The organism is Paracraurococcus lichenis (assembly GCF_030657435.1).
GTDB classification, from domain to species: Bacteria; Pseudomonadota; Alphaproteobacteria; order Acetobacterales; family Acetobacteraceae; genus Paracraurococcus; species Paracraurococcus lichenis.
Genome location: NZ_JAUTWS010000006.1, coordinates 222,099 through 262,931, shown reverse-complemented (window position 1 = coordinate 262,931; position 40,833 = coordinate 222,099). Strand labels below are relative to the sequence as shown.

The window sequence follows — 40,833 nt, the reverse complement described above, 5'->3', positions numbered from 1 at the left end:
GTGCAGACCTCAGCAGACATACCCCATATCGGGGATGTCACTCAGTCCCTGACAGCCTTTAAGGGCCGGCTGAGCAAGGTATCCTCGAATGTGTGGAGGATTGTGCGGAGACCGCCGGCAACGAAACGGAGAACCCGTCAAAAACAGCGACATAACCGGCGCTGGTGGCGGAGGGGATGGGATTCGAACCCACGATAGAGGTTGACCCCCTATAACGGTTTAGCAAACCGTCGCCTTCAGCCACTCGGCCACCCCTCCGCAGGTGTGACAGGCTCACGACGTATGCAGGCGCGGTCTTACAGGCGGGCGGGCCGGGCGTCAAACGCTACGGCCCGCCTCCGTGCAGGTCGGGCGCGCCGGTCAGGACAGCGCCACCTCGAATCCCTTCGCCGTCGCCGGCCGCGCCATCATCCGGGCATACCAGGCGCCGACATGGGGCAGGTTGTCGAAAGGCACCTGGTGCCGCTCATGCCGCCAGGCCCAGCCGAGGATGGCGAAGTCGGCGATGCTCGGCTCGCCCTCGGTCGCCACGTAGTCGCGCCCGGCCAGCCGCCGGTCGAGCACGCCGTAGAGCCGCCTGGTCTCGGCGTGGTAGCGCTTCAGCCCATACTCCTTCGCCGGCCCGTCCGGCTGCATGAGGAAATGGTGCACCTGCCCCGGCATGGGGCCGAAGCCGCCCATCTGCCACATCAGCCATTCATAGACCGGTACCCGGGCCCTGAGATCCTTCGGCATGAACTTGCCGGTCTTCTCGGCGAGGTAGAGCAGGATCGCGCCGCTCTCGAACACCGTGATGGGCTGCCCGCTCGGGCCGTCCGGATCGACGATGGCGGGGATCCGGTTGTTGGGACTGAACTTGAGGAATTCCGGATTGAATTGCTCGTTTTTCGTAATGTCGACGGTCTTCACCCGGTAGGGCAGGCCCATTTCCTCGAGGGCCACGCTGATCTTGCGGCCGTTCGGGGTGTTCCAGGTCCAAAGCTCGATCATGCGTTGCTCCGTGCGGGACGTCTCTCCCGGTCAAGCCTACCGGAAGCCGTCCGACGCGGCGAGGCCAGCGGGCGTGGCGCCGTTGCCACGTGACACCACAGGTCGAAGGAGGTCACGCGAAACGCCTTCCCAAGCGCGTGGCCCTGCAGCATTTTTTCATCGGCGCCGTTTCGTGTGGGGACCGAACGGCCGCCAAGGGGGATTAGGGGTATGGATGCGGTGATGTTGCTTGGCTCGCGCCGGAAATCGGTGGGGCTTGCTTACCTTTTGCTGGCCTGCTTCGGCCTCTTCGGCCTGCACCGGCTCTATCTCGGCCGCAGCCTGTCCGGCGCCGGCATGGCGGCCATCACGGTGCTGTCCATTCCGCTGATCTGGAGCGGCCTCGGCCTGCTCGGCTTCGTCGCCACCGGCACCTGGGCCCTGGCCGATGCGGTGATCATCCCCTCGATGGCGCGCGAGACGAACGAGGCGCTGCCCGCCCTCGCCTGAGGGCACGACCACCGGGGCCGCCCCCCTGGCCCCGCGCTTGCTTGCTCTCCCAGTCCCCCGACGGGAGAGCACCTTGTACCGACGAACGCTCCTGGCCGCTGCCGGCCTGATCGCCACCCCGCGTCTCGCCCTGGCGGACGAGACGCGGATCCTGCGCTTCGTGCCCTATGCCGACGTGGCGATCATCGATCCGATCTGGAGCACGAATTACGCCACCCGCACCCATGCGCATCTGGTCTTCGAGACGCTCTACGGCGTGGACGAATCGCTCGCGCCGCAGCCGCAGATGGTCGCCGGCCATGCGGTGGAGGAAGACGGGAAGCGCTGGCGGCTGACGCTGCGCGACGGGCTCCGCTTCCACGACGGCACGCCGGTCCTGGCGCGAGACTGCGTCGCCAGCCTGAACCGCTGGGCGAAGCGGGACGGCTTCGGCCAGGCGCTGATGGCGGCAACCGACGAACTCGCGGCCACCGATGACCGGACGATCGAGTTCCGGCTGAAGCGGCCCTTCCCGCTCCTGCCCGCCGCCCTCGCGCGGCCGAGCGCGCTGGTGCCCGTCATCATGCCGGAGCGCCTGGCGAGCCTCGATGCCTTCACCCAGGTGCCGGAGGCGATCGGCAGCGGCCCCTGGCGCTTCCTGCCGCAGGAGCGCGTGCCCGGCGCGCGCCTCGCCTATGCCCGGCACGAGGCCTATGTCCCGCGCCCCGACGGCGTGCCCGGCATGACGGCGGGGCCCCGGATCGCGCACCTCGACCGCATCGAGTTCCAGGTCATCCCCGACCCTGCCACCGCCGCCGCCGCGCTGCAGGCGGGGTCGGTGGATTGGGTGGAGCAGCCGCTGATCGACCTGCTGCCGGTCCTGCGCCGCTCGCGCGACATCGCGGTGGAGGTGAAGGACCCCTGGGGCCTCGTCGGCCATCTCCGCTTCAACCACCTGCATCCGCCCTTCGACAACCCGGCGATCCGCCGCGTGCTGCTGCAGGCGATCAGCCAGCACGACTGCATGGAGGCGGTGGCGGGCCAGGAACCTTCCCTCTGGCGCGCCGATGTCGGCGTCTTCCCGCCCGGCACCGCGATGGCGAGCGAGGCCGGACTCGACCACCTCAAGCGCAAGCCCGACCTCCCTGCCCTGCGGCGCGCGCTGCAGCAGGCCGGCTACAAGGGGGAACGGGTGGTGATGCTGGCCGGCACGGACGTGCCGCGGATCAATGCCGTCTCCGAGGTGACGGCCGAGGTGATGCGCCAGCTCGGCATCAACCTCGACTACGTCGCCACGGACTGGGGCACCGCCAACCAGCGCTTCCCGGTGCGCCGCCCACCCGCGGAGGGCGGGTGGAACTGCTACTGCATCTACTCCTCGGGCTTCGACCTGATGAACCCGGCCGTCTTCACGGCGCTGCGCGCCAACGGGCTGCGCGCCGGCATTGGCTGGCCGGACATCCCGCGGATGGAGGAGTTGCGACAGGCCTGGCTGGATGCGCCGGACGAGTCGGCGCAGAAGGCCGTGGCGCGCGACATCCAGGTGCTGGCGATGGAGCAGGCGATGTTCGTGCCGCTCGGCCTCTTCGCCCAGCCGGTGGCCTACCGGAAGACGCTGGTCGGGATGCCGAAGGGGCCGCCGCTGTTCACAGGGATCCGGAAAACAGGCTGAAAAAAGAGTCCGGGGGAAGGTATTCCCCCGGGCCCCCATCTATTTTTCCGAGTCTGGCAGCCGCCAGGCGGCGTCAGCCGAGCAGCTTCTTCACCGCGTCGTTCACCAGGGCGGGGTTCCCCTTGCCCTGCATGGCCTTCATGGTCTGGCCGACGAAGAAGCCGAACAGCTTCTCCTTGCCCGACTTGTACTCGGCCACCTTGTCGGCATTCGATTCCAGCACGCCGGCGACGATGCGCTCGATAGCGCCGGCATCCGTCACCTGGCGCAGGCCACGCTCCTCGACGATCGCGCCGGGCGACTTGCCCGTCTCCACCATCGCCTCGAACACCGCCTTGGCCAGCGTGCCGGACAGCGTGCCGTCCTTCATCAGGTCGAGCAGGGTGCCGAGGTACTCCGCCTTTATCGGCGGCTCGGCGATGCTGGTCTTCGTGCGGTTGATGGCGGCGAAGAGGTCGCCCATCACCCAGTTCGCCGCGATCTTGGCGTCGCGGCCCTTGGCCACCGTCTCGAAATAGGCGGCCGTCTCCTTCTCGAGCGTCAGCACATGCGCGTCGTAGGGCGACAGGCCCATGGCGACGTAGCGGGCGCGGCGCTCGTCCGGCAGTTCCGGCAGGCTGGCCTTGAGCTGCTCCACCCAGGACTGCTCGATGACCAGCGGCGGCAGGTCCGGGTCGGGGAAGTAGCGGTAGTCATGCGCATCCTCCTTGGAGCGCATGGAGCGCGTGACGCCGCGGCCGGTATCGAAGAGCCGCGTCTCCTGCTCGACCGTGCCGCCCTCCTCCCAGACCTCGATCTGCCGGCGCGCCTCGGCCTCCACCGCCTGCATGACGAAGCGGATGGAGTTGACGTTCTTCACCTCGCAGCGTGTGCGGTAGCCCTCGCCCGACTTGCGGACGGAGACATTGACGTCCGCCCGCATCGAGCCCTCGTCCATGTTGCCGTCGCAGGTGCCGAGGTAGCGCAGGATCTGCCGCAGCTTCGTCAGGTAGGCGCCGGCCTCCTCGGGGCTGCGCATGTCGGGCTCGGAGACGATCTCCATCAGCGCGACGCCGGAGCGGTTCAGGTCGATATAGGACTTGGTCGGGTGCTGGTCGTGCAGCGACTTGCCCGCATCCTGCTCGAGATGCAGGCGGGTGATCCCGATGGTCTTGGTGCTGCCGTCCTGCAGCTCGATCTCGATCTTGCCCTCGCCCACGATGGGGTGTGCGTACTGGCTGATCTGGTAGCCCTGCGGCAGGTCGGCATAGAAGTAGTTCTTGCGGTCGAAGCGGGACCACAGGTTGATCTGCGCCTTCAGGCCGAGGCCCGTGCGCACCGCCTGCGCCACGCATTCGCGGTTGATCACCGGCAGCATGCCGGGGAAGCCGGCATCGACGAAGCTGACCTGCGTGTTCGGCTCCGCCCCGAAGGCGGTGGCCGCGCCGCTGAACAGCTTGGCGTTGCTCGTCACCTGGGCATGGACTTCCAGGCCGACGACGATCTCCCAGGGGCCGGTGCGGCCCTCAAGCGTGAAGGACATGGCCTTGTTCCTTGGCTGCCCAGGCGAAGACGTGCTGCTGCTCGTCCGCCAGGAAGGAGGCGGCATCGCCGCCGATGATGCGCCCGCAGCGCTCGGCGGCGCGGGCGAAGCCGACCAGCGGCCTGCCGCGCATGGCGCCATGCGCAACGCTGGGCTTGTCCACGACCAGGGCCGAGAGCAGCGGCCAGCCGCGCGCCGTCGCCCGCCGGCAGAGGTCGAAGAGGTGCGGGTCCATGCGCCGCCGCGCGGCGTTCCACGGCACGCCGCTGGCCGCGGCGACATCGCCGTAGCTTAGGAAGTGCCGCGCCTCCGCCACCGACCGGATCAGGTCGAAGGTCGCCGCCAGGCAAAGCTCCTCCCCTGTTCCTCCGTTCGGTCGAGGCAGCCGTTCCTCCGTCCCGGCCAGATCCCCCCATCGCGGGTCGGCGTCGCCGGAGTCAAGGATCGCCGAAGGCGACCGGCGAAGCCGGCGCGCAGCGTCCTTGACGCCGGTGGCGGCGACCCGCGACCCTTGCGTGACCGGGCGGGCCGCTGGCGTCACACCCCCGCCCTCAGCCGCGGCAGCGCCTTGAAATCGGCCGCCGTCTCGATCGCGGCGCCGACGGCGAAGACCGTCTCCTCGTCGAAGGCGCGGCCGATCACCTGCAACCCCAGCGGCAGGCCCTGCGCGTCCAGCCCCGCCGGCACGGCAAGGCCCGGCAAGCCCGCGAGGTTGGCCGTCACGGTGAAGACGTCGTTCAGGTACATCGTCACCGGGTCGTCCTGCTTCTCGTCCATCCCGAAGGCCGCGCTCGGCGTCGCCGGGGTGACGATGGCATCGACGCCCGCGAAGGCCTGGTCGAAGTCGCGCTTGATCAGCGCCCGGATCTTCTGCGCCTTGAGGTAATAGGCGTCGTAGTAGCCGTGGCTCAGCACATAGGTGCCGATCATGATGCGGCGCTTGACCTCCGGCCCGAAGCCGGCGGCGCGGCTGCGCTCGTAGAGGTCCTTGAGGTCGCTGTCCTTCGCCGTCTCGCGCAGGCCGAAGCGCACGCCGTCATAGCGGGCGAGGTTCGAGGAAGCCTCGGCCGGCGCGACGATGTAGTAGGTCGGCAGGGCATATTTGGTGTGCGGCAGGCTGATCTCGACCGTCTCGGCGCCCTGGTCGCGCAGCCATTGCAGGCCCTGCTCCCATAGCGCCTCGATCTCGGCCGGCATGCCCTCCAGCCGGTACTCCTTCGGCACGCCGATGCGCAGCCCCTTCACGCCGCGGGCGCAGGCGGCGGCGAAATCCGGCACCGGGACGTCGGCCGAGGTGCTGTCCTTCGGGTCGAAGCCCGCCATGGACTTCAGCAGGATAGCGCAGTCCTCGACCGTGCGCGCGACCGGCCCGGCCTGGTCGAGCGACGAGGCGAAGGCGACGATGCCCCAGCGGCTGCAGCGCCCATAGGTCGGCTTGATGCCGGCGATGCCGCAGAAGGCGGCGGGCTGGCGGATGGAGCCGCCGGTATCCGTCGCCGTGGCCCCCAGCGCCAGCCGCGCCGCGACGGCGGCCGCCGAGCCGCCGGAGGAGCCGCCCGGCACCAGGCGCGTGTCGGGGTCGTTGGCGCGGGACCAGGGGTTCTCCACCGGCCCGAAGGCGCTGGTGGTGTTCGACGAGCCCATGGCGAACTCGTCGAGGTTCACCTTGCCGAGGAAGACGGCGCCGTCGCGCAGCAGGTTGCCGCTGACCGTGCTCTCATAGGGCGGGACGAAATTGCCGAGGATCCGGCTGCCCGCGGTGGTCGGCGTGCCCGCCGTGCAGAAGAGGTCCTTGATCGCCAGCGGCACGCCCTCGAGCGGGCCGGAGATCCCTTCCTTCCGCCGGGCATCGCTCGCCCTGGCCTGGGCCAGCGCCTGCTCGGCCATGACGGTGATATAGGCGTTCAGCCGCGGGTTCAGCGCCTCGATCGCGTCGAGATGGGCGCGGGTCAGTTCCTCGCTGCTGACGAGGCCTTCGTTCAGCGCCTCGATCGCGCCGCGGAGGGTGAAATCGGTCGGGTGCATTATTCCACCACCTTCGGCACGGCGAAGTAGTTGCTGGCACGATCCGGCGCATTCGCCAGGACCTGCTCGGGGATGCCGCCATCGGTGACGACGTCGTCGCGCATGCGGAGCGCGACGGCGCCGCCGCCCGCCATGGGCTCGACCCCCTCGGTGTCCACCGCCTGCAATTGCTCGATCCAGCCGAGGATGCCGTTGAGCTCGGCCTGCATGCGGCCGACCTCCTCCTCCTCCAGCCGGATGCGGGCAAGGGAGGCGATGCGCCTCACCGTGGCGGTGTCGAGGGACATGCGGGAATTCCAGAAGCAGGCAGTCTCAGGGCTATAACGGCCGCCATGCCCGTCTTCAACCTGACCGAATTGCGCGCCGGCCTGCCCCGGGGACAGCGGCTGATCGGCCTCGATCCGGGATCGAAGCTGATCGGCGTGGCGCTGTCCGACGTCTTGCTGATGCTCGCCTCGCCCTATGGATCGATCAAACGCGGCAAGCTGCGCGCCAATGCCGCCGAGGTGGCGACGATCGCCCGGAAGGAGGGCGCCGGGGGCCTGGTGGTCGGCCTGCCGCTCGGGATGGACGGGTCCTTCGGCCCGGCGGCCCAGGCGGCAAAGGACTGGGCCATGGCGATGGGCGAGGCCACGGGCCTGCCCGTGGCGCTCTGGGACGAGCGGCTGTCGAGCTCCGCCGTCAACCGGGCGATGATCGAGGCGGACATGACGCGCGCGAAGCGGGCGGCCGCGGTGGATGCGGCGGCGGCGGCCTATACCCTGCAGGCGGCGCTGGACGCGACGGCGCCGCGCCGGGACGATTGACAGCCTTCCCGGCGCGGGCCGGACTCCCTCCCAGCAGGGAGGACATGCCATGCCGACGCTGACCCGCCCCGACGGCACCATCGCCTACGAGGTCCATGGGGAGGGCTTCCCGGTCCTCCTCTTCGCCCCGGGCGGGCTTCGCTCCCGCCGCGCCATGTGGCCCTCGCCGCCCGGCGGGCCGGCGCGGCCCTGGGTGGACTGGATCCGGGCCCTGCCCGCCGCCGGCTTCGCCGCCATCGCCATGGACCAGCGCAATGCCGGCGAGTCCCGCACGGCGATCGAGGCGGACCATGGCTGGCACAGCTATGCCGCCGACCACCTGGCACTGATGGACCATCTGGGCTTCCGGCGCTTCGCCGTGCTCGGCGGCTGCATCGGCGGGAGCTTCTGCCTGAAGGCGGTGGAGGTGGCGCCGGACCGCATCGCCTGCGCGGTGTTGCAGAACCCGATCGGCTTCAACCCGGAGCATCCCGCCTATTTCCCGGACAGCCATGCCGAGTGGAGCCGCGAGCAGCGCGCCGCCCGGCCGGACCTGTCCGAGGACGCCCTCGCGGCCTTCGGCCGGCGCATGTGGGCCGGCGACTTCGTCTTCAGCGTGGACCGCGCTTTCTGCCGCGCCTGCCCGGTGCCGAGCTTCCTGCTGCCGGGGACCGACATCCCGCATCCGGCGGTGACCAGCACGGAGCTGGCGCGGCTGTTGCCGGGCGTGGAGGTGCTGGCCGACTGGCGCGGGCCGGACCACCTGGCGCAGCAGGAGGCAAGGGTGGTCGCATTCCTGCGGCGGCACGCGCACTGACGGGCCCGGCGGGCGGTTCAGCGGCTCAGGCTGATCCCGGCCTCCTTCGCCACCTCCCGCCACAGCCGGTTGTCCGCCTCGATCATCGCACGGAAGCCGGCGCGGCCGGTCCCGTCCGGCTCCATCCCCATCGGCCGCAGCCGCTCCGCGACGTCCGGCGCCCTCGCCGCCTCAGCCACCGCCGCCTCCAGCCGCGCCAGGATCGGCTCCGGCGTCCCGGCCGGCGCCAGCAGCCCGATCCAGTTGGCCTGCCCGAGGCCGGGGAAGCCCTGCTCGGCGACCGTCGGCACCTCCGGCAGCCGCGGCCAGCGCTGCGCGGTGGAGACCGCCAGCGCCCGCACCCGTTTCCCATCGAGCGCCGCCAAGGCCGGCCCCGGATCGGTCAGCGCCATCGTCAGGTCGCCCGCGGACACCGCGTTGATCGCGTCCTGGCTCCCCCGGTAGAGCACCGCCTGCATCTTCGCCCCCGCCCGATGGGCGATCTGCTCGGCCAGGAACTGGAAGGACAGGCCGCCGAAGCCGTAGGTGGCGCGACCGGGCTCCTCCTTCGCCCAGGCCAGCAGGTCCTGCAGACTCCGGTGCGGGCTGCCCGGCGCCACCAGCACGAAGGTCGGGAAGGTCGCCAGGACGGCGATGGGCGCGAGGTCGCGGGTCTGGTCATAGGCCGGCTCGGTGCTGCCGGGATTGGCGAGCACCGGGCTCGAGGGGTTCACCACCAGCGTATAGCCATCCGGGCGGGAGCGAATGGCCTGCTCCGTCCCCACCTGGCCGCCGGCACCGGGGCGGTTCTCCGCGACGAAGGGCTGGCCGAGCCTTTCCGAGAGCTTCTGGCCGTAGAGCCGCACCAGCACGTCGTTGCCGCCGCCGCCGGCGAAGGGGACGATGATCCGCACCGGCCGGTCCGGATAGCCGCCCTGCGCCACCGCGCCGCGCGCCAGGCCGAGCCCCCCGAGTCCCGCCAGCAGGACGCGCCGCGTCCGGCCCCGATCCGCCATGGTCCGTTCCTCCCCCGTTAGCCGGGCGGCTTTCCGCTGCCCGTGCCGCAGCGGGAAACCTCCCCGTTGCGCAGGCGCGGCGTCAAGGCACGGGATTTCCCCCGGCGCGCGCGGGGCGCTACACCAAGTCCCGGCCGGAGCGGAGTCGCTGTCCCTTCATGTCCTTCTCCTACCGCATCCTCCCCGGCGGGCACCTGCTCGCCATCGAGGGGCTGGAGCCGCCGCATATCGGCGCCCTGCTCGACCTCGCCGAGAGCTATGCGCTGCTCAACAGGTCCGGGAAGACGCAGCGCGACCTGCTGAAGGGCCGCACGCTGATCAACCTCTTCTTCGAGGACAGCACCCGCACCCGCACCAGCTTCGAGCTGGCGGGCAAGCGGCTGGGCGCGGACGTGATCAACATGTCCGTCTCGACCAGCAGCGTGAACAAGGGGGAGACGCTGATCGACACGGCGACCACCCTGAACGCCATGCATTGCGACCTGCTGGTGGTCCGCCACGCCCAGTCCGGCGCGCCGGCCCTGCTCTCCCAGAAGGTGTCGGCGAGCGTCATCAATGCCGGCGACGGCACGCATGAGCACCCGACCCAGGCGCTGTTGGACGCGCTGACCATCCGCCGCCGCAAGGGAAGGCTGGAGGGGCTGGTCGTCGCCATCTGCGGCGACGTGCTGCACAGCCGCGTCGCGCGGAGCAACATCCATCTGCTGACGGCGATGAATGCCCGCGTGCGCGTGGTCGGCCCGCCGACGCTGATCCCGGCCGAGGCCACGCGCCTCGGCGTCGAGGTCTTCCACGACATGCGGGCCGGCCTCGCCGGCGCCGACGTGGTGATGATGCTCCGCCTGCAGAAGGAGCGGATGACGGGCGGCCTCGTCCCCTCCTCGCGCGAGTTCTTCCGCTTCTTCGGCCTGGACCGGGAGAAGCTGGCCGTGGCGAAGCCCGACGCCATCGTCATGCACCCGGGGCCAATGAACCGCGGCATCGAGATCGACAGCGCCATCGCCGACGACGCGGAGCGCAGCGTGATCGGCGAGCAGGTGGAGATGGGCGTCGCCTGCCGGATGGCGGTGCTGGACGTGCTGGCGCGGGACCTGCGGCGGAATGTCTGACCTGATCTTCGCCGGCGCGCGGCTGCTCGACCCCGCGACCGGCCTCGATGCCGTCGGCGACCTGCTGGTCCGCGACGGCCTGATCCTCGACCACGGCCAGGGCCTCGGCCGGCCGGAGGGCGCTGAGGTGGTGGCCTGCGACGGCCTCTGCCTCGCCCCGGGCCTGGTGGACCTGCGCGCCGCCATCGGCGAGCCGGGGCACGAGCACCGCGAGACCATCGCCTCCGCCGCCCAGGCCGCCGCCGCCGGCGGCATCACCACGCTCTGCGCCCTGCCGGACACCGACCCGGCGCTGGACGACCCCGCGCTGGTGCAGTTCGCGCTCCGCCGCGGCGAGGCGACGGGCTCCATCACCCTCCTCCCCTATGGCGCCGCGACCAAGCACTGCGAGGGCAAGGAGCTCGCCGAATTCGGCCTGCTGAAGGAGGCCGGGGCCATCGCCTTCACCGATGGCCGCCGCGCCATCGGCAATGCGCGGACCATGCGCCTCGCCCTCTCCTATGCCCGGGCCTTCGGCAGCTTCATCGTCCAGCATCCGGAGGAACCGAGCCTCGCCGCCGGTGGCGCCGCGACCGAGGGCGAGCTGGCGACGCGGCTCGGCCTGCCCGGCATCCCGCCGGCGGCCGAGGCGATCATGGTGGCGCGCGACATCGCCCTCGCCCGCATCACCCAAGGCCATGTGCATTTCGCCCATGTCAGCACCGCCGCGGCGCTCGACCTGATCCGGGCGGCGAAGGCTGAGGGGCTCGCCGTCACCTGCGACACCGCCCCGCCCTATTTCGACCTGAACGAGACGGCGATCGGCGACTGGCGGACCTATGCCAAACTCTCCCCGCCGCTGCGGCCGGAGGCCGATCGGCTGGCCGTGGTCGCGGCGCTCAAGGACGGCACGATCGACGCCATCGCCTCCGACCACCAGCCGCGCGACGCCGACGACAAGCGCCTGCCCTTCGCCCAGGCCGAGGCCGGGGGCGCCGGCCTTGCCACGCTGCTCGGCGTGACGCTCGCGCGCGTCCATGGCGGCGATATGCCGCTGCTGCAGGCGCTGGACCTGCTGACGGCGAAGCCTGCCGCGCTGCTCGGCCTGCCGGCCGGTCGCTTGGCCAAGGGGGCGCCGGCCGACCTGGTGCTGATCGACCTCGAGCGCGGCTGGCAGGTGAAGGCCGGGCTGCTGCCGGGCAAGGCGCAGAACTCGCCCTTCGACGGCCGCGCCCTGGAGGGAAGGGTGGTCGGCACCTGGAAGGCCGGGCGGAGGGTCTTCGGATGACCGGGGTGCTGGCGCTTGCCTTCGGCTACCTGCTCGGCTCCATCCCCTGGGGCCTGGTGCTGACCAGGGCCGCGGGACTCGGCGACATCAGGCAGATCGGCTCGGGCAATATCGGGGCGACCAATGTGCTGCGTACCGGCAACAAGCCGCTCGCCGCGGCGACGCTCCTGCTCGACCTGCTGAAGGGGGTCGCCGCGCTGCTCCTCGCCGCGGCGCTCTGGGGCGAGACGGCGGGGCTGCTGGCCGGCTTCGGCGCCATGCTGGGGCATGCCTTCCCGGTCTGGCTGGGCTTCAAGGGCGGCAAGGGGGTGGCGACCGGCGGCGGCGTGCTGCTGGCGGCGGCGTGGTGGCTCGGCCTCGGCGCCGCGCTGGTCTGGCTGGCGACCGCCTTCGCCACCCGGATCTCCTCGGCCGGCGCCATCGCCGCCTGCGCCGCCGCGCCGGTCATCGCGGCGGTCGCCGGGCGGTGGGACCTGGCGCTCTTCGCCGCAGGCATCGCCGCCCTGGTGATCTGGCGGCACCGGCCGAACATTGAGCGGCTGCTGGCCGGGACGGAGCCGCGGATCGGCCGGAGGGCCTGACGCTTCGCGACCCCGAGTCGTTGCGCGTCCGTCACACGGTTGTGGATTTCGTAACCACCTCTTCGTATATTGTGGCCCGCGAGGAGCACGACGGGCCATGCCGCAGACCCTGACGATCGACGAAGCGGAGTTCCAGGCGAGCGTTCCGGCGCTGGTCGAAGGGCTTGGCGCGCGCGGGCTCGACCGGGTCGAGGTGACGCGGGGCGGGCAGGTCGTGGCCATCCTGACCCCGCCGGAGGCCGCACCGACAGCCGGCGCCGACATCTATGGCTTCATGCGGGGCTCGGTCGTGATCCCGCCGGGTTACGACCTGACCGCCCCGGTCCTCGAACGCTTCCTCGCCGAGGAGCAGGACCGCTTCGAGGACTGAGGCCCCGCGGACGATGGCGGCCAGGGGCGTGCTCCTCGACACCTGCGCGCTGATCTGGGTCGCCACCGCCAGCCCCATGCTCTCCCCGGCTCTCGGGGCGATCCGCGCCGCTGCGGAGGCAGGTGAAGTCCACATCTCGCTGATCTCCGCCTGGGAGATCGCCTGCCTGGCGCGGCGCCGCGCGGCCCGATCACCGCTGTTCCTGCCGGACCCGAAATCCTGGTTCGCCGCCGCCCTGCGCGGCCCCGGCATCCGCCTGGCGCCCTTCACGCCGGAGATCGCGGTCGATACCGAATTCCTCCCGAGCGACCCGCACCGCGATCCCGCCGACCGCGCCCTGATCGCCACCGCCCGCCACCTCGGCCTGCCGCTCGTCACCCGTGACGCCCGCATCCTCGCCTGTGCCGAGGCCGGCCATGTCGGGGCGGTCGCGTGCTGACCGCCGACATCCTCTCCCCGGCCGAGGCCCTGGCCCGCCTCCGCCTCGCCCGCACCGACGGCATCGGCCCGCTGACCTTCCGCCGGCTGCTCGAGCGCCATGGCAGCGCCCAGGCCGCCCTCGCCGCGCTGCCGCGCCTCGCCGCCCGCCGCGGCACGCCCCTCGCCCTCTGCCCGGAGGCCGAGGCGCGGCGCGAGATGGGCGCGCTGCACCGCATGGGCGCCCGCCTCCTCTTCGCCGGGGAGCCGCCCTACCCGCCGCTGCTGGCCATGCAGGAGGATGCGCCGCCCGTCCTAGCGCTCCTCGGCGACCCGGCGGCACTGGCCCCGCGCGCCGTCGCCCTGGTCGGCGCCCGCAACGCCTCCGCCGCCGGCCGCCGCATCGCCGAGGACCTGGCGGAGGCCCTCGCCGCCGCCGGCCTCGCCGTTGTCTCCGGCCTCGCCCGCGGCATCGATGCCGCGGCGCATCTCGGCGCGCTCCGCCGCGGCCGCACCATCGCCTGCGTCGCCGGCGGCCTCGACCAGCCCTACCCGCCGGAACATGCCGGGTTGCAGGAACGGATCGCCGCCGGAGGCGGCGCCGTCCTCGCCGAGGCCCCGCTCGGCACCGCCCCGCTCGCCCGCCACTTCCCCCGCCGCAACCGCATCGTCGCCGCCCTCTCCCTCGGCGTCGTGGTGATCGAGGCGGCGCCGCGCTCCGGCAGCCTGATCACCGCCCGCCTGGCGCTGGAGGCGGGGCGGGAACTCTTCGCCGTCCCCGGCAGCCCGCTCGACCCGCGCTGCCGCGGCTCCAACGACCTGATCCGCCAGGGCGCCCACCTCGCCGAGTCGGCGGAGGACGTGCTCGCCCACCTGCCCGAGGCGCCGCGCGACGCCCCGCTCTTCGCCGCCTCGCCGGCCTGGACGGCGGCCGAACCGGCGGAGGACTCCATGGCCGCGGCACCCGAGCCGCCCGGCGATGCGGCGCAAGTGCTTGATCTTCTTGGAACCAGTCCGATAGCGGTTGACGAGGTGGTGCGGCGCTGCCACCTGTCGCCCTCCGCGATCCAGGCGATCCTGCTTGATCTCGAACTGGCCGGACGGGTGGAGTTGCTGCCGGGCAACCGGGTGGCGCTCACCGGACAGGGCTAGGACGGGACCCCCGGGCCCGCCCGCTCGTCGCCCGCCGCCAATCTCCGTCCCATGGGGGCGGCCACAGGATGTGTTGGAGTCCATGCCGGACGTCGTCGTCGTCGAGAGCCCCGCCAAGGCCAAGACCATCAACAAGTATCTCGGCCGGGACTTCACGGTGCTGGCGAGCTTCGGCCATGTCCGCGACCTCCCCCCGAAGGACGGCTCCGTCCGTCCGGAGGAGGACTTCGCCATGGACTGGGAGTCCGAGGACCGCGGCGAGCGGCAGGTCAACGAGATCGCCCGCGCGCTCCGCGGCGCCCGCCGCCTCTTCCTCGCCACCGACCCGGACCGGGAGGGTGAGGCGATCTCCTGGCATGTCCAGGACATGCTGGCCCGCAAGGGCGCGCTGAAGGGCGTCGAGGTCCGGCGCATCACCTTCAACGAGATCACCAAGCGCGCCGTCCAGTACGCCATCGACCATCCGCGCGACCTCGACGCGCCGCTGATCGACGCCTACCTCGCGCGCCGCGCGCTCGACTACCTCGTCGGCTTCACCCTCTCGCCGGTGCTCTGGCGCAAGCTCCCGGGCAGCCGCTCGGCCGGGCGCGTGCAGTCGGTCGCGCTGCGGCTGATCTGCGAGCGCGAGGCCGAAATCGAGGCCTTCAAGGCCCGCGAGTACTGGACCGTCGAGGGCAAGTTCGCGACCCCGATCGGCGCCTGGTTCACCGCCCGGCTGACGCATCTGGACGGCCGGAAGCTCGAGCAGTTCGACCTGCCGGACGAGGCCAGCGCGCTCCGCGCCAAGGCCGCCGTCGAAGCCGGCACCTTCTCCGTACTCTCGGTCGAGAAGCGCCGCGTCCGGCGCAACCCGCCGCCGCCCTTCACCACCTCCACCCTGCAGCAGGAAGCCTCCCGCAAGCTCGGCATGGGCGCGCAGCAGACCATGCGGACGGCGCAGCAGCTCTACGAGGGCGTGGACATCGCCGGCGAGACCGTCGGCCTGATCACCTATATGCGGACGGATGGCGTGCAGATGGCCCGCGAGGCCATCGCCGCCATCCGCGACCATGTGAAGGGCGCCTTCGGCGCCGACTACCTGCCCGGTGCGCCGCGCGAATACACCTCCAAGGCCAAGAACGCGCAGGAGGCGCATGAGGCGATCCGCCCGACCGATGTCCGCAACACGCCGGAGAAGGTCGCCCGCTTCCTCGACGAGCGGCAGCGCCGGCTCTACGAGCTGGTCTGGAAGCGCGCGGTCGCGTCGCAGATGCAATCCGCCGAGCTCGACCAGACCACGGTCGAGATCGCCGATGCCGCGAAGAAGACCATCCTGCGCGCGACCGGCTCCGTCATCGCCTTCGACGGCTTCCTCAAGCTCTACCGGGAGGACGAGGACGACCGCGCCGCCGATGCCCGCGCCGGCATCACCGGCGCCGCCGCGGGCGAAGACGAGGACAGCCGCACCCTGCCCCCGATGCGGGAGAAGGACCCGCTCAAGCGCGGCGAGGTCGCGGCCAACCAGCACTTCACCCAGCCGCCGCCGCGCTATTCCGAGGCCTCGCTGGTCAAGAAGATGGAGGAGCTCGGCATCGGCCGCCCCTCCACCTATGCCTCCATCCTGCAGACCCTGCAGGACCGGGACTACGTGAAGCTGGACAAGCGCCGCTTCATCCCGGAGGACCGCGGCCGGCTGGTGACGACCTTCCTAGTCCATTTCTTCGAGCGCTACGTCGATACCGGCTTCACCGCCGGCCTCGAGGAGCAGCTCGACGACATCTCCGCCGGCAGGATCGACTGGCGCGCGGTCATGCGGGCCTTCTGGGAGGAGTTCAAGCGCGCGGTCGATGCCACCAAGGACCTCAAGATCAGCGACGTCATCGACGCGCTGGACGAGGAGCTCGGGCCGCATTTCTTCCCCGACCGCGGCGACGGCACCGACCCGCGTGTCTGCCCGGCCTGCTCGAGCGGGCGGCTCGGCCTGCGGCTCGGCCGGACGGGCGCCTTCATCGGCTGCTCCAACTACCCGGAATGCCGCTATACCCGCCCGCTCATCGCGCCCGGCGCGGATGGCGAGGGCACGACCGGCCTCTCCGACGGCCCGCGCGAGCTGGGCCGCGATCCCGCCACCGGCGAGCAGGTCACGGTCCGCCGCGGCCCCTATGGCGTCTATGTCCAGCTCGGCGAGGGCGGCACGGATGACAAGGGCAAGCCCACCAAGCCGCGCCGCGCCAGCCTGACCAAGGACATGGACCCGGACACGCTCGACCTCGACCGGGCGCTGCGGCTGCTCTCGCTGCCGCGGGTGATCGGCCGCGACCCGGAGAGCGGCGAGGAGATCCAGGCCGGCCTCGGCCGCTTCGGCCCCTACATCAAGGTCGGCAGCATCTTCCAGTCGCTCGAGCCTGGGGATGACGTCCTCTCGCTCGGCATGAACCGGGCGATGGAGCTGCTGGCCAAGGCGCGGGCGAAGGTGCGCGTCCTCGGCCCGCATCCGAAGGACGGCGCGCCGGTGGAAATACGCAAGGGCCGCTTCGGCCCCTATGCCCAGCACGGCAAGACGGTGGCCAACCTGCCGCGCAACCTCGCCATGGAGGATGCGACCCTCGAGGAGGTCGTCACCCTGCTGGCCGAGAAGGGCAAGGCGCTGGCGCCGAAGGGCAAGGCCGGGGCCAAGGGCAAGGCCAAGGCGGCACCGAAGCGCGCCGCGCCGAATGGCGAGGCGACCGAGGAGGCGCCGGCCAAGCCCGCCGCGCGCAAGGCCCCGGCCCGCAAGGCTGCGGCCTCCGCCCGCAAGCCCGCAGCCGCGGCCAAGCCCGCGGCGAAGAAGCCCGCCGCCAAGGCGACGGCTGCGAAGAAGTCCGCGCCGAAGAAGAAGGCCTGAGATGGCGCGCCGCCCCCCAGGCGGCGCCTCCCTCCCCCCGCCCCGGCCCCGGCCGGCGGAGGGCGAGGCGCCCCTGCCCTCGAAGGAGGAGCTGCGGCGCTTCCTCCGCGCCAGCCCCGGCAAGACCGGCAAGACCGAGATCGCCCGCCATTTCGGCCTCTCATCCGACCAGCGCCCGGCGCTGCGGGAGCTGTTGCGCGCGCTGAAGGAGGACGGCTCCGCCCAGCCCGCGGGCCGGCGCGGCGTCTCGGCCCCCGGCCGCCTGCCGGAGATGGCAGTGATCGAGGTGACCGGCACCGACCCGGACGGCGACCCGATCGCCCGCCCGCTCGGCTGGAAGCCGGAGGTGCAGGGCCGCATGCCGGTCATCTTCATGCGGCCGGAGCGCGCCGGGCAGGCCGCCCTCGCCCCCGGCGAGCGGGTCCTGGCGAAACTGAAGCCGATCGGCGCCGGGAAGTACGAGGGCACCACGGTCAAGCGCGTCGGCAGCGGCACGCCGGCCCGCGTGCTCGGCATCTACGAGGAAGGCCGGATCATCCCGACGGACCGCCGGCACCGCGCCGAATGGGCCGTCCCGCCGGGCGAGAACGGCGGCGCCGAGCCGGGCGAGATCGTCCTCGCCGAGCCGCTGCCCGGACGTCCCCTCGGTCTCCGTCCGGCACGGATCGTCGAGCGCCTGGGCCGCATGGGCGAGGCGAAGTCCATCTCCCTCATCTGCATCCACGCCCATGGCATCCCGGAAGTCTTCCCGGCCGAGGCGGTGCGGGAGGCGGAGCGCGCGACCGGCGTCGCCGCCCGCGGGCGGGAGGACCTGCGCGACATCCCGCTGGTGACGATCGACGGCGAGGATGCGCGCGACTTCGACGACGCCGTCTGGGCGGAGCCGGACGGGAGCGGCTGGCGCGTGATCGTCGCCATCGCCGATGTCGCGCATTACGTGACGCCGGGCAGCGCGCTCGACCGCGAGGCCTGGGCGCGCGGCAACAGCGTCTACTTCCCCGACCGCGTCGTGCCCATCCTGCCCGAGGCGCTGTCCAATGGCTGGTGCAGCCTGCGCCCGGGCGAGCCGCGCGGCTGCCTTTTCGTCGAGATGCGCTTCGATGCCGGCGGCACGAAAGCCTCGCACCGCTTCGGACGCGCCATCATGCAGAGCGCCGCGCGCCTGACCTACGAGCAGGTGCAGGCCGCCCATGACGCCGGCGAGGACCCGACCGGGACGCTCCGCGCGCTCCATGGCGCCTATGCCGCCTTGCAGGCGGCGCGCGACCGCCGCGGCACGCTCGACCTCGACCTGCCGGAGCGGCGCGTGCGGCTCGACGACCGGGGCCGGGTGCTCGGGGTCGAGCCGCGCGCCCGGCTCGACAGCCACCGCCTCATCGAGGAGTTCATGGTCGCCGCCAATGTCTGCGCGGCGGAGGAACTGGAACGGCTCGGCCAGCCCTGCATGTACCGGGTCCACGACCGCCCCTCCGACCAGAAGCTGGAAGGGCTCCGGCAATTCCTCGAGGCCTTCGACATCGCGCTGCCGCCGGGCGACCAGTTGCACCCGCGCAACTTCGCGCATGTGCTGGACCTTGTGCGCGGCCGGCCGGAGGAGCGGCTGGTGCACGAGACGGTGCTGCGCGCCCAGTCCCAGGCCGCCTATGGCCCCGACAATATCGGCCATTTCGGCCTGGCGCTGGCGCGCTATGCGCATTTCACCAGCCCGATCCGGCGCTATGCCGACCTGCTGGTGCATCGCGCGCTCATCCGCGGCCTGAAGCTCGGCACCGACGGGCTGGAGGAGACGGAAGCGGCGCGCTTCCCCGATACCGGCGAGCACATCACCCAGACCGAGCGCCGCGCCGCCGCGGCCGAACGCGACGCGGTGGAGCGCTACCTTGCGGCATTCATGTCGCAGCGGATCGGAGAGGTGTTCGAGGCGCGCATTAGTGGCGTGACACGCTTCGGCCTGTTCGTCACCCTGGAGTCGAATGGCGCGAGCGGAATCGTTCCCCTCGCGTCGCTGCCGGACGACCGATGGACCGAGGACCAGGCACGGCATGGCCAGCGCGGGCATATGCTGTCGGGCCAGCGGACCGGACTCACCTTCACCCTGGGCCAGGCGGTGGAGGCGAGGCTGGTCGAGGCGACGCCCCGCACCGGCGGCATGGTCTTCCACCTGATGCAGGGCGTGCCGCCGCGCCGCGCGAAGCCCGCAGGCGCGCGCCGCCGCTCCTGATCCTGTTGCTGGTCCTGCTCGCCCCGGCGCTCGCCCGGGCGCAGGAGGGGCTCTTCCCGCGCGAGCAGGTGCAGGCGGTGCTCGCCACCGCCATGGGCGCGGTGCTGGAACGCCACCTCGAGGCCGCGACGCCGGCCGAGCTCGGCCTCTGGAGCATGCGGGGCCTCGAGGTGCTGGAGCCGGCCTTCCGCACCGAATTGCAGAGCGGCACGCTGCTGCTCTCGGCGCCCGACCGCCTGCTCTCGGCCCGGCCGATGCCCGCCCTGCCCGCGACCGGCCCGCCGCACCTCGCGGCGCTGCCGCTCTCGGTCGCGCTTTCCGGCATGTTCGACGCCGCCTGGCGCGCCTCCCCCGCCATCCGGCGCGCGGGGCCGGAGCGGATGCTGCGCAGCGCCTTCGAGGAGCTGTTCAACCACCTCGACCCCTATAGCCGCTACATGACTCCGGAGGAGGCGCAGGCAGCGCGCGCGCGGCGGATCGGGCAGAGCGGCCTCGGGCTGCGCCTCGCCGCCGGGCGGCGGGAAGAAGTGCGGATCGCCGCCGTCACGCCCGGCTCGCCCGCCGCCGAGGCCGGGCTGCGCCTCGGCGACCGGGTGCTGGAGGTGGATGGCGAGCCACTCTCGGCCCGTGACCTCGCCGCCGCCGCCGCGCTGCTGGAAGGACCGGCGGGCACCGAGGTGGCGCTCCGGGTGGAGCGCGGCCGGCGCCGCTTCAACGTGCTGCTCCTGCGCAGCACGGTGGCGCCTGAGACGGTGCATGTGCAGCGGCAGGACGAGATCCTCTGGCTGCGGCTCGACGGCTTCTCCAGCGCCACCGACCTGCGGCTGGCGGAGGCGCTGACCGAGGCCTTCCGCCCCGCCGGGCCGCGCGGCGTGGTGCTGGACCTGCGCGGCAACCGCGGCGGCCTGCTGGGCCAGGCGGTGGCGGTGGCCAGCGCCTTCCTCCCCGACGGGGTGGTGGCGATGACCAGCGGCCGGCACCCGGATGCGGCGCGGACCTATGTCGCGGGCGGGCCGGACCTGGCGCGCGGCCTGCCGCTGGTGGTGCTGGTCGATGGCCGCACCGCCTCGGCCGCCGAGATCGTGGCGGCAGCGCTCTCGGACCGCGGCCGGGGCGTGGTGGTGGGCAGCGCGACCACCGGCAAGGGGCTGATCCAGGCGGTGGTGCCGCTGCCGAACGGGGGGGAGTTGCTGGTCACCTGGTCCCGCGTGCTGGCGCCGCGCGGCTGGCCGATCCAGGGACTCGGCGTGCTCCCGGCGGTCTGCACCGCCCTCGGCGCGGATGCGGCGACGGCTGCGCTCGGGCGGCTGCGGCTGGGCGAGGCGCCAATGGGGCGGGCCCTGGCGCGGCTGCGCGCCGCCCGCGCGCCCGTCCCGGGCAGCGAGGTGACGGCGCTGCGCAATACCTGCCCACCGGCCGAGGGCCGCGAGGCCGACCGCGGCGTGGCACGCGCCCTGATCGAGCAGCCCGAGGCCTATCTCGCTGCCCTGGCCCGCTGAGCCGGGTCCCGGTACGCCACCGGGCGCGGTTTCGCTTGACGCGGCGCCCCCGGCCGCTAGTGTCCGCGGTCTTCCGCCAGTCCGGCAGACCGTTCACGCGAAGGCTTCGCCATGGCCAAGGCCAATACCATCCAGATCAAGCTCGTCAGCAGCGCCGATACCGGCTTCTTCTACGTCACGAAGAAGAACGTCCGTAACATGACCGGCAAGCTCGAGAAGAAGAAGTACGACCCCGTCGCCCGCAAGCACGTCGTCTTCCGCGAAGCGAAGATCAAGTAGTCGCCGCGGCGCGGCCGGGCGACCGGCGGCGCCGCGCCCGCATGGCGGAGCGCCGCAGGATGGCGGCAGGGCGGCCGGGGCGACCCGGCCGCTTTTCGCATGCGCGGCCGGTCAGTTCTCCGCCTGCGACTCCGGCGGCGCGTTGAAATCGTCCGGCGCCGCCTGTTCCACCCGGTCCCGCCCGCCCGCCTTGGCGCGGTAGAGCGCGGCATCCGCCGCGGCGATCACGCTGGCGACCGGACAGCCCGCCGGCGCGATGGCAAGGCCGATGCTGACGGTGACCGGCAGGTCCTTGGCGCCGGTCGGGACCGGCGTGCCGCCGATCGCCAGGCGCAGCCGTTCGGCGACCGCCGCGGCGTAGTCCTTCGGCGCACTCGCCAGCACGACCATGAACTCCTCGCCGCCATAGCGCGCGAGCACGTCGGCCGCGCGCAGATGCGACCGCAGCCGGTCCGCCACATGCTTCAGCGCCAGGTCGCCCGCGGCATGGCCATGGGTGTCGTTGATCGCCTTGAAGCGGTCCACGTCCAGCAGCATCACTGCCGCAGCGGTGTCGCGCAGCACGCCTTCGAGGTGCCGGCGGACGAAGCGGCGATTGCGCAGGCCGGTCAGCGGATCGGTGACGGCGAGCTCGAGCGAGCGGTCGAGGTCGTGCCGCAGCTTCTCCTGGTACCACTTCCGGCGGATCTGGTTGCGGGCGCGGGCGCGGAGCTCGTTCGGGTCGATGGGCCGCAGCACATGGTCGCTGGCGCCGAGGTCGAAGCCGCGCAGCACCAGGCCGCGCTGCCCGGGATCGGCCGCGAGCAGGACCGGCAGGTCGCGCGTCGCCGTCTCGGCCCGCAGGCGGGAGGCGAGGCGGAGCACCTCGCCGCCCTCCGGCGGCAGGCAGAGCACGGCCAGGTCGAAGCCGCCCTCGACCAGGATCCCGCGCGCCGCCTCGAGGTCAGTCTCGGTCCGGACGGTGACGCCGTCGGCGGCGAGCGCCTCGGCGATCCGCCCCGCCTCGTCGGCCGCCTGGGACAGGACCAGGGCCCGCGCGCCCTCGATGCCGGCATGCGGCTCCGGCGGCGGCTCGATGCCCAACTGGCGCGCGGTCTCGCTGCGCTGCCGCCAGGCATCGAGCACCTGCTTCACCCGCAGCAGGGCCCGCAGCCGGGCGAACATGGTCGCGTCGTCCACCGGCTTGGAGAGGAAGTCGTCCGCGCCCGCCTCGAGGCCACGCACGCGCTCCGCCTGGTCGATGAGCGCGGTGACCATGACCACCGGCAGGTGGGCGGTCGAGTCCTGCGCCTTCAGTCGGCGGCAGACCTCGAACCCGTCCATGCCGGGCATCATGACGTCGAGCAGGATGACGTCGGGCGACCAGCGCGCCGCGACGGCGAGCGCCTCCGGACCGCTGGATGCCAGGGCGACCTCGTAATATTCGGCGAGGAGCTTGGCCTCCAGGAGCCGGAGGTTGGCCGGGATGTCGTCGACGACCAGGATTCGCGCCGTCATATGACACCACCGTGAAATCCCGCCGCCGGGATTGCCACGGAACCGCCCAGGGCCTTCGCCGCCTTTCGCGCAGACCCTAGAGAGACTGACCGCCGGCAGGGCCCGGCAGTGTTCGGATCAAGGTGGAGAACGGCATGTCGGGATTGACGGCGAGCGGCCAGGCGGACAGGCGCACGGCAACGAATGCCGCGCTGTTTTTCAGGCGCTGGCTCGCCAATCCGCTGCAGATGGGGTCGGTCATCCCCTCCTCGCCCAGCCTCTGCAACCGGATCGCCGGCCTCGTCACCCGCGCGCCCGATGAGGTGGTGCTGGAGCTCGGCGCCGGCACCGGCGTCATCTCGCGCGCCCTGCTCGCCGCCGGCGTGCCGCCGGAGAAGCTCGTGGTGGTGGAGATCGTGCCGGAGATGGCCGAGCACCTGCGCGAGATCCTGCCCGGCGTGAACGTCATCTGCGGCGACGCCTTCGAACTGGCGCGCGACCTGCCGCAGCGCCTGCACGGCCGCGTCGGCACGGCGATCTGCGGCATCCCGCTGGTCCTGCTGCCGATCGAGCAGCAGCGCCGGTTCGTCCAGGCCGTCGAGGCGGTGGCCCCTGGGAAGGGCTTCCTGCTCTACACCTATTGCATCACCTCGCCGCTGCCCTATGGCAAGCTCGGGTTGAGCGCCCGGCGCGAAGCCTGGACGCCACTCAACTTTCCCCCCGCCAGCGTCTGGCAGTATCAGCCCGCGCGGTAGAACCGGCATACGTCTCGCCCAAGGAGTGAGCCGGCGGGCGGACTGCCACTGGCCGGTGCAGAATGCGTGTAGCACACACGTGGGCCGGGGATGAAGGTGGGCTGGACAAGACGGCCGGCGCGCCCGACCGGGACGCCGGGGCCGCGCCGGAGGCCACCCCGTCCGGCAGGCCACGATCCCTGCAGCCCGCCCCCTGGAGGCGTCGCCAGGCCGGCATGCGACCCGCAGGCGAGGCGGGCCGCAGCACTCGCGGCCCTGCCCGCCCGGACCGCTGCGCGGGCGACACCCCCGGCATGCCGGTCAGCCACTGCTGAGCGTGACCTCCTGCCCGTCGGCCCGCTTCAGCCGGGCGATCAGCCTGGCATGCGGGCTGCGGCGCACCCGCATCGCCTCCTCCAGCCCCCGTTCGGCGAGCGCCGTCCTGACGGCCTCCGCCTCCGGATGCTCGGCCTCGAGCTGCAGCAGGCGGACATGGCTGTCCGGGATGCGGGAGGAGGCACCCTCCCCCTTCCACTCGATCAGCGCCGGAATCAGGTTGTCCATGTCCTGGCGCTGCGGCGGGAAGGCCATGCGCCAATGCAGGTCGGCGCGCGACATCTCCTTCACCTCCCCGGCGCGGTGGCCGAGGCGGGCGACCACGGCATCCAGCAGCGGCGTGCGCGCCACCCAGGCGATGAGCCGCGGCTCGGCCTCCAGCGCTACCTTCAACGACGGGTCGTCGAGATCGAAGGGCCGGCCATGCGGCGGATCCGGCTGGGCCGGGTCGGGCGCGATGATCTCGAGGTAGGTCCCGCGCCCGAGGCCGAGCAGCATGTTGTGCGTGCCGAAACCCTCATGCGTTCCGCCCTTGCGCGGCCGGACGCCGAGATGCTGCTCGATGAAGGCGGCGCCTTCCTCCAGCGTGCGGGCCCCGAGCACGATGTGGTCGATCTCGGCCATTCTCCACTCCCTCTCGCCGCCTGCGCGGCCCTGCCGCGGCCCCGCCCTGTCGGGCAGGCCCTGCGGGTTTCCTCAACACATCGCACGCCATTCCCCGCGCCGCCTCGGCTTCCGGCGCCGGAGAGCGGGGCGGGGCGGGGCGCCAAGGCATCATGGCAGCGCCCGGGATCCGGGTAATGCGCCAGATCAATCCCCCCGCGCGCCCTACACCGGATCGCGGGGAGAGCCAGGCGCGAATGCCGGCGACTCGCGTCCGCTTGCCTGCGCGGGACGGGGCTGGCCATGCGGCGCTCGCCGGGCCGGCGGTGCGGCCGCGCCGGTCGAGGAGCGCCGGGCCCAAAGGCATGCGGGATGCGCCCGGGCGCGCGGTGCGCGACATGGCCGGGCCGACCGGAGATCGGCCCGGCGCCGCCGCTTCCAGCGGTAATCCCGGCGAGCGCGCAACGGCGCGCCGCGCCGTACAGCGCGGACCCGATCCGCGGCGCATGCCACAGAGCTTGCGGCCGGGCGGCGGGCACGCCTGCGGCATGGCACCGGGCGCGGGCATCGGGCGTCTCCTCTCCTGCCCGGCAGCATGGGCCCGCCTCCGGTCCCTGCACAACCCGGGCGGCCATCGGCTGGCCGGGCGCCTCCGCGAATATTGCAAGGCGCCGAAACTTGGTCGCCAACCGGAACAGGCTTGGCCCTTGTGCGCCGCAGCACAGTCATGCGACCGCGGATCCGGCACCCTGCCGGCCGATGCCTCGGAGAGGTCTCATGTCGCCGTCGTTGTCTCCCAACCTTCCCGCCCTGCCAACGGGCAGCGTCGTCTCCGCCCTGATGCAGATCCAGATGAAGAATCTGGATGCCATGGCCACCGCCCAGAAGGCTGTCCTAGAGGGCATGGGCACGCTGGCCAGGCAGCAGCAGGACATGCTGGCGGCGAGCCTGAAGGAGTTCACGGCCAGCCCGCCCTCCCTGCTCGGGTCCGACCCGCGCGCCGCGGTCGCCAAGCCCTTCGATGCCATGCGGTCGGCCCTGCTCGACGGCACCGCCAGGGGCAACCTGATCACCCAGATCGCCGCGCAGTCCAATGCGACCGTCGCGGGCATCCTCCAGGACCGCATGCTCGCCGCGCTCGAGGAGACGAAGGCGGCGCTGCTCGCGGCGTTGCCGGCGGCCGCGAAGGCCTGAGTCCCGGGTGGCGGGTCGGTGCCCGCCGCCCCACCCCTTCCCTCATCCCCCGGTACCGGAACGACGGAGGCATCGCATGCTGCTCCGAACCCTGTCGCTTGCCCTCGGCCTGGGCCTGGCCCTCGGCGGGACCGCCTCCGCCGCCGACCGTCTCGGCAGCTACCGGATCGACCCGGCGCAGATCTCGGTCTCCGGCATCTCCTCGGGCGCCTTCATGGCGAACCAGCTCCACATCGCCCATTCCGCCACCTTCATGGGCGCCGGGCTGGTGGCGGGCGGCCTCTATGGCTGCGCGGTGATGACGGCGGACGAGAAGGGCGTGAGGCCGCTGGCCAGCATCGCCACCGGCGCCTGCATGTCCGCCCCTGCCCTGCTGCAGCCGGCCACGACCTATGCCGAGCGCATCCGGCGCTTCGCCGCCCAGGGCTGGATCGACCCGGTCGAGGGTCTTGGCCGCAGCCGCCTCTATGCCTTCACCGGCAAGGCGGACCGGGTCGTGAATCCGGAGACGGTCCGCCGCGGCGTCGAGGTCTATGGCCTGCTCGGCCTGCCGACGGCGGCGCTGAGCTTCAGCGACGAAGCGATCGATGCCGGGCATGCCTGGGTGACCCAGGCCTATGGCGTCCCCTGCCCCGACAACCGCGCGCCCTACATCAATGCCTGCGAGTACGACCAGGCGAGGATGGTGCTGCAGACCCTCTATGGCCCGCTGCAGGACCGCGCGACGCGGCTCTCCGGCCGCTTCGTCGCCTTCGACCAGACCGAGTTCGCGCCCGGCGGCCAGGCCGCGCCGAGTGGCCTCTGGGACACCGGGCATCTCTACGTGCCGGCGGCCTGCGAGACGGAGGGCGCCACCTGCCGCCTGCACGTGGTGCTGCATGGCTGCAAGCAGTCGGCACAGGAGCTGGGCGACACCTTCTACCGGCATGTCGGCGTGAACGAATGGGCCGACAGCAACCGCATCCTCGTGCTCTACCCGCAGGCGCGGACCGTGAACGTGAACGATTTCCCGACGCCGCGCCTGACCGACATCTTCAACATCAACCCCGAGGGCTGCTGGAACTGGTGGGGCTATGCCTATGACACGCGCTACCTGTTCAAGGACGGCGTGCAGGTGAAGGCGATCTGGCAGATGGTGCAGCGCCTGGCCGGCCGGTCGGACTGAGGGCGGCGGCCCGGCCACGGACCGCCTCGCCTGCGGGCCGGGCCGCGCATCAGGCGCGGCCGTGATCGGACCGCGTCAGCCCGGCGCCGAGGCGGGCCGGCGCGCCCGCGCGGCGGCGGGCTCCGACGGACGCTCGGTCTTCGGGGTCCGGCGCCATTCCCAGGGCGGCATCCGCTCGGCCTCCGGCAGGCCCCAGAGGCCGCGCCGGGCCGCCCGGGCCTCCGCCTCCACCGCCGGCAGGGCGGGATCGCGGCTATAGGCCCGGTAGACCCAGGCGGCGCCGAGCCGGACCATCTCCCGGTTCACGTCCTTGCCGGCGACGACGACGCGCCCGACGGTGCGGCCATAGCGGTCGGTGTCCGCCACCGTGACCCGTGCCGGCCTGCCGAAGGCGAGGCCGCTCAGCGCCTCGCGGGCGCGGCTGCCATAGGGCTGGCCGCGCTCGGGCGTGTCGATCTCGGCGAGGCGGATGCGGGTCTGCCGGCGGTCGGGGGTCAGCAGGGTGAGGGTGTCGCCGTCGGTAATGCCGACGACGCGGCCGGTGAGGTCCGCCGCCAGCGCGGGCGGGGCGACCAGGGCGGCAAGCAGTGCAAGGGTCGGAAGGACTCGCAAGCTTCGATCTCCAAAGTCGCAATCCTAACACACGACTTCGGAGATCGAAGACTGACCTTTCGCCACGGCAGGTCGCCGCGGGGTGGGCACGCCCGGAGGCGTGGCGATGGTCCGCAATCGGACGGCTGGACCAGTCTCGCGCCGTCCGGGCGGCGCGAGACTGGTCCAGGTGGCGGCTCAGGCGTTGCCGTTGAGGTAGCTCATCGCCGCCTGCACGCCGCCCGGCCTGTGCGGCACGCCCGCCGCGGCCAGGCCCATCTCCACGCCGCCGAGCGTCCCAACCAGGGAGAGCGGGCCGAAATCGCCGAGATGGCCGATGCGGAAGACCCGGTCGTTCAGCCGGCCGAGGCCGTTGCCGAGGCTCATGTTGAACTTCTCGAGGATCGTCGCCCGCAGCGCATTGGCGCTGTGCCCTTCCGGCAGCCGCACCGCGGTCAGGGCGGAGGAATAGTGCCGCGGCTCCTCGCACTGGATCTCGAGGCCCCAGGCGCGCACGGCGCGGCGCGTCGCCTCGGCGAAGCGGTCGTGGCGGGCGAAGACCTCGTCCAGCCCTTCCTCCACCAACATGTCGCAGGCGGCGTCCAGGCCGTAGAGCAGGTTGGTCGCCGGGGTATAGGGGAAGTAGCCGGTGGCGTTCGCCGCCAGCATCGGCCGCCAGTCCCAGAAGCTGCGCGGCAGCCTCGCCGTCTCGGCCGCCTTCAGCGCCTTCTGGCTGACGGCATTGAAGGAGAGGCCGGGCGGCAGCATCAGCCCCTTCTGGCTGCCGGCGACGGTGACATCGACGCCCCAGGCATCGTGCTTGTAGTCGATGGAGCCGAGCGAGGAGATGGTGTCCACCAGCAGCAGCGCCGGATGGCCGGCGGCGTCGATCGCGCGGCGGACCTCGTCGATGCGGGAGGTGCAGCCGGTGCTCGTCTCGTTGTGGACGACGGCGACGGCCTTGATGCCGTGCTCCTTGTCCTCGCGCAGCCGGGCCTCGATGGCGGCGACGTCGGCGCCGCGGCGCCAGTCGGTCTCGATGAACTCGGCGCGCAGGCCTAGGCGGTCGGCCATCTCCTGCCAGAGATGCGCGAACCAGCCGGTCTCGCACATCAGGACGCGGTCGCCGGGGGAGAGGGTGTTGGTGAGCGCGGCCTCCCAGGCGCCGGTGCCGGAGGCGGGATAGATCACCACGGGCTGGGCGGTCTGGAAGACGGCCCGGAGCTTCTCCAGCAATTGCTTGCCGAACCTGCCGAAATCCGGGCCGCGATGGTCCATGGTCGGATTGTCCATGGCCCGCAGCACGCGGTCCGGGACATTGGTCGGGCCCGGGATCTGCAGGAAATGCCGGCCGGCGACGGGCTTCGACTGATAATAGGCCATGCTGCGGTTCCTCCTCTCGGACCGGCCGGCGCGGTGGCGCCCCGGGGAGGCCGGCCGGGCGTCTCGTCGCGGCCCTTATGGCGCCGATCCATCCCTCTGCGCCAATGAGAACCCCTTCTTGGATTGATGAGCATTATAGATCGGACAGGCCCGCCGATCGGCCCTACATCGGGGACGAGAGACAGCTCCGCCCGGCCGGGACGCCGGCGCCCTCCCCTCGCTCCGCGGCGGAGGACCCGGGTGGAGGTGCAGTTGGGACCGACGCCACGATGAATGCCATCAATCCCTCCGCCGCCCGCATCGGCGACAGCCGCCTGGGCGAGCGCCTGCGCCGGGAGACGGCAGGCGAGGTGCTGTGGACCGCCGGCGACCGCGGCCGCTACGCAACCGATGCCAGCATCTACCAGGTGGAACCGGTCGGCGTGCTGATCCCCCGTACCATCGCCGATGTCGAGGCGGCGATGGCGATCTGCCGGGAGGAGGGCGTGCCCGTCCTGCCCCGTGGCGGCGGCACCTCGCAATGCGGCCAGACGGTGAACCGGGCGCTGGTCATCGACTGCACGAAATACCTGCGGGACGTCGTTGTGGTCGATCCTGATGCCCGCACCGCGAGGGTGCAGCCCGGCATCGCCCTCGGCGCCCTGAACGATGCGTTGAAGAAGCACGGCCTGTTCTTCCCGGTCGATCCCTCCACCTGGGCGCGCTGCACCATCGGCGGCATGGCCGGGAACAATTCCTGCGGCTCGAAATCCATCCGCTACGGGCTGATGGCGGACAACGTGCTGGGCATCGACGCGCTGCTCGCCGATGGCAGCCGCTTCCGCTTCGGCGAGCTTCCCGACAACCTCGGCGGCGACGTCCCCGCCGGCATCGCCGACCTGATCCAGCGCCTGCGCGCGCTCGGCGCGCGGGAGGCGGAGGAGATCGCCGCCCGCTTCCCCGAGCAGCTTCGCCGCGTCGGCGGCTACAACCTCGATGCCCTGACCCCCGCGGCGCGCGCCGCCGGCCGCGGCAACCTGGCGCGGCTGCTGGTGGGCTCGGAGGGAACGCTCGCCTTCTCCGCCGCCATCGACCTCAAGCTCTGGCCGGTCAAGCCGCGCAAGGCGCTCGGCATCTGCCAGTTCCCGACCTTCCGCGCCGCCATGGCGGCCTCCCAGCACCTGGTGACGCTGGACCCGGAGGCGGTGGAGCTGGTGGACCGGACGATGATCGACCTCGGCCGGAGCATCCCGATCTTCCGCGCCACCATCGACGCGATCGTCCGCGGCGAGCCCGACTCGCTGCTGATCGTCGAGTTCCACGGGCAGGAGGACGCGCCGCTCGCCCGCCGTCTCGATGCGCTCGAGGAGATGATGGGCGATCTCGGCTACCCCGGCGCCGTCGTCCGCTGCATCGACCCGGGCTTCCAGGCCGCGGTCGCCGAGGTGCGCGAGGCAGGCCTCAACATCATGATGAGCATGAAGGGCGACGGGAAGCCGGTCTCCTTCATCGAGGATTGCGCCGTCGCCCTCCCCGACCTCGCCGACTACACGGAGCGTCTGAACCAGGTCTTCGAGCGGCACGGCACCAAGGGGACCTGGTACGCCCATGCCTCGGTCGGCTGCCTGCATGTCCGCCCCGTGCTGAACATGAAGGACCCGGGCGACGTCCGCCGCATGCGCGAAATCGCCGAGGAGTGCTTCGCGCTCGTCCGCGAGTACAAGGGCAGCCACAGCGGCGAGCATGGCGACGGCATCGTCCGCTCCGAGTTCAACGAGCCGATGTTCGGCCCGCGCATTGCCCGCGCCTTCGAGGCGGTGAAGGACGCCTTCGATCCCGCCGGCCTGCTGAATCCCGGCCGCGTCGTGCGCCCGCCGCGCATGGATGACCGCGCGCTCTTCCGCTACCACCCGGACTACCATGCCGATGCGACGGTGACGCCCGCGCTCGACTGGTCCGCCTGGCCCGGCCCCCAGGGTGGCCTGCTCGGCGCGGTCGAGATGTGCAACAACAACGGCACTTGCCGGAAATTCGATGCCGGCGTGATGTGCCCGAGCTTCCGCGCCACGCGCGACGAGCAGCACCTCACGCGCGGCCGCGCCAATACCCTGCGGCTCGCGCTGACCGGCCAGCTCGGCCCGGATGCGCTGGCCTCCGAGGAGGTGCATGCCGCGCTCAGCCTCTGCGTCTCCTGCAAGGGCTGCCGGCGCGAATGCCCGACCGGCGTCGACATGGCGAAGATGAAGATCGAGGCCATGGCGGCGCGGGCGAGGACGCGCGGCGTCACCGCGAAGGACCGGCTGATCGCCACCCTGCCGCGCTGGGCGCCCTTCGCCGGCATGGCGCCCTTTCTGGCCAATGCGCGCGACCGTGTCCCCGGGCTTGCAGCGCTGTCGGAGCGGCTGCTCGGCCTCGCCGCCGGCCGCAGCCTGCCCCGCTTCCGGCACGACGCCTTCCACGACGCCGAATTGCCGGCGCCGGACGGGCGGGAGGGCGAGGTCATCCTCTTCCCCGACGTCTTCAACCGCCATTTCGAGCCGGAGAACCTCCGCGCCGCCGCCCGGGTGCTGACCGCCGCCGGCTACCGCGTCGCGGTCGCCCGCCCGCCGAAGGGGGCCCGGCCGCTCGATGATGGCCGCACCCTCCTCGCGGCCGGCCTGGTCGAGGAGGCGCGCGCCGAGGCGAAGCGCACGCTCGACGCGCTGTCGGCCTTCGCCTCGCCGGTGATCGGCATCGAACCCTCCTCCCTGCTGACGCTGCGCGACGAATTCCCCGCGCTGCTGCCCGGCGAGGCCGCGCGCGCGCTGGTCGACCGCGCCCTGCTGCTGTCGGAATTCCTGGCGCGGGAGAAGCCGAGGCTGGCGCTGAAGCCCATCGCCGCGCCGGCCGCGCATATCCACGGCCATTGCCACCAGAAGAGCTTCGGCGCCTTCCCGGCTGCGGTCGCCATGCTCTCCCTCGTGCCCGACCTCAAGGTGACGCCGATCACCTCCTCCTGCTGCGGCATGGCGGGGTCCTTCGGCTACGAGGCCGAGCACCTCGAGGTCTCCAAGGCCATGGCCGAGCTTTCCCTGCTGCCCGCGGTGCGCGCCGCGCCGGCGGAGCACCTGATCGTCGCCGACGGCACCTCCTGCCGGCACCAGATCGCCGACCTCTCCGGCCGCACCGCGCTGCACAGCGTGCGGGTCCTGGAGATGGCGCTGGCATGACCGAACCGGCCGGGATCCTCGGCTTCTGGTTCGGTGGCGACCTCGCGGCCTGGCAGGAGGAGCGGTGGTTTCGGCCGGACCCCGCCTTCGACGCCGCCTGCCGCGAGCGCTTCGGCCATTGCCTGGACGATGCAAGGGGCGGCGCCTTCGATGCCTGGGCCGCGACGCCGGAAGGCGCGCTCGCCCTGCTCCTCCTGCTGGACCAGCTCCCGCGCAACCTGCACCGCGGCACGCCTGCGGCCTTCGCCGCCGACGCCCAGGCCCGCGCCCTCGCCCGCCGGGCGGTGCTGCGGGACCGCCACGACCTCGCCCTGCCCTGCACGGCGCGCTGCTTCCTCTATTTGCCCTTCGAGCATTCGGAGGACATGGCCGACCAGGACCTCTCGGTCGCGCTCTTCGAGGGGCTGCGGGACGACCCCGTGCATGCCGCGCCCGGCGGCAGCATCGCCCATGCCTGGGCGCATCGCGCCGTGATCCGCCGCTTCGGCCGCTTCCCGCACCGCAATGCCATCCTCGGCCGTGCCAGCACGCCGGCGGAACGCGCCTGCCTGGCCGAGCCAGGCGCCGGCTTCTGAGGTCGCGGCGGCGCTCAACTTCGGTTGAAAGCTCCGGCCGGACGGTGGCCAAGCCGATCTCGAGGCTGCATGCCATGGCACCTTGTTCAGGGTGATCGCGGGCGTCCGGACGTGGGAACATCGACGGCTGCGATCCTGCGATCGACCCCCACCCTGCGTGGCCGACTGTTGCTGCTGGTGGCGGCCGTCGCCCTGCCGCTGCTCACCCTCGCCGCGCTGGCCGTCTGGCGCGCCTATGACGGGGAGCGCAGCCGGATCGGCGAGCGCATGACGGCCCAGGCCCGCTCCATGGCCTTCTCCATCGACCGGGAGTTCGAGCGGGCCGAGGCGCTGCTGGCCATGCTGGCCCGGGCGCCGGTGCTGGCCACCGGCGACCTCGCGGCGGTCGAGGCGCAGATGCGGAGCCTCTCAGCCACGCTATTCGATGGCGAGCACCTCGCCCTGACCCGCCCGGACGGGACGCAGGTGCTGAACACGACCTGGCCGCCGGGCAGTCGCCGCCAGGGTGCGCCCACCTCCGCCGCAGCGCGGGAGACGCTGGCGACCAGCCGCACGGTCATCTCGGATCTTTATACCGGCATGGCGACCGGCCGGCCCACCGTCGCGGTGGTGGTGCCGGTGCAGGGTCCGGACGGCGGGCCGCCAGCCGCCTATGCCCTGAACGCCACCATCCCGCTGCCCCGCCTCGCCCGGGTGCTGACCGAGCAGGGGGTGCCGCAGGGCTGGGTGGCCGCCGTGCTCGACCGCACCGGAAGGATCGTCGCCCGTACCGCGCGGCAGGACGAGATGGTCGGCAGGCCCGCCATGCCGGCGGTGATCCAGGCGATCACTGGCCCCGGCGCGGAGCCCGCCCTGCTGATGCAGTCGCCCACGCTGGACGGCGTGCTCTCGGTCGTCGCCCTCGGCCGCGCGCCACGCTCGGGCTACTGGGTGGCGCTGGCGGCGCCGGACCGGGCCTTCAGCGGGCCGCTGCGCACCGCGCTCGCACAGCTCCTGGCGATCGGGGCGGCGCTGCTGGGCACCGGCCTCGCCCTCGCCTTCGCGCTGGCCCGCCGCGTCCGCGACAGCCTGCGCGTCCTGGCGGAGCTTGGCGCCACCGGCATGCCGACGCTCCAGCCGGCCGGGCTGCGGGAGGTGGACGACGTCGCCCAGGCCCTTGCCGCGGCGGAGCGGCAGCGACGGGTGCTGGTCGCGGAGTTGAACCACCGTGTGAAGAACGTGCTGGCGACCGTTCAGTCCGTCGCGCTGCAGACGCTGAAGGGGCGGGCCGGCGACGCGGCCGGCTTCGCCACGGCACTGAGCAGCCGGCTGCGGGCGCTCGCCGCGGCGCATGACCTCATCACGGCCGGGTCCTGGGAGGCGGCGCCGCTCGGCGCGGTGGTGCGCGGCGCGCTCGCCCCCTGGCTGGCGCGGGAGGCGCCGGGCCGCATCCGGATCGAGCTGCCGGAGGAGGCCGCCCGGGTCGGGCCGCTGCAGGCCCAGGCGCTGGTCCTTGCACTCAACGAACTGGCAACCAATGCGGTGAAGTATGGGGCACTCTCGGTACCGGAGGGGCGCATCATCCTGCGCTGCGCCACCACCGAGGGCGGGGTGCTCCGCCTCGCCTGGACCGAGACGGGCGGCCCGCCGCCTGCGACGGATGCGGGGGAGCCCCCCAGGCAGGGCTTCGGCACCCGGCTGCTGCGCCGGGCGCTGGCGCAGGATCTGGGGCCGGGTGCGCGGGTGGACCTGCGCTTCGCCCCGACCGGGTTGCTGGCCAGGATCGAATTCCTCACCGCTGCCTGACCAAGGCAGGAATTGTGCACTGCAATATTTCTGTTGCAATGCAGCAAAAATCCCGGCATATTGCCGGCAAGTTTCGGGAGCAGCCCAGCAGACGGCCCGCCTGACGGTTCATGCCGGACCGCACCCTGCCGCACCTCCGTGGCCGGGGCACCGGCGCAAGGGGGTCCTATGCTCCGTCGTACCCTGCTGGGCGCTGCCCTGGCGACGCCCGCCCTGCTCCGCACCACCAAGGCAAGCGCGGACACCCCGGTGGATGTCGAGCTGATCCTGGCGGTCGATGTCAGCCGCTCGGTGGATCCGGAGGAGCAGGAGCTCCAGTTCACGGGCTACGAGAACGCCTTCCGCGACCCCCGCCTGATCGAGGGCATCGTCGGCGGCCCGGTGGGCGCCATCGCCTGCATGATGTTCACCTGGTCGGACTGGCACATCCAGAACGTGGTCGTCCCCTGGACCAAGCTGGACGGGGCGAAGACCGCGCATGGCTTCGCCGATGCCATCGCCGCCGCGCCGCGCCGGACCTGGCTCTACACCTCCATCTCCGGCGCCATGGACTTCGCGGCGAAGCAATTCGGTCAGGGCTTCGAGGGCAGCCGCAAGGTCGTCGACATCTCGGGCGACGGCGTGAGCAATTCCGGCCGCCCGGTCGCCGAGGCGCGGGAGGATGCGCTGGCCCAGGGCATCGTGCTGAACGGCCTTGCCGTGCTGGACCGCCAGCCCAGCCCCTTCGCGCAGAACAACGGCCTGCCGCCGCTCGACGAATACTACCGCGACGAGGTGATCGGCGGCCCCGGCGCCTTCCTGGTGGTGGCCGAGGGATTCGATGCCTTCGAGGCGGCGGTCCGGCGCAAGATCATCCGCGAGATCGCCGCCCGCCCCGCCCCGGGCGACCGGGTGGAACGCTTCGCCTGATTGCCGGGGGCGTCGACGCCGACGCGCCGATGCCCCCTCGCCTGCCGGCAACCCCGGCAAAGGCACGGGCATGCCCTGCGGCAGCGCCGGAGGACGGCGCGCCCGCGGATGCCGGCATTGGACAGGCCGGCCGCGCATCGACCCTGCCGCCCGGAGGCCATGCCTGCAGCGTCACCGACGGCAGGCTCATGCCGAACGGTTGATTTGCATCAAATGTATTTTACGCAAGACGATGCAGGGCCGGCGGCCTCGTGCGGATTCCGTCACGCCGGCCGTTAGGGGTCGCTTCACGCAAAGCGTGGCTACTGCCCCTGTAAAGAGGACAGGCAGGATGCCTCCGAACTCCATGCAGCGCCTGCTGGCCACCGCGGCCGGCCAGTTCGACCGCGGGCTTCGTCGCCGGCTGGCCACCGATCTGCGCGGCGCCATCGGCCGCAGCGAGCTCACGCTGCACTACCAGCCGCGGGTCCGCCTGCGGGACGGGGCGCGCCTGGGTGCCGAGGCGCTGCTGCGCTGGCACCATGCGCGGCGCGGTGAGGTGCCGCCGGCCGACTTCATCCCGATCGCCGAGGATTCCGACCTGATCGTCGCCCTCGGCGGCTGGGTGCTGCGGCGCGCCGCGGCCGATGCCATGGCGCATCCGGAGCTCGGCCGGGTCGCCGTCAACGTCTCCGCCCGGCAGGTCGCCAGCGGCGCGCTGCCGCGGCAGGTGGAGGAAGCGCTGGCCGTGACCGGCCTGCCGCCCGCGCGGCTCGAACTCGAGCTGACCGAATCCCTGCCGCTGGAGGACGCACCGGAAGTCGTGGCCATGCTGCAGGGGCTGCGCGACCGCGGCATCTCCCTCGCGCTCGACGATTTCGGCACCGGCTATGCCTCCTTCGCGCGGCTTCGCCGGCTGCCCTTCACCACGCTGAAGCTCGACCACAGCCTGATCGACGGCGTCCCGGGCGCCGAGCGCGACCTGGCCATCCTGCGCGCCCTGCGCGACCTGGCCCAGGCGCTCCGCCTGCGGCTGGTGGCGGAGGGGGTCGAGCGGGTGGAGCAGGCCGCGATCCTCGCCGATCTCGGCTTCGAGGAGGCGCAGGGCTACCTCTTCGGCGGCGCGGCGCCGCTGCCCCTGCCCGGCCGCCTCGCCCCCGGTGCCCTTGCGCCGGCGCCGGGAAGGACCACCGTCTCGGGACGATGCCCGCCCTCCGAATCGCCGTCATCGGCGCCGGCCTCGCCGGCCTGAGCTGCGCCCGCGCCCTGGCCGCGCGGGGCGCCTCCGTCCGCCTGCTCGACAAGGGCCGCGCCGCCGGCGGCCGTCTCGCCACGCGACGGGCCGAGGCGGCGGGCCGGGTGCTGCAATTCGACCATGGCGCACAGTACCTGACCGCCCGCACGGAGGGTTTCGCGGCCCTGCTGCGGGACTGCGGCGCCGCGCCCTGGGGCGGGCCCGGCCGCTGGGTGGGGATGCCCGGCATGTCCGCCCTGCCGCGCGCGCTGGCGGCGGGGCTCGACCTCGCCCTGGAGCGGCAGGTGACGGCGATCGAGGGCCGGCCGGGCGCCTGGATCCTGCGGCACCTCGGCGCCGCGGGGCTGCGGCCGGGAGGACCACGGCCCGCGGAGGCACCGGCCGCCGAGGGTCCCTTCGACGCGGTCGCCGTCACCCTGCCCGCCGTCCAGGCCGCGCCGCTGGTCACGCCGCACGCCCCTGCCTGGCCGGCGCGGCTGGCAGCGGTCGGGATGGCGCCCTGCTGGACCGTGATGGCGGCCTTCGCCGAGCGGCTGCCCCTGCCGGATGCGCTGCGGCCGGAGGATGGCGGCCCGGTCGGCTGGGCGGCGCGCGACAGTTCCAAGCCCGGCAGGCCAGCCGGGGCGGAGTGCTGGGTGATCCAGGGCTCGCCCGCCTGGTCGCGGACCCATCTGGAGGAGACGCCGGAGGCCGTGCCGGCTGCCCTGCTCGCGGCGCTCGGCACCCTCGCCGGGACCGGCCTGCCCCCACCCCTGCATGCCGCGGCGCATCGCTGGCGCCATTCGCTGGTGGAGGCGCCGCTCGGCGAGGCCTGCCTCTTCGATCCCGAGCTCCGCCTCGGCCTCGCCGGCGACTGGTGCCTCGGCGGGCGGGCGGAGGCGGCCTTCGAGAGCGGCACGGCGCTCGCCGCCGCGCTGCTCGGATGACCCTCGCCTCCGCCTGCGGCATGCCCGCCAAGGTCGGTCGCCGCGACCGGCGCGCCGGGAGGACGGGCTGGCCGAAACATGGCTGGTGCCATGGCGGGCGCGGCCTATTGTCCCGGGCGCCATGACGATTCCTGAGGAGGATGCCATCGCATCCGAAATCCTGCGACAGACCGCCGCGCGCGGGCCCGACAAGTCGATCTGCCCGAGCGAGGTCGCCCGCGCCCTCGCCGGCGGCGATGACGGGCCCTGGCGGCCGCTGATGGGCCGGGTGCGGCAGGCCGCGATCGCCCTGGCCCGGGAGGGTCGGGTGGAGATCCTGCGCAAGGGCAAGCCGGTGCCCGCCGAGGAGGTCCGCGGCGTCATCCGCCTGCGGGCGGGACGGAACGCATGAGCGCGCCCATCGCCTCGCTCTTCTCCAGCGGCACCGGCGGGCTGCCGGCGGCGACGCCGCTCGACTTCCGCGCGCTGCGGCTGCCTTCCTCACCCAATACCTGCCTCGCCGCGACCGCCGGGGCGCATCCGGAGGCCCAGATCACCATCCCGCCCCTGCCGGTCGATGCCGATGCGGCCTGGCCGGTGCTGCTGCGGGTGGGCGATGCGCAGCCGCGGCATTTCCGCTACGGCCAGTGGCCGGAGCGGCGGCAGGCGCAATGGGTGGCGCGCACGCCGCTGATGAACTGGCCGGACATCGTCACCGCGGAACTCATCCCCGGGGGACCCCATTCCGGGCTGCTGCTCTATTCCCGCAGCCTCTTCGGGCATTCCGACCTCGGCACCAACCGCCGGCGGGTCGAGGCCTGGCTCGCCGCCCTCGACGCCGCGCTTCGGCGCCGCTGATCCTTCCCATTTCCGCACCGGAGACGGCCCATGCGCCGCATCGGCTCCTTCCTGCACGACACCTGGCGCATCGCCGGCCCCTATTGGCGGAGCGAGGAGCGCTGGCGCGCCCGCCTGCTGCTCGGCGTCGTCATCGCGCTGAACCTCTCGCTGGTCGGGATGAACGTCCTGCTCTCCTACTGGAACAGGGAGTTCTTCAATGCCCTGCAGGCGAAGGACGCCGAGGCCTTCTGGGCGCTGCTGTTCTGGTGGCGGCAGACCGAGAGCGGGCCGATGCCCGGCTTCGTCTTCGTCGCCGCGCTCTACATCCTGATCGCGGTCTACCAGCTCTATCTCCGGCAGGCGCTGCAGATTCGCTGGCGAAGCTGGCTGACGCGCCGCGTGCTGGATGGCTGGCTGGCCGAGCGGGCCTATTACCGCATCGCCCTGACCGATCCCGGCACCGACAACCCGGACCAGCGCATCGCCGAGGACCTGCGCTTCTTCGTCGACAATACCCTGGCACTCGGCCTCGGCCTGATGCGCTCGGTCGTGACGCTGTTCAGTTTCGTCCTCGTGCTCTGGGGCCTGTCCGGGCCGGCCACGCTGCTCGGCATCGAGATCCCGGGCTACATGGTCTGGGTCGCGCTGGCCTATGCGGTGCTGGGCACGGCGCTGGCGCATCTCGTCGGACGGGCGCTGATCCCGCTGAACTTCAACCAGCAGCGGGTGGAGGCCGATTTCCGCTACGCGCTGGTGCGCCTGCGCGACAATGCCGAGGGCATCGCCCTCTATGGCGGCGAGGCGGATGAGCGGCGCGGCCTGCTGCAGCGCTTCCATGCGCTGATCGAGAACTGGTGGCAGATCATGGTCGCCACCAAGCGGCTGACCTTCTTCACCGCCGGCTATTCCCAGGTGGCGATCGTCTTTCCCTTCGTGGTCGGAGCCCCGGCCTATTTCGCCGGACGGATCCCGCTCGGCGGGCTGACCCAGACGGCGGATGCCTTCGGCCAGGTGCAGGGCTCGCTCTCCTGGATCGTGGACAACTACCGCGACCTGACGGAGTGGCGCGCGACGGTGCGGCGCATCACCGGCTTCCTCGACGCCATCGAGGCGGCGCGCGGCGCGGCCGCCGCCGGAGCCGGCGTGCAGGCCCTGGCCGAGGCACGGCCGGACATGGCGATGGATGGCGTGACGCTCGCCCTGCCCGACGGCCGGGTGCTGCTGGAGGGCGCGGCGGCGCGGATCGGCCAGGGCGAGGCGGTCCTCGTCGCCGGGCCGTCGGGCGCCGGCAAGTCCACGCTGTTCCGCGCCATCGCCGGAATCTGGCCCTTCGGCAGCGGGCGGGTGCATGTGCCCAAGGACGCGACGGTGCTCTTCCTGCCGCAGCGGCCCTACCTGCCGCTCGGCAGCCTGCGCCGCGCCGTCTGCTATCCGCGCGCGGCGACGGATTTCGCCGATGCCGAGGTGCGGGAGGCGCTGGACCTGGCCGGGCTCGGCCACCTCGCCCCGCGGCTCGACGAGGAGGATGCCTGGGACCACCGCCTCTCCGGCGGCGAGCAGCAGCGGGTGGCGTTGGCCCGCGCGCTGCTGCTGAAGCCGCAATGGCTCTTCCTGGACGAGGCGACGGCGAGCCTCGATCCGGAGGCGGAGGCGCGCTTCTACGCCCTGCTGCAGGAGCGCCTGCCGGGCACGACGCTGGTCTCCATCGCCCACCGGCCGGCGGTGGCGCAGTATCACCGGCGGGCGCTGCGGGTGCGGGAGGGACGGCTGGTCGAGGCGGCGAGCTGAGACGGTCCGCCCGACCAGGCAACCGGGAGCGCGGGCCGCCCGTTCTGCGGCGGCCCCGGCCAGGCGGCCAGGACGAGGAGGGAGGCATGCTGCGAAGGTTCTGGGGCCTGGTCCGCGCCAGCGTCGAGGGCTACGTCGCCGACGACGCGATGAGCCGCGGCGCGGCCATCGCCTATTACTGCTTCTTCTCCGTCGCGCCGCTGCTGGTCATCGCCACGGCCATCGCCGGGCTCTTCTTCGGCCCGCAGGCGGCGGAGGGCGCGGTGGCGCAGCAGCTCGAGGCGCTGATGGGCGATACCGGCGCGCAGGTGGTGGAGGGGCTGATCCGCGGCGCGGCGGATGCGCAGGCCGGGCAGATCGCGGCCGGCATCGGCATCCTGGTGCTGCTCTTCACTGCCAGCAGCGTCTTCACCGAGGTGCAGGCGGCGCTGAACGTCATCTGGCGGGCGCCGCCGCCGGAGCAGGACACGGTCTGGCACCTCGTCCGCAACAAGCTGCTGAGCATCGCGCTGGTGCTGGGGACCGGCGTGCTGCTGCTGGCCTCGCTCATCGCCACCGCCGTGGTCGCCGCGGTGACGAGTTGGGCCGCGGAGCTGGTGCCGGAGACCGGGCGCTTCATCGACGAGGTCAACTTCGCCCTGACCTTCGCCATGACGGCGCTGCTCTTTGCCGTCATCTACAAGATATTGCCGAACCGGCATATCGGCTGGCGCGACGTCTCGGTCGGGGCGCTGGTGACGGCCTTCCTCTTCTCGATCGGCAAGGGGCTGATCGGCTGGTACATCGGCACGGCCGGCATCGGCAGCACCTATGGCGCGGCGGGCGCGCTGATGGTGGTGCTGGTCTGGATCTACTACTCCGCGCAGATCTTCCTGCTCGGCGCCGAGTTCACCAAGGTCTGGGCGGGGATGCAGGGCAATGCCGAGGCGCAGGAGGCACTGGCGGCCGAGCCGGTGAACCCGTGCCGGCGGCGGCGACCGCGGCGCGAGGCAGGCGAGCGCAAGAGCCTGGCGCCGGCGGCCGGCGCGGCGGCGCTGACCGCCGTGGCGCTGACGCTGCTGAAGCGGAAGAAGTAGGGCGGGTGGCGGGCCCGCG

Annotated in this window: 37 protein-coding genes and 1 tRNA gene; 27 read left to right on the top strand and 11 right to left on the bottom strand. The window is 72.6% G+C overall.

Annotated elements, in window-relative coordinates; all coding sequences use genetic code 11:
• Positions 1 to 165: 165 nt before the first annotated feature.
• Both Q7A36_RS08835 and Q7A36_RS08830 read right to left on the bottom strand, forming a co-directional pair.
• Positions 166 to 258 (bottom strand) — tRNA-Ser (locus Q7A36_RS08835).
• 102 nt (positions 259 to 360) lie between these two features.
• The gene (locus tag Q7A36_RS08830) at positions 361 to 990 is read right to left on the bottom strand and encodes a glutathione S-transferase family protein (RefSeq protein WP_305103315.1); all 630 of its coding nucleotides are present in this window, start codon (positions 988 to 990) and stop codon (positions 361 to 363) included.
• Positions 991 to 1,200: 210 nt separating this feature from the next.
• Between Q7A36_RS08830 and Q7A36_RS08825 the strand changes: the two genes are divergently transcribed.
• Together Q7A36_RS08825 and Q7A36_RS08820 are read left to right on the top strand one after the other, a co-directional pair.
• On the top strand, positions 1,201 to 1,479 hold the full coding sequence (locus Q7A36_RS08825) for an NINE protein (RefSeq protein WP_305103314.1): 279 nt from the start codon (positions 1,201 to 1,203) through the stop codon (positions 1,477 to 1,479).
• Positions 1,480 to 1,552: 73 nt separating this feature from the next.
• Positions 1,553 to 3,130: an ABC transporter substrate-binding protein gene (locus Q7A36_RS08820; protein ID WP_305103313.1), complete on the top strand. Its 1,578-nt coding sequence runs from the start codon at positions 1,553 to 1,555 to the stop codon at positions 3,128 to 3,130.
• A 73-nt stretch (positions 3,131 to 3,203) separates the two neighbouring features.
• Here the strand turns inward: Q7A36_RS08820 and gatB are convergent, their stop codons facing one another.
• The 4 genes from gatB to gatC form a co-directional block, all read right to left on the bottom strand.
• Positions 3,204 to 4,652 (bottom strand): Asp-tRNA(Asn)/Glu-tRNA(Gln) amidotransferase subunit GatB, encoded by a 1,449-nt coding sequence (gatB, locus tag Q7A36_RS08815; protein WP_305103312.1) that lies wholly within the window; start codon positions 4,650 to 4,652, stop codon positions 3,204 to 3,206.
• A complete protein-coding gene (locus Q7A36_RS08810) occupies positions 4,636 to 4,968 on the bottom strand; it encodes a hypothetical protein (RefSeq protein WP_305103311.1) in 333 nt (110 codons plus the stop codon). Before Q7A36_RS08810 ends, gatB begins: the two co-directional genes overlap by 17 nt.
• A 221-nt stretch (positions 4,969 to 5,189) precedes the next feature.
• Positions 5,190 to 6,677: an Asp-tRNA(Asn)/Glu-tRNA(Gln) amidotransferase subunit GatA gene (gene gatA / locus Q7A36_RS08805; RefSeq protein ID WP_305103310.1), complete on the bottom strand. Its 1,488-nt coding sequence runs from the start codon at positions 6,675 to 6,677 to the stop codon at positions 5,190 to 5,192.
• The gene (gene gatC, locus Q7A36_RS08800; protein WP_305103309.1) at positions 6,677 to 6,964 is read right to left on the bottom strand and encodes an Asp-tRNA(Asn)/Glu-tRNA(Gln) amidotransferase subunit GatC; all 288 of its coding nucleotides are present in this window, start codon (positions 6,962 to 6,964) and stop codon (positions 6,677 to 6,679) included. The genes gatA and gatC overlap by 1 nt, the downstream gene beginning before the upstream one ends.
• 45 nt (positions 6,965 to 7,009) lie before the next feature.
• Between gatC and ruvX the strand changes: the two genes are divergently transcribed.
• Together ruvX and Q7A36_RS08790 are read left to right on the top strand one after the other, a co-directional pair.
• Positions 7,010 to 7,483, top strand: a complete 474-nt coding sequence (gene ruvX / locus Q7A36_RS08795) for a Holliday junction resolvase RuvX (protein WP_305103308.1) — start codon at positions 7,010 to 7,012, stop codon at positions 7,481 to 7,483.
• 49 nt (positions 7,484 to 7,532) lie between these two features.
• Positions 7,533 to 8,279 (top strand): alpha/beta fold hydrolase, encoded by a 747-nt coding sequence (locus tag Q7A36_RS08790; protein WP_305103307.1) that lies wholly within the window; start codon positions 7,533 to 7,535, stop codon positions 8,277 to 8,279.
• A 17-nt stretch (positions 8,280 to 8,296) separates the two neighbouring features.
• On the opposite strand, the gene Q7A36_RS08785 is transcribed toward Q7A36_RS08790, so the two are convergent.
• On the bottom strand, positions 8,297 to 9,274 hold the full coding sequence (locus Q7A36_RS08785; protein WP_305103306.1) for a tripartite tricarboxylate transporter substrate binding protein: 978 nt from the start codon (positions 9,272 to 9,274) through the stop codon (positions 8,297 to 8,299).
• Between the two features lie 158 nt (positions 9,275 to 9,432).
• Here Q7A36_RS08785 and Q7A36_RS08780 point away from each other — a divergent pair, with 158 nt between their 5' ends.
• The 10 genes from Q7A36_RS08780 to rpmG all read left to right on the top strand — a co-directional run bounded on the left by Q7A36_RS08780 (position 9,433) and on the right by rpmG (position 21,032).
• A complete protein-coding gene (locus Q7A36_RS08780; RefSeq protein ID WP_305103305.1) occupies positions 9,433 to 10,383 on the top strand; it encodes an aspartate carbamoyltransferase catalytic subunit in 951 nt (316 codons plus the stop codon).
• Positions 10,376 to 11,650, top strand: a complete 1,275-nt coding sequence (gene pyrC, locus Q7A36_RS08775) for a dihydroorotase (RefSeq protein WP_305103304.1) — start codon at positions 10,376 to 10,378, stop codon at positions 11,648 to 11,650. The genes Q7A36_RS08780 and pyrC overlap by 8 nt, the downstream gene beginning before the upstream one ends.
• Positions 11,647 to 12,231, top strand: a complete 585-nt coding sequence (plsY, locus tag Q7A36_RS08770) for a glycerol-3-phosphate 1-O-acyltransferase PlsY (RefSeq protein WP_305103303.1) — start codon at positions 11,647 to 11,649, stop codon at positions 12,229 to 12,231. Before pyrC ends, plsY begins: the two co-directional genes overlap by 4 nt.
• A 97-nt stretch (positions 12,232 to 12,328) precedes the next feature.
• Positions 12,329 to 12,601 carry a hypothetical protein gene (locus Q7A36_RS08765; RefSeq protein WP_305103302.1) on the top strand — a complete coding sequence of 91 codons (273 nt, stop codon included), beginning with the start codon at positions 12,329 to 12,331 and terminating at the stop codon, positions 12,599 to 12,601.
• A 13-nt stretch (positions 12,602 to 12,614) separates the two neighbouring features.
• Complete coding sequence (locus Q7A36_RS08760) at positions 12,615 to 13,040, top strand: type II toxin-antitoxin system VapC family toxin (RefSeq protein WP_305103301.1); 426 nt, start codon at positions 12,615 to 12,617, stop codon at positions 13,038 to 13,040.
• On the top strand, positions 13,034 to 14,170 hold the full coding sequence (gene dprA, locus Q7A36_RS08755) for a DNA-processing protein DprA (protein ID WP_305103300.1): 1,137 nt from the start codon (positions 13,034 to 13,036) through the stop codon (positions 14,168 to 14,170). Before Q7A36_RS08760 ends, dprA begins: the two co-directional genes overlap by 7 nt.
• An 82-nt stretch (positions 14,171 to 14,252) precedes the next feature.
• Positions 14,253 to 17,033 (top strand): type I DNA topoisomerase, encoded by a 2,781-nt coding sequence (topA, locus tag Q7A36_RS08750; RefSeq protein ID WP_305103299.1) that lies wholly within the window; start codon positions 14,253 to 14,255, stop codon positions 17,031 to 17,033.
• A 1-nt stretch (position 17,034) separates the two neighbouring features.
• A complete protein-coding gene (rnr, locus tag Q7A36_RS08745) occupies positions 17,035 to 19,254 on the top strand; it encodes a ribonuclease R (RefSeq protein ID WP_305103298.1) in 2,220 nt (739 codons plus the stop codon).
• 5 nt (positions 19,255 to 19,259) lie between these two features.
• Complete coding sequence (locus Q7A36_RS08740; protein ID WP_305103297.1) at positions 19,260 to 20,753, top strand: S41 family peptidase; 1,494 nt, start codon at positions 19,260 to 19,262, stop codon at positions 20,751 to 20,753.
• Positions 20,754 to 20,864: 111 nt separating this feature from the next.
• The gene (gene rpmG / locus Q7A36_RS08735; RefSeq protein ID WP_133223649.1) at positions 20,865 to 21,032 is read left to right on the top strand and encodes a 50S ribosomal protein L33; all 168 of its coding nucleotides are present in this window, start codon (positions 20,865 to 20,867) and stop codon (positions 21,030 to 21,032) included.
• Positions 21,033 to 21,143: 111 nt separating this feature from the next.
• Here the strand turns inward: rpmG and Q7A36_RS08730 are convergent, their stop codons facing one another.
• A complete protein-coding gene (locus Q7A36_RS08730; RefSeq protein ID WP_305103296.1) occupies positions 21,144 to 22,529 on the bottom strand; it encodes a PleD family two-component system response regulator in 1,386 nt (461 codons plus the stop codon).
• 134 nt (positions 22,530 to 22,663) lie between these two features.
• On the opposite strand from Q7A36_RS08730, the gene Q7A36_RS08725 reads away from it, so the two are divergent.
• Positions 22,664 to 23,263: a class I SAM-dependent methyltransferase gene (locus Q7A36_RS08725; protein WP_305103295.1), complete on the top strand. Its 600-nt coding sequence runs from the start codon at positions 22,664 to 22,666 to the stop codon at positions 23,261 to 23,263.
• 300 nt (positions 23,264 to 23,563) lie between these two features.
• Here the strand turns inward: Q7A36_RS08725 and Q7A36_RS08720 are convergent, their stop codons facing one another.
• Entirely contained in the window at positions 23,564 to 24,202 is a 639-nt protein-coding gene (locus Q7A36_RS08720; RefSeq protein ID WP_305103294.1) for a VOC family protein, read from the bottom strand.
• Between the two features lie 756 nt (positions 24,203 to 24,958).
• On the opposite strand from Q7A36_RS08720, the gene Q7A36_RS08715 reads away from it, so the two are divergent.
• Positions 24,959 to 25,375, top strand: coding sequence for a phasin family protein (locus Q7A36_RS08715; RefSeq protein ID WP_305103293.1), 417 nt, complete (start codon positions 24,959 to 24,961; stop codon positions 25,373 to 25,375).
• A 76-nt stretch (positions 25,376 to 25,451) separates the two neighbouring features.
• Positions 25,452 to 26,540, top strand: coding sequence for an extracellular catalytic domain type 2 short-chain-length polyhydroxyalkanoate depolymerase (locus Q7A36_RS08710; RefSeq protein WP_305103292.1), 1,089 nt, complete (start codon positions 25,452 to 25,454; stop codon positions 26,538 to 26,540).
• A gap of 75 nt (positions 26,541 to 26,615) precedes the next feature.
• Here the strand turns inward: Q7A36_RS08710 and Q7A36_RS08705 are convergent, their stop codons facing one another.
• Together Q7A36_RS08705 and Q7A36_RS08700 are read right to left on the bottom strand one after the other, a co-directional pair.
• Positions 26,616 to 27,152: a thermonuclease family protein gene (locus Q7A36_RS08705; protein ID WP_305103291.1), complete on the bottom strand. Its 537-nt coding sequence runs from the start codon at positions 27,150 to 27,152 to the stop codon at positions 26,616 to 26,618.
• A 177-nt stretch (positions 27,153 to 27,329) separates the two neighbouring features.
• The gene (locus Q7A36_RS08700) at positions 27,330 to 28,514 is read right to left on the bottom strand and encodes a pyridoxal-phosphate-dependent aminotransferase family protein (protein ID WP_305103290.1); all 1,185 of its coding nucleotides are present in this window, start codon (positions 28,512 to 28,514) and stop codon (positions 27,330 to 27,332) included.
• Positions 28,515 to 28,783: 269 nt separating this feature from the next.
• On the opposite strand from Q7A36_RS08700, the gene Q7A36_RS08695 reads away from it, so the two are divergent.
• The 10 genes from Q7A36_RS08695 to Q7A36_RS08650 all read left to right on the top strand — a co-directional run bounded on the left by Q7A36_RS08695 (position 28,784) and on the right by Q7A36_RS08650 (position 40,814).
• Positions 28,784 to 31,702: an FAD-binding and (Fe-S)-binding domain-containing protein gene (locus tag Q7A36_RS08695; RefSeq protein ID WP_305103289.1), complete on the top strand. Its 2,919-nt coding sequence runs from the start codon at positions 28,784 to 28,786 to the stop codon at positions 31,700 to 31,702.
• Positions 31,699 to 32,277, top strand: coding sequence for a DUF924 family protein (locus tag Q7A36_RS08690; RefSeq protein WP_305103288.1), 579 nt, complete (start codon positions 31,699 to 31,701; stop codon positions 32,275 to 32,277). The genes Q7A36_RS08695 and Q7A36_RS08690 overlap by 4 nt, the downstream gene beginning before the upstream one ends.
• Positions 32,278 to 32,388: 111 nt before the next feature.
• Positions 32,389 to 34,062 (top strand): sensor histidine kinase, encoded by a 1,674-nt coding sequence (locus Q7A36_RS08685; protein ID WP_305103287.1) that lies wholly within the window; start codon positions 32,389 to 32,391, stop codon positions 34,060 to 34,062.
• A 168-nt stretch (positions 34,063 to 34,230) separates the two neighbouring features.
• Positions 34,231 to 34,971, top strand: coding sequence for a DUF1194 domain-containing protein (locus Q7A36_RS08680; RefSeq protein WP_305103286.1), 741 nt, complete (start codon positions 34,231 to 34,233; stop codon positions 34,969 to 34,971).
• A gap of 331 nt (positions 34,972 to 35,302) precedes the next feature.
• The gene (locus tag Q7A36_RS08675; protein WP_305103285.1) at positions 35,303 to 36,202 is read left to right on the top strand and encodes an EAL domain-containing protein; all 900 of its coding nucleotides are present in this window, start codon (positions 35,303 to 35,305) and stop codon (positions 36,200 to 36,202) included.
• A complete protein-coding gene (locus Q7A36_RS08670; protein ID WP_305103284.1) occupies positions 36,154 to 37,131 on the top strand; it encodes an NAD(P)/FAD-dependent oxidoreductase in 978 nt (325 codons plus the stop codon). Before Q7A36_RS08675 ends, Q7A36_RS08670 begins: the two co-directional genes overlap by 49 nt.
• Positions 37,132 to 37,252: 121 nt before the next feature.
• Positions 37,253 to 37,522: a DUF3253 domain-containing protein gene (locus Q7A36_RS08665; protein ID WP_305103283.1), complete on the top strand. Its 270-nt coding sequence runs from the start codon at positions 37,253 to 37,255 to the stop codon at positions 37,520 to 37,522.
• Positions 37,519 to 37,968 carry a DUF1499 domain-containing protein gene (locus tag Q7A36_RS08660; protein WP_305103282.1) on the top strand — a complete coding sequence of 150 codons (450 nt, stop codon included), beginning with the start codon at positions 37,519 to 37,521 and terminating at the stop codon, positions 37,966 to 37,968. The genes Q7A36_RS08665 and Q7A36_RS08660 overlap by 4 nt, the downstream gene beginning before the upstream one ends.
• A gap of 30 nt (positions 37,969 to 37,998) precedes the next feature.
• Entirely contained in the window at positions 37,999 to 39,738 is a 1,740-nt protein-coding gene (locus Q7A36_RS08655) for an ABC transporter ATP-binding protein/permease (RefSeq protein WP_305103281.1), read from the top strand.
• Positions 39,739 to 39,824: 86 nt separating this feature from the next.
• Positions 39,825 to 40,814, top strand: coding sequence for a YihY/virulence factor BrkB family protein (locus tag Q7A36_RS08650; RefSeq protein WP_305103280.1), 990 nt, complete (start codon positions 39,825 to 39,827; stop codon positions 40,812 to 40,814).
• The last annotated feature ends 19 nt before the right edge of the window (positions 40,815 to 40,833 follow it).

Coding starts and splice junctions, on each gene's coding strand:
- Q7A36_RS08830 (WP_305103315.1), bottom strand. CDS start 990: ATGATCGAGCTTTGGACCTGGAACACCCCGAACGGCCGCAAGATCAGC.
- Q7A36_RS08825 (WP_305103314.1), top strand. CDS start 1,201: ATGGATGCGGTGATGTTGCTTGGCTCGCGCCGGAAATCGGTGGGGCTT.
- gatB (WP_305103312.1), bottom strand. CDS start 4,652: ATGTCCTTCACGCTTGAGGGCCGCACCGGCCCCTGGGAGATCGTCGTC.
- gatA (WP_305103310.1), bottom strand. CDS start 6,677: ATGCACCCGACCGATTTCACCCTCCGCGGCGCGATCGAGGCGCTGAAC.
- gatC (WP_305103309.1), bottom strand. CDS start 6,964: ATGTCCCTCGACACCGCCACGGTGAGGCGCATCGCCTCCCTTGCCCGC.
- ruvX (WP_305103308.1), top strand. CDS start 7,010: ATGCCCGTCTTCAACCTGACCGAATTGCGCGCCGGCCTGCCCCGGGGA.
- Q7A36_RS08790 (WP_305103307.1), top strand. CDS start 7,533: ATGCCGACGCTGACCCGCCCCGACGGCACCATCGCCTACGAGGTCCAT.
- Q7A36_RS08785 (WP_305103306.1), bottom strand. CDS start 9,274: ATGGCGGATCGGGGCCGGACGCGGCGCGTCCTGCTGGCGGGACTCGGG.
- Q7A36_RS08780 (WP_305103305.1), top strand. CDS start 9,433: ATGTCCTTCTCCTACCGCATCCTCCCCGGCGGGCACCTGCTCGCCATC.
- pyrC (WP_305103304.1), top strand. CDS start 10,376: ATGTCTGACCTGATCTTCGCCGGCGCGCGGCTGCTCGACCCCGCGACC.
- plsY (WP_305103303.1), top strand. CDS start 11,647: ATGACCGGGGTGCTGGCGCTTGCCTTCGGCTACCTGCTCGGCTCCATC.
- Q7A36_RS08765 (WP_305103302.1), top strand. CDS start 12,329: ATGCCGCAGACCCTGACGATCGACGAAGCGGAGTTCCAGGCGAGCGTT.
- Q7A36_RS08760 (WP_305103301.1), top strand. CDS start 12,615: ATGGCGGCCAGGGGCGTGCTCCTCGACACCTGCGCGCTGATCTGGGTC.
- topA (WP_305103299.1), top strand. CDS start 14,253: ATGCCGGACGTCGTCGTCGTCGAGAGCCCCGCCAAGGCCAAGACCATC.
- rnr (WP_305103298.1), top strand. CDS start 17,035: ATGGCGCGCCGCCCCCCAGGCGGCGCCTCCCTCCCCCCGCCCCGGCCC.
- rpmG (WP_133223649.1), top strand. CDS start 20,865: ATGGCCAAGGCCAATACCATCCAGATCAAGCTCGTCAGCAGCGCCGAT.
- Q7A36_RS08730 (WP_305103296.1), bottom strand. CDS start 22,529: ATGACGGCGCGAATCCTGGTCGTCGACGACATCCCGGCCAACCTCCGG.
- Q7A36_RS08725 (WP_305103295.1), top strand. CDS start 22,664: ATGTCGGGATTGACGGCGAGCGGCCAGGCGGACAGGCGCACGGCAACG.
- Q7A36_RS08720 (WP_305103294.1), bottom strand. CDS start 24,202: ATGGCCGAGATCGACCACATCGTGCTCGGGGCCCGCACGCTGGAGGAA.
- Q7A36_RS08715 (WP_305103293.1), top strand. CDS start 24,959: ATGTCGCCGTCGTTGTCTCCCAACCTTCCCGCCCTGCCAACGGGCAGC.
- Q7A36_RS08710 (WP_305103292.1), top strand. CDS start 25,452: ATGCTGCTCCGAACCCTGTCGCTTGCCCTCGGCCTGGGCCTGGCCCTC.
- Q7A36_RS08700 (WP_305103290.1), bottom strand. CDS start 28,514: ATGGCCTATTATCAGTCGAAGCCCGTCGCCGGCCGGCATTTCCTGCAG.
- Q7A36_RS08695 (WP_305103289.1), top strand. CDS start 28,784: ATGAATGCCATCAATCCCTCCGCCGCCCGCATCGGCGACAGCCGCCTG.
- Q7A36_RS08690 (WP_305103288.1), top strand. CDS start 31,699: ATGACCGAACCGGCCGGGATCCTCGGCTTCTGGTTCGGTGGCGACCTC.
- Q7A36_RS08680 (WP_305103286.1), top strand. CDS start 34,231: ATGCTCCGTCGTACCCTGCTGGGCGCTGCCCTGGCGACGCCCGCCCTG.
- Q7A36_RS08675 (WP_305103285.1), top strand. CDS start 35,303: ATGCCTCCGAACTCCATGCAGCGCCTGCTGGCCACCGCGGCCGGCCAG.
- Q7A36_RS08670 (WP_305103284.1), top strand. CDS start 36,154: ATGCCCGCCCTCCGAATCGCCGTCATCGGCGCCGGCCTCGCCGGCCTG.
- Q7A36_RS08665 (WP_305103283.1), top strand. CDS start 37,253: ATGACGATTCCTGAGGAGGATGCCATCGCATCCGAAATCCTGCGACAG.
- Q7A36_RS08660 (WP_305103282.1), top strand. CDS start 37,519: ATGAGCGCGCCCATCGCCTCGCTCTTCTCCAGCGGCACCGGCGGGCTG.
- Q7A36_RS08655 (WP_305103281.1), top strand. CDS start 37,999: ATGCGCCGCATCGGCTCCTTCCTGCACGACACCTGGCGCATCGCCGGC.
- Q7A36_RS08650 (WP_305103280.1), top strand. CDS start 39,825: ATGCTGCGAAGGTTCTGGGGCCTGGTCCGCGCCAGCGTCGAGGGCTAC.